This is a genomic window from Shinella sp. HZN7 (genome assembly GCF_001652565.1).
GTDB lineage: Bacteria > Pseudomonadota > Alphaproteobacteria > Rhizobiales > Rhizobiaceae > Shinella > Shinella granuli.
Window position 1 is genome coordinate 173,015 of record NZ_CP015737.1, and the last position, 55,173, is coordinate 228,187.

At 66.7% G+C, this 55,173-nt stretch carries 60 protein-coding genes (2 of these 60 only partly in view); 44 read left to right on the forward strand and 16 right to left on the reverse strand.

Going from position 1 to position 55,173, the window contains the following annotated elements:
* Window positions 1–223, reverse strand: the beginning of a protein-coding gene (locus tag shn_RS23185; protein ID WP_245337451.1) for a cytochrome C. 950 nt of this gene lie to the left of the window's left edge; only the first 223 of its 1,173 coding nucleotides appear in the window; it begins with the start codon at window positions 221–223; the stop codon falls past the left edge of the window.
* A 113-nt stretch (window positions 224–336) separates the two neighbouring features.
* Between shn_RS23185 and shn_RS23190 the strand changes: the two genes are divergently transcribed.
* The 10 genes from shn_RS23190 (at window position 337) to shn_RS35960 (ending at window position 7,520) form a co-directional block, all read left to right on the forward strand.
* Window positions 337–1,593: a Na(+)-translocating NADH-quinone reductase subunit A gene (locus shn_RS23190; RefSeq protein WP_064332887.1), complete on the forward strand. Its 1,257-nt coding sequence runs from the start codon at window positions 337–339 to the stop codon at window positions 1,591–1,593.
* A complete protein-coding gene (locus shn_RS23195) occupies window positions 1,590–2,363 on the forward strand; it encodes an RnfABCDGE type electron transport complex subunit D (RefSeq protein ID WP_064332888.1) in 774 nt (257 codons plus the stop codon). Before shn_RS23190 ends, shn_RS23195 begins: the two co-directional genes overlap by 4 nt.
* Window positions 2,356–3,156, forward strand: coding sequence for an NADH:ubiquinone reductase (Na(+)-transporting) subunit C (nqrC, locus tag shn_RS23200; RefSeq protein WP_064332889.1), 801 nt, complete (start codon window positions 2,356–2,358; stop codon window positions 3,154–3,156). The genes shn_RS23195 and nqrC overlap by 8 nt, the downstream gene beginning before the upstream one ends.
* Before the next feature lie 3 nt (window positions 3,157–3,159).
* Window positions 3,160–3,822: an NADH:ubiquinone reductase (Na(+)-transporting) subunit D gene (locus tag shn_RS23205; RefSeq protein WP_064332890.1), complete on the forward strand. Its 663-nt coding sequence runs from the start codon at window positions 3,160–3,162 to the stop codon at window positions 3,820–3,822.
* Window positions 3,822–4,433 (forward strand): NADH:ubiquinone reductase (Na(+)-transporting) subunit E, encoded by a 612-nt coding sequence (nqrE, locus tag shn_RS23210; protein ID WP_064332891.1) that lies wholly within the window; start codon window positions 3,822–3,824, stop codon window positions 4,431–4,433. Before shn_RS23205 ends, nqrE begins: the two co-directional genes overlap by 1 nt.
* Window positions 4,430–5,650, forward strand: a complete 1,221-nt coding sequence (gene nqrF, locus shn_RS23215) for an NADH:ubiquinone reductase (Na(+)-transporting) subunit F (protein ID WP_064332892.1) — start codon at window positions 4,430–4,432, stop codon at window positions 5,648–5,650. The genes nqrE and nqrF overlap by 4 nt, the downstream gene beginning before the upstream one ends.
* Window positions 5,651–5,758: 108 nt before the next feature.
* Window positions 5,759–6,646 (forward strand): FAD:protein FMN transferase, encoded by an 888-nt coding sequence (locus shn_RS23220; protein WP_064332893.1) that lies wholly within the window; start codon window positions 5,759–5,761, stop codon window positions 6,644–6,646.
* A 10-nt stretch (window positions 6,647–6,656) separates the two neighbouring features.
* Entirely contained in the window at window positions 6,657–6,818 is a 162-nt protein-coding gene (locus shn_RS36525) for a hypothetical protein (RefSeq protein WP_162853032.1), read from the forward strand.
* Complete coding sequence (locus shn_RS23225; RefSeq protein ID WP_064332894.1) at window positions 6,815–7,234, forward strand: CBS domain-containing protein; 420 nt, start codon at window positions 6,815–6,817, stop codon at window positions 7,232–7,234. The genes shn_RS36525 and shn_RS23225 overlap by 4 nt, the downstream gene beginning before the upstream one ends.
* 61 nt (window positions 7,235–7,295) lie before the next feature.
* The gene (locus tag shn_RS35960) at window positions 7,296–7,520 is read left to right on the forward strand and encodes a hypothetical protein (protein WP_145926036.1); all 225 of its coding nucleotides are present in this window, start codon (window positions 7,296–7,298) and stop codon (window positions 7,518–7,520) included.
* On the opposite strand, the gene shn_RS23230 is transcribed toward shn_RS35960, so the two are convergent.
* On the reverse strand, window positions 7,478–8,821 hold the full coding sequence (locus shn_RS23230) for an FAD-binding oxidoreductase (protein WP_064332895.1): 1,344 nt from the start codon (window positions 8,819–8,821) through the stop codon (window positions 7,478–7,480). The two genes, shn_RS35960 and shn_RS23230, sit on opposite strands and share 43 nt — an antisense overlap.
* A 145-nt stretch (window positions 8,822–8,966) precedes the next feature.
* On the opposite strand from shn_RS23230, the gene shn_RS23235 reads away from it, so the two are divergent.
* Window positions 8,967–9,872, forward strand: coding sequence for a LysR family transcriptional regulator (locus tag shn_RS23235; RefSeq protein ID WP_064332896.1), 906 nt, complete (start codon window positions 8,967–8,969; stop codon window positions 9,870–9,872).
* Window positions 9,873–9,892: 20 nt separating this feature from the next.
* Here the strand turns inward: shn_RS23235 and shn_RS23240 are convergent, their stop codons facing one another.
* The 8 genes from shn_RS23240 to shn_RS23270 form a co-directional block, all read right to left on the reverse strand.
* Complete coding sequence (locus tag shn_RS23240) at window positions 9,893–11,299, reverse strand: FAD-binding oxidoreductase (protein ID WP_064332897.1); 1,407 nt, start codon at window positions 11,297–11,299, stop codon at window positions 9,893–9,895.
* 117 nt (window positions 11,300–11,416) lie between these two features.
* Window positions 11,417–12,103, reverse strand: a complete 687-nt coding sequence (locus shn_RS23245) for an ABC transporter permease (protein ID WP_064332898.1) — start codon at window positions 12,101–12,103, stop codon at window positions 11,417–11,419.
* 3 nt (window positions 12,104–12,106) lie between these two features.
* On the reverse strand, window positions 12,107–12,814 hold the full coding sequence (locus shn_RS23250) for an ABC transporter permease (RefSeq protein WP_064332899.1): 708 nt from the start codon (window positions 12,812–12,814) through the stop codon (window positions 12,107–12,109).
* Between the two features lie 98 nt (window positions 12,815–12,912).
* Window positions 12,913–13,710: a transporter substrate-binding domain-containing protein gene (locus tag shn_RS23255; protein ID WP_064333263.1), complete on the reverse strand. Its 798-nt coding sequence runs from the start codon at window positions 13,708–13,710 to the stop codon at window positions 12,913–12,915.
* Window positions 13,711–13,763: 53 nt separating this feature from the next.
* Window positions 13,764–15,728 (reverse strand): DUF2817 domain-containing protein, encoded by a 1,965-nt coding sequence (locus shn_RS37535; protein WP_084438392.1) that lies wholly within the window; start codon window positions 15,726–15,728, stop codon window positions 13,764–13,766.
* A gap of 44 nt (window positions 15,729–15,772) precedes the next feature.
* Window positions 15,773–15,943: a hypothetical protein gene (locus shn_RS35965; RefSeq protein WP_206362238.1), complete on the reverse strand. Its 171-nt coding sequence runs from the start codon at window positions 15,941–15,943 to the stop codon at window positions 15,773–15,775.
* A gap of 70 nt (window positions 15,944–16,013) precedes the next feature.
* Complete coding sequence (locus shn_RS23265; RefSeq protein ID WP_064332900.1) at window positions 16,014–17,114, reverse strand: 2Fe-2S iron-sulfur cluster-binding protein; 1,101 nt, start codon at window positions 17,112–17,114, stop codon at window positions 16,014–16,016.
* 12 nt (window positions 17,115–17,126) lie between these two features.
* The gene (locus shn_RS23270) at window positions 17,127–18,173 is read right to left on the reverse strand and encodes an aromatic ring-hydroxylating dioxygenase subunit alpha (RefSeq protein ID WP_064332901.1); all 1,047 of its coding nucleotides are present in this window, start codon (window positions 18,171–18,173) and stop codon (window positions 17,127–17,129) included.
* A gap of 123 nt (window positions 18,174–18,296) precedes the next feature.
* On the opposite strand from shn_RS23270, the gene shn_RS23275 reads away from it, so the two are divergent.
* From shn_RS23275 to shn_RS23315, 10 genes are all read left to right on the forward strand, one after another.
* Window positions 18,297–19,229: a LysR family transcriptional regulator gene (locus shn_RS23275; protein ID WP_064332902.1), complete on the forward strand. Its 933-nt coding sequence runs from the start codon at window positions 18,297–18,299 to the stop codon at window positions 19,227–19,229.
* 383 nt (window positions 19,230–19,612) lie between these two features.
* Window positions 19,613–20,515 (forward strand): DnaJ C-terminal domain-containing protein, encoded by a 903-nt coding sequence (locus shn_RS23280; protein WP_064332903.1) that lies wholly within the window; start codon window positions 19,613–19,615, stop codon window positions 20,513–20,515.
* 2 nt (window positions 20,516–20,517) lie between these two features.
* Window positions 20,518–20,799 carry a chaperone modulator CbpM gene (locus shn_RS23285; RefSeq protein ID WP_371328618.1) on the forward strand — a complete coding sequence of 94 codons (282 nt, stop codon included), beginning with the start codon at window positions 20,518–20,520 and terminating at the stop codon, window positions 20,797–20,799.
* Between the two features lie 33 nt (window positions 20,800–20,832).
* Window positions 20,833–20,997 (forward strand): hypothetical protein, encoded by a 165-nt coding sequence (locus shn_RS36530; protein ID WP_168168959.1) that lies wholly within the window; start codon window positions 20,833–20,835, stop codon window positions 20,995–20,997.
* 49 nt (window positions 20,998–21,046) lie between these two features.
* Window positions 21,047–21,301: a DUF2171 domain-containing protein gene (locus shn_RS23290; RefSeq protein ID WP_064332904.1), complete on the forward strand. Its 255-nt coding sequence runs from the start codon at window positions 21,047–21,049 to the stop codon at window positions 21,299–21,301.
* Window positions 21,302–21,362: 61 nt separating this feature from the next.
* Window positions 21,363–21,557 (forward strand): hypothetical protein, encoded by a 195-nt coding sequence (locus tag shn_RS23295; RefSeq protein WP_064332905.1) that lies wholly within the window; start codon window positions 21,363–21,365, stop codon window positions 21,555–21,557.
* Between the two features lie 2 nt (window positions 21,558–21,559).
* The gene (locus tag shn_RS23300) at window positions 21,560–22,600 is read left to right on the forward strand and encodes a Dyp-type peroxidase (RefSeq protein WP_064332906.1); all 1,041 of its coding nucleotides are present in this window, start codon (window positions 21,560–21,562) and stop codon (window positions 22,598–22,600) included.
* Window positions 22,593–23,393: a family 1 encapsulin nanocompartment shell protein gene (locus tag shn_RS23305; RefSeq protein WP_064332907.1), complete on the forward strand. Its 801-nt coding sequence runs from the start codon at window positions 22,593–22,595 to the stop codon at window positions 23,391–23,393. Before shn_RS23300 ends, shn_RS23305 begins: the two co-directional genes overlap by 8 nt.
* Window positions 23,394–23,413: 20 nt before the next feature.
* Entirely contained in the window at window positions 23,414–24,697 is a 1,284-nt protein-coding gene (locus tag shn_RS23310; protein ID WP_064332908.1) for an NAD(P)/FAD-dependent oxidoreductase, read from the forward strand.
* Entirely contained in the window at window positions 24,694–24,903 is a 210-nt protein-coding gene (locus shn_RS23315) for a DUF2945 domain-containing protein (protein WP_064332909.1), read from the forward strand. Before shn_RS23310 ends, shn_RS23315 begins: the two co-directional genes overlap by 4 nt.
* 80 nt (window positions 24,904–24,983) lie before the next feature.
* Here the strand turns inward: shn_RS23315 and shn_RS23320 are convergent, their stop codons facing one another.
* The 4 genes from shn_RS23320 to shn_RS23335 all read right to left on the reverse strand — a co-directional run bounded on the left by shn_RS23320 (window position 24,984) and on the right by shn_RS23335 (window position 29,593).
* Complete coding sequence (locus shn_RS23320) at window positions 24,984–25,967, reverse strand: ABC transporter permease (protein ID WP_064332910.1); 984 nt, start codon at window positions 25,965–25,967, stop codon at window positions 24,984–24,986.
* A gap of 11 nt (window positions 25,968–25,978) precedes the next feature.
* Window positions 25,979–26,989: an ABC transporter permease gene (locus shn_RS23325; RefSeq protein ID WP_064332911.1), complete on the reverse strand. Its 1,011-nt coding sequence runs from the start codon at window positions 26,987–26,989 to the stop codon at window positions 25,979–25,981.
* A gap of 1 nt (window position 26,990) precedes the next feature.
* Complete coding sequence (locus shn_RS23330) at window positions 26,991–28,481, reverse strand: sugar ABC transporter ATP-binding protein (protein ID WP_064332912.1); 1,491 nt, start codon at window positions 28,479–28,481, stop codon at window positions 26,991–26,993.
* 131 nt (window positions 28,482–28,612) lie between these two features.
* Entirely contained in the window at window positions 28,613–29,593 is a 981-nt protein-coding gene (locus shn_RS23335; RefSeq protein WP_064332913.1) for an ABC transporter substrate-binding protein, read from the reverse strand.
* A 175-nt stretch (window positions 29,594–29,768) separates the two neighbouring features.
* Here shn_RS23335 and shn_RS23340 point away from each other — a divergent pair, with 175 nt between their 5' ends.
* The gene (locus shn_RS23340; RefSeq protein WP_064332914.1) at window positions 29,769–30,842 is read left to right on the forward strand and encodes a LacI family DNA-binding transcriptional regulator; all 1,074 of its coding nucleotides are present in this window, start codon (window positions 29,769–29,771) and stop codon (window positions 30,840–30,842) included.
* Window positions 30,843–30,949: 107 nt separating this feature from the next.
* Here the strand turns inward: shn_RS23340 and shn_RS23345 are convergent, their stop codons facing one another.
* Window positions 30,950–31,651 (reverse strand): GntR family transcriptional regulator, encoded by a 702-nt coding sequence (locus tag shn_RS23345; protein WP_064332915.1) that lies wholly within the window; start codon window positions 31,649–31,651, stop codon window positions 30,950–30,952.
* A gap of 124 nt (window positions 31,652–31,775) precedes the next feature.
* Between shn_RS23345 and shn_RS23350 the strand changes: the two genes are divergently transcribed.
* The 7 genes from shn_RS23350 (at window position 31,776) to shn_RS23380 (ending at window position 38,145) form a co-directional block, all read left to right on the forward strand.
* Window positions 31,776–33,290: an aldehyde dehydrogenase family protein gene (locus tag shn_RS23350; protein WP_064332916.1), complete on the forward strand. Its 1,515-nt coding sequence runs from the start codon at window positions 31,776–31,778 to the stop codon at window positions 33,288–33,290.
* A 124-nt stretch (window positions 33,291–33,414) separates the two neighbouring features.
* Entirely contained in the window at window positions 33,415–34,365 is a 951-nt protein-coding gene (locus tag shn_RS23355; protein WP_064332917.1) for a substrate-binding domain-containing protein, read from the forward strand.
* A gap of 68 nt (window positions 34,366–34,433) precedes the next feature.
* On the forward strand, window positions 34,434–35,453 hold the full coding sequence (locus tag shn_RS23360) for an ABC transporter permease (protein WP_206362239.1): 1,020 nt from the start codon (window positions 34,434–34,436) through the stop codon (window positions 35,451–35,453).
* The gene (locus shn_RS23365; protein WP_064332919.1) at window positions 35,453–36,184 is read left to right on the forward strand and encodes an ATP-binding cassette domain-containing protein; all 732 of its coding nucleotides are present in this window, start codon (window positions 35,453–35,455) and stop codon (window positions 36,182–36,184) included. The genes shn_RS23360 and shn_RS23365 overlap by 1 nt, the downstream gene beginning before the upstream one ends.
* Before the next feature lie 31 nt (window positions 36,185–36,215).
* Window positions 36,216–37,058 carry a 5-dehydro-4-deoxy-D-glucuronate isomerase gene (gene kduI / locus shn_RS23370; RefSeq protein WP_064332920.1) on the forward strand — a complete coding sequence of 281 codons (843 nt, stop codon included), beginning with the start codon at window positions 36,216–36,218 and terminating at the stop codon, window positions 37,056–37,058.
* On the forward strand, window positions 37,055–37,810 hold the full coding sequence (kduD, locus tag shn_RS23375; protein WP_064332921.1) for a 2-dehydro-3-deoxy-D-gluconate 5-dehydrogenase KduD: 756 nt from the start codon (window positions 37,055–37,057) through the stop codon (window positions 37,808–37,810). The genes kduI and kduD overlap by 4 nt, the downstream gene beginning before the upstream one ends.
* 8 nt (window positions 37,811–37,818) lie before the next feature.
* Entirely contained in the window at window positions 37,819–38,145 is a 327-nt protein-coding gene (locus shn_RS23380) for a cupin domain-containing protein (RefSeq protein WP_064332922.1), read from the forward strand.
* A gap of 82 nt (window positions 38,146–38,227) precedes the next feature.
* Here shn_RS23380 and nhaD read toward each other — a convergent pair whose 3' ends face one another.
* Entirely contained in the window at window positions 38,228–39,622 is a 1,395-nt protein-coding gene (gene nhaD, locus shn_RS23385; protein WP_145926039.1) for a sodium:proton antiporter NhaD, read from the reverse strand.
* 342 nt (window positions 39,623–39,964) lie between these two features.
* Here nhaD and shn_RS23390 point away from each other — a divergent pair, with 342 nt between their 5' ends.
* The 15 genes from shn_RS23390 to shn_RS23460 all read left to right on the forward strand — a co-directional run.
* Window positions 39,965–41,584 (forward strand): FAD-dependent oxidoreductase, encoded by a 1,620-nt coding sequence (locus shn_RS23390; RefSeq protein WP_064332923.1) that lies wholly within the window; start codon window positions 39,965–39,967, stop codon window positions 41,582–41,584.
* Complete coding sequence (locus shn_RS23395) at window positions 41,581–41,904, forward strand: 4Fe-4S binding protein (RefSeq protein WP_064332924.1); 324 nt, start codon at window positions 41,581–41,583, stop codon at window positions 41,902–41,904. The genes shn_RS23390 and shn_RS23395 overlap by 4 nt, the downstream gene beginning before the upstream one ends.
* A gap of 59 nt (window positions 41,905–41,963) precedes the next feature.
* Entirely contained in the window at window positions 41,964–43,046 is a 1,083-nt protein-coding gene (locus tag shn_RS23400) for an ABC transporter substrate-binding protein (protein WP_064332925.1), read from the forward strand.
* Between the two features lie 70 nt (window positions 43,047–43,116).
* Window positions 43,117–43,983, forward strand: a complete 867-nt coding sequence (locus tag shn_RS23405) for an ABC transporter permease (RefSeq protein WP_084438397.1) — start codon at window positions 43,117–43,119, stop codon at window positions 43,981–43,983.
* A gap of 1 nt (window position 43,984) precedes the next feature.
* Complete coding sequence (locus tag shn_RS23410) at window positions 43,985–44,785, forward strand: ABC transporter permease (protein ID WP_064332926.1); 801 nt, start codon at window positions 43,985–43,987, stop codon at window positions 44,783–44,785.
* Window positions 44,770–45,558 (forward strand): ABC transporter ATP-binding protein, encoded by a 789-nt coding sequence (locus tag shn_RS23415; RefSeq protein WP_064332927.1) that lies wholly within the window; start codon window positions 44,770–44,772, stop codon window positions 45,556–45,558. The genes shn_RS23410 and shn_RS23415 overlap by 16 nt, the downstream gene beginning before the upstream one ends.
* 211 nt (window positions 45,559–45,769) lie before the next feature.
* Window positions 45,770–46,786 carry a LacI family DNA-binding transcriptional regulator gene (locus tag shn_RS23420; protein WP_064332928.1) on the forward strand — a complete coding sequence of 339 codons (1,017 nt, stop codon included), beginning with the start codon at window positions 45,770–45,772 and terminating at the stop codon, window positions 46,784–46,786.
* A gap of 113 nt (window positions 46,787–46,899) precedes the next feature.
* The gene (locus shn_RS23425; RefSeq protein WP_064332929.1) at window positions 46,900–48,360 is read left to right on the forward strand and encodes an FAD-binding oxidoreductase; all 1,461 of its coding nucleotides are present in this window, start codon (window positions 46,900–46,902) and stop codon (window positions 48,358–48,360) included.
* A complete protein-coding gene (locus tag shn_RS23430) occupies window positions 48,353–49,849 on the forward strand; it encodes a xylulokinase (RefSeq protein ID WP_064332930.1) in 1,497 nt (498 codons plus the stop codon). The genes shn_RS23425 and shn_RS23430 overlap by 8 nt, the downstream gene beginning before the upstream one ends.
* The gene (locus shn_RS23435; RefSeq protein ID WP_064332931.1) at window positions 49,849–50,910 is read left to right on the forward strand and encodes an ABC transporter ATP-binding protein; all 1,062 of its coding nucleotides are present in this window, start codon (window positions 49,849–49,851) and stop codon (window positions 50,908–50,910) included. Before shn_RS23430 ends, shn_RS23435 begins: the two co-directional genes overlap by 1 nt.
* 54 nt (window positions 50,911–50,964) lie before the next feature.
* The gene (locus shn_RS23440; protein WP_245337452.1) at window positions 50,965–52,293 is read left to right on the forward strand and encodes an ABC transporter substrate-binding protein; all 1,329 of its coding nucleotides are present in this window, start codon (window positions 50,965–50,967) and stop codon (window positions 52,291–52,293) included.
* Between the two features lie 57 nt (window positions 52,294–52,350).
* A complete protein-coding gene (locus tag shn_RS23445; RefSeq protein ID WP_064332933.1) occupies window positions 52,351–53,211 on the forward strand; it encodes a carbohydrate ABC transporter permease in 861 nt (286 codons plus the stop codon).
* Entirely contained in the window at window positions 53,208–54,050 is an 843-nt protein-coding gene (locus shn_RS23450) for a carbohydrate ABC transporter permease (protein WP_064332934.1), read from the forward strand. Before shn_RS23445 ends, shn_RS23450 begins: the two co-directional genes overlap by 4 nt.
* 4 nt (window positions 54,051–54,054) lie before the next feature.
* On the forward strand, window positions 54,055–55,104 hold the full coding sequence (locus shn_RS23455) for an iron-containing alcohol dehydrogenase (RefSeq protein ID WP_084438401.1): 1,050 nt from the start codon (window positions 54,055–54,057) through the stop codon (window positions 55,102–55,104).
* Window positions 55,105–55,106: 2 nt separating this feature from the next.
* Window positions 55,107–55,173, forward strand: partial view of an SDR family NAD(P)-dependent oxidoreductase gene (locus shn_RS23460; RefSeq protein WP_064332935.1) — the 5' end (the start) only. 632 nt of this gene lie beyond the right edge of the window; only the first 67 of its 699 coding nucleotides appear in the window; it begins with the start codon at window positions 55,107–55,109; its stop codon lies off the right edge, out of view.

Sequence of the window (55,173 nt, forward strand, 5' to 3'; positions counted from 1 at the left end):
AATCCGAATGGCCCGAGCGCGCCCATGCGGCGATATAGTCGCTCTGCGGAATGGCGATCCGCTCCGGCGAGAACGGTCCCGGTTTCGGTATGACGAAGATCGGGACGTTGCCCGCATTGTCGTTCGCCGACTGCGCCTGTACCGTTGTCGTATGGTGCAAAAGCGCGCCCGCGACGGGCGTGAGCGCGAACACAACGGCGGCTGGTATCAGGAATCGGCGCATCGTACCTCACAACGGGCTGGGGATGTGCGGCCTCTGACAGCCGAGGCTAATCGCTTATACCCGTTCGCACAACGTTGCTGCCTTGATCGAAGTCAAGGACGGAGGACGAAACATTGGATTTCCTTGCATCCGGATCGAAAGAGGAAAAGGCGGGCCCGACCATAGAGACCGAGATCACGGATCAGTGCGCGCTCTTCGCGCAGCCGGACGACGATTTCCGCGTGGAGGTCCTGGTCGCGCGCGGCGCGCGGGTCGCGCAGGGCATGCCCGTCCTGCGCTCGCGCAGGCATCCCGAACTGACCCTTGTCGCCCCCGTCGCCGGCGAAGTTGCGGCCATCGATCTCGGGCCTGGCCGGCGGCTGTCGCGGGTGCTGTTCTTCCATGTGCCGGAGGCCGGGCGCCACCAACACGACGTTGCCGCCGCCGGAGGGGGCGATGCGGCGGCGGTGCGGGCGCTGCTGCTTTCCGCGGGTCTCTGGCCGTCGTTCCGCTCCCGCCCCTTCGGCCGCATCCCCGCGCCGGGCGAAACGCCGGCGGCCATCTTCGTCATGGCGCTCGATACCCGGCCGGACGCGCCGTCCCCGCGGCTTGCCCTCGACGGGCGCGAGGAGGATCTTGCGACCGGGTTGTGGGCGCTTGCCGGGCTGACGGAGGGGCCCGTCGTCGTCTGCCAGGACCAGGGCCCTGATATCGGCGGCATGGCCGGCCTCGGCGTACGATGCCACATCAGAAAGGTCGCGCCGGTCCATCCGCACGGCCTTGCGGGATTCCAGCTTGCCGCCTGTCACCCGGCCGGGCCGGAACGCACCGTCTGGGACATCCATGCCGAAGATGTCGCCGGCATCGGCGCGCTGCTGCGCACCGGCCTGGTGCCGGAGACCCGGCTCGTCTCCGTCGCGGGATCGGCCCTGCGGGAGCGGCGGCTGGTCCGCTGCCAGCCGGGGGCGGATCTGCGCGCGCTGAGCTACGACATCGCCCGGCCCGGCCCCCACCGGCTCCTGTCGGGCTCCATGCTCGACGGCGTCGAAAGCCGCTGGCTCGGCCGCTGGCACCGGCAGGTGACGGGCATCGCGGAGGCCTCGCGCGACGACCGCCTGCACTGGTTCTCCGCTGCCCTGCACCGCGCGCGGCGGCCGCTGCCGATCATCCCGACCGCCGCGCTCGACCAGGCTTTCGGCGGCGTGCTGCCGGCCGCCCCGCTGGTGCGCGCCATCGCATCCAACGACGCCGAGACCGCGACCCGGCTCGGGGCATTGTCGCTCACCGAGGAGGACATGGCGCTCGCCGACTACGTCACCGGCGCCTCGCCCCGCCTGTCGGCCATGCTGCGCGGCATGCTCGACCGCATCGCGGCGGAGGAAGCGGCGTGACGCGGGGTCTGTGGGACCGGGAGACGGTGGCGCTGATGCTGCTGGCGGCGGCCATGCCGCTCGTCGTCACCTGGCTGCTGGCGACGGGCACGGCCGGGCTCGTGCGCCTCATCTTCGTGCTGGTCGCCGCCGGGCTCTGGCATCTCGCCTTCATGCTGGCGCGTGCCCAGCCGCCGTCCTTCTCCGGCGCCTTCACGGCGCTGGCGATTACGGTGCTGGCACCCGTCGACCTCGGCCTCGTGCCGATGCTCCTCGGCATCAGCTTCGGCGTCGTCGCGGGCGAGCTGGCCTTCGGCGGCTGGGGGCGCAACGTGGTCAATCCTGCGACGGTCGCCATCACCTTTCTCGGCTTCGGCTTTCCCGCCGCATCCTGGCCGGACCTGCCGGTGCAGCTCGGCTGGTCAGTCGCGGCCGTCGCCGCGATCGGCGGCGTCACGGGCGTGATGTCGTGGCGGGTCGTCGCCGCGGCCGCTGTCGTGCTGGCAGCCGGCTGCTGGGGCCTCGCGCTCGAAATGCCGGTGCTGACGGCGGCGGCGGTGGTGCTGGTCCTTTTGGTCTGCGATCCGGTGGCGAGCGCCGGCACGACGCTCGGGCGCTGGCTCTACGGCCTGCTCTACGGCGCGCTGGTGCTCCTCTTCGCCGTCGGCTGGGATGGCGCGCCGCCGGTCCAGGCCGCGGTCTCGGCGGCGCTCATCGCCTCGCTCGCCGCGCCGCTTCTCGACGAAATCGCCATAAGCCTTTGGCTCGCGTGGAGGAAACGCCTTGGCTGATCTCAACCCCGTCTCCCTCTGGCGCCGCTTCCTGACGTTGCCGAACGAAAGCCGGACGAAGACGCTGGCCGTCGCCTTCCTCGTCTCCGCCGTCTGCGCGGTGCTGGTCACGGTCGCCACCGTCATGCTTCGGCCGATCCAGGCGCAGAACCGGGCGGCCGAGCAGCAGGCGCGCCTGGAGGCACTGATCGCGGCCGTTCCGGGCATCTCGGACCTCATCGCGCAATCGGGCGGCGCCGCGCTCTCGACCGTCGTCATCGATCTTGATGCCGGCGCCGCCGCGAGGGAGGTCACGCCCGAAACGCTTCAGGCCGCGCTCGCCGAGCCGGCGAACTGGACGACGCTGTCGGCCGCCGAGGACATTGCCGGCATCGGCACCCGGCCGGATTACGTCCAGATCTACCTGCTGCGCGACGGCGAGGCCGTCTCTCTCGCCATCCTGCCGGTCGTCGGGACGGGCTATAACGGGCGCATCCAGGCGCTGATCGCGCTGCGCGGCGACATGCGCACGCTCGCCGGCGTCGCGGTGACGGAACAGGCCGAGACGCCGGGCCTTGGCGCGCGCATCGCCGAACCGCTCTGGCAGCAGGGCTTTGCCGGCAAGCGCATCGCCGACGATACCGGCGCCGTCCGCTTCGCGGTCGCGCGCGGCAAGGCGGGCGGCGAGCACGAGGTGGACGGCATCACCGGGGCGACGCGCACCGGCAATGCGATCACCCATATGGTGCGGTTCTGGACCGGCCCGAAGGGCTACGGACCGCTCATGGCGGCGATCCGCCGCGGGGAGTTCTAGCCGATGGCCGCCACGGAAGGGCTCTGGAACACGCTGACCGCCCCGCTCATCCGGCAGAACCCGGTGACGCTGCAGATTCTCGGCATCTGCTCCGCGCTCGCCGTCACCACCTCCCTTGACACCGCACTCACCATGTCGATCTCGCTGACGGTCGTGGTGGTGCTGGCGGCGGGCGTCATCAGCGCCATCGGCCGGCACATCCCCGCCTCGATCCGCCTGATCGTGCAGATCATCATCATCGCCTCGATGGTCATCGTCATCGACCAGGCGCTGCAGGCCTGGTTCTTCGAGCTGAGCCAGCGCCTGTCGGTCTTCGTCAGCCTGATCGCGACGAACTGCATCGTGCTCGGCCGGACCGAGTCCTTCTCGCGCAGCAACCCGCCCTTGCCCTCGATGGTCGACGCCCTCGGCAGCGGGCTCGGCTATTCGCTCGTGCTGGTGGCGATCGGAAGCTGCCGCGAGCTGTTCGGCAGCGGAACGCTGCTCGGCCTTCAGGTCTTTCCGCTGGCCGACCAGGGCGGCTGGTTCACGCCGCTTTCCCTGATGCTGCTCGCCCCCAGCGCCTTCTTCCTGCTCGGCGGGCTGGTCTGGGCGATCCGCAGCCTCTGGCCGGAGCAGGCGGAGGCGCCGGAATTCCCGGCTCATGATCTCGGGGAGGAGCGCTGATGGCCGATCTCGGCGCGCTGTTCCTCAGGGCCGTGTTCGTCGAGAACATGCCGCTCACCTATTTTCTCGGCCTCTGCACCTTCCTGGCGCTGTCGCGGCGCACGGAGACCGCCTTCGGCCTCGGCGTCGCGGTCATCGCCGTCATGGGCGTGACGGTGCCGGCCAACCAGCTCATCTATTCGGCCATGCTGGCGCCCGGCGCCTGGGCCTGGATCGGCATGCCGGATCTCGACCTCTCCTATCTCGCGCTCCTCACCTTCATCGGCGTGGTCGCCGCCAGCGTGCAGCTCCTCGAAATGGTGCTGGAGCGCTACCTGCCGCGCGTGCAGGCGTCCTTCGGCGCGTTCCTGCCGCTGCTCACCATCCATTGCGCCATCCTCGGCGGCAGCCTCTTCATGGTGGAGCGGCGCTACGATCTGGCTGAGGCGACGGTCTACGGCCTCGGCAGCGGGGCGGGCTTCGCGCTTGCCGTCGTCATGCTCGGCGCGATCCGCACGCGGCTCGCCTATGCCGATCTGCCCGTCGGCCTTCGCGGCCTCGGCATCGCCTTCGTGCTGGCGGGCATGATGTCGCTCGGTTTCTCCTCCTTCGCGCAGATGGCGGCGCCATGACGGAGATCGCGCTCGGCACCGCCTTCATCACGCTTCTCGTCGTCGGCCTGACGCTGGCGCTGATCGCCGCACGGAGCCGGCTGCTGCCGCAAGGCATCGTCGCCGTCACCGTGAACGGCGGCAAGCGCATCGACGCGGCGCGGGGCGACCAGTTGCTCTCGGTGCTGCACGAGGCCGGGATCGCCATTCCCGCGGCCTGCGGCGGCAGCGGCACCTGCGGCCTCTGCCGCGTCACCGTCGAGGGGGAGGGGGCGGGCGAATTGCAGGCCACCGAGCGGGGCCTCCTCTCGCCGGCCGAACGCCGCGCCCATGTGCGCCTTGCCTGCCAGACGCGGCTGCGCGGCCCGGTCGAGGTGACGGTGGCGGCGGAGGTGCTGGCCGCCGAATCCTTCCCCTGCCGGGTTCTCTCCAACCGCATGCTGGCGCCGCTGATCCGCGAGCTGGTGCTGGAATTGCCCGAGGGCCGCGACTTCCGCTTCCGCGCCGGCGGCTTCGCGCAGCTTACCGCCCCCGCCTACAGCCTCGATTTCGCCTCGCTCGACATCGACCCCGCCCATGCGCGGGCATGGGAGATCGCCGGCTGGCCGGCGCTGAAATCGGTCTCGCCAAGGCCCGTGGTGCGCGCCTATTCCATCGCGAGCCGGCCGGAGGATGCTGGGCGCATCGTCTTCAACATCCGCCTCGCCGTGCCGCCCGCCGGCCACGAGCACGACATCCCGCCCGGCGTGGTCTCGTCCTACCTGTTCTCGCTGCGGCCGGGCGACACGGTGGAGGCCGGCGGTCCCTTCGGCGAGTTCCATGTGCAGCCGACCGGCCGGGACATGGTCTTCATCGGCGGCGGGGTCGGGATGGCGCCGCTGCGGGCCATGATCCACGAGCAGATCGGCCTCGGCACGACGCGCCGCATGGCCTATTTCTACGGCGCGCGCACGGCGGCCGACCTGTTCTATGTGGAGGAGTTCCGGCAGATCGCGGAAAAGCACCCGAACTTCACCTGGACGCCCGCGCTCTCCGATCCCGCGCCCGGCGACCGGTGGACGGGCGCCACCGGCTTCATCCACGAGACGGTCCGCGCCGCGCTCGCCGCGCATCCTGCGCCCGACGAATGCGAATATTATCTCTGCGGCCCGCCGGTGATGATCTCGGCCGTGCTCGCCACGCTCGAACGCCTCGGCGTCGAGCCGCATTCCATCTTCAACGACGATTTCGGAGGCTGATCCCATGACCTTCAGACCAGATCCGTCCGGCCGTCGCCGCTTCCTCACCCTCGGCGGTGCCGCGCTGCTGCTTGCCAAGGCTCCGGCGCTCGCGCGGGGGCGGCGCCGGTGAAGGCGCTGTCCGGCGCCGCCTTCGGCACGGGCTGGCGCGTCGTGCTGCGCGACGATGCGGACACGTCCGGCCTCAAGGACCGATTGGACGGCACGCTCGATGCGATCGATCGCGCCTTCTCGCCCTGGCGCGGCGACAGCGTGATCGGCCGGTTCAACCGGGGCGATGCCGGGGAGGCGGCCGTGTCCGACGCGGTCGTCGGCGTCACGCGTGCGGCGCTCGCCATCGCCGAGGCGAGCGGCGGGCGTTTCGACCCGACCGTGGGGCCGATGGTTGCGCGCTGGGGGTTCGGCCCGATCGACAGGGGCGAGATGCGGCCTGACGGATGGCGGGAAATCCGGGCGGAGAACGGCCATGTCGCGCGCGCTTCGCCCGGCCTCACGCTCGATTTCTGCGGCATCGCCAAGGGATATGCGCTCGACAGGATGACGGCGGACCTGCTCGACGCCGGCCACGGGGACTTCCTCGTCGATCTCGGCGGCGAGCTTGCCGCGCGGGGGCGGCACCCGTCGGGCCGTGCCTGGCATGCGGGGATCGAGACCCCGCTGCCGGATGCGGACGGCGTGGAAGGCGTGCTCGGGCTCGACGGCATGGCCGTCGCCACCTCCGGCGACCGGCGGAACGGCTACGACCTCGCCGGCCGCCGCTACAGCCACATCATCGACCCGTCGACCCGGGAGCCCGTCGCGGGTGCTCTCGCCTCGGTCTCCGTCCTCATGCCGGCCGCGCTTCACGCCGACGGCTGGGCGACGGCTCTGATGGCGGCCGGTGCCGCGGGGCCGGCGCTTGCGCGAGAGCGGGACATCGCCGCGCTTTTCCTGTTCCGCGCCGGCGGAACGCTCCGGCGCGTGACGACCGGCGCATTCGAACGGCATCTGGTGTGAGGTGAGGACGATGGAAGCGCTTTTTGCAATCGTGATCGTGTGTCTCTCGGCCGGCGGGCTGGCCGTCGGCCTTCTCCTCGGCCGCCGGCCGCTCGCCAGAGGCTGCGAGGGGCTGGCCTGCATCGGCGGCACGCGCTGCGACGGCTGCCCGCATGGCGAGGAAAAGCGATGAACCCGAACGCTGCCGTCGCGCATATCATGCAGACCGATTTCCCCCGGCTTTCGCCCGCCATGCCGATCCGCGAGGCGGTCGCCGTGCTGGCGCGCGCGCTGGTGTCGGCCGCGCCCGTGATCGACGACCGGGGCGCCCTTGTCGGCATCCTCACGGAGAAGGACTGCTTCCGCCCGATGCTCAATGCGAGCTACTACCAGCAATGGAGCGGCAGCGTTGCCGACTATATGAGCGACGCGGTGCGGACGCTGCCGCACGACCTGGACTTCGTCTCGGCGGCCGAGGAATTCCTTGCCCGTTCGCACCGCGTCTATCCCGTCATGCGCGACAGCGTGGTGATCGGCCTGCTCGACCGCTCCGACCTGCTGGCGGCGATCCTGGCAATGTCCGAGCTACGATCCGGTTATCAGAACTAGGAGCGGTGGGTCATATCCCTTCAGGACTGCACGTTCGACCGAACCTGGCGTAGAGGTCGGAATGCTGATCGAGGTCGACGCGTTCGCCTCCAACGAGACGGCGGACTCTGCCTTCGATGAGGCGCACAGCGACGCATGGGACATCATCGATGCGCACCCCCCGGAGTTGGCGGCTTCGGATGGCGCAGCACGTCGCGCTTTCCTTGGCCAGCTCGGCACATCCCGTGCGCCGTCGGGTATGGTTCAGAAAAGCGAATGCGGCGGCTTGACGTCGCCTTCCGCATAGCGCGACAGGCGCAGGTCGTGGAGGTCCATCGGCGGCTGGCCGGTGGCAAGCCAGTCCGCCAGGGTCTTGCCGACGATCGGGCCCAGCGCGAAACCGTGGCCGCAGAAGCCGGTCGCGATCATCAGGCCGCTCGGGGCGGCCGGCGCGTCCAGCACCGGGATGCCGTCCGGCAGGACATCGATGCCCCCGGCCCAGCGCTCCACGATCTGCACGTTCCTCTGCGAGGGCAGGGCCTTTTTCAGCCGGGCGATGCAAACGCGGATATCGGCGTCGTTGGCGGACAGGAGCGGGTCGCGGACGCCCACCAGATGGCCGTTCGCCCGCGTTTCCGACCCCGGCAGCCGCTGCCGGATATCGTCGAGAAGGGCACCGTTCAGCTTGAAATTGAAGGACCGGTAGTGCTTCAGCAGCGGTCCCATATACCATTCCAGGGCGCGCAGATGGCCCAGCGTGACATCGACGTCGACGCGCGCGTCGTTGGCCAGGTTGAAGCTGCCGTCGCTGCGCTGGCGCCAGCCGATCCCGCCGCCGATGCAGGCGACCGCGCCCACGGCCGGGCCCGGCGATGTCCGTGCCACCGTTCCCCGCACCTGGTGCTGCGGCAGGGTGATGCCGAGGGACTTCAACACGCGCCAGCTCGCGGCGCCCGCGGTGCAGATGATGCGGTCGCTGCGGATCTCGCCACGTTCGGTTCGCGCCGCGACCACCTTGCCGCCGGCCACGTCGATGCCGGTCAGGCCGCATCCCTCGATGAACCGGGCCCCCATTTCGGCCGCCCTGCGGGCAAAGGCCGGCGCCACCACGCGTGGTTCGGCCTGGCCGTCGCTCGGCGTGAAGAGCCCGCCGATCTGCGGCGCCTCGAAACCGGGCACCAGCGCCCGCACCTCGCCCGCCGAAAGAAGGCGGGTGTCGACCCCGTGCTGCCTGGACGTTTCCAGGCAGGCCTCGTACCGCGCCATCTGTACGGCGTCGTGCCCGACATAGAGGCAGCCGCCCTGCCTCCATCCGATATCCGTCTGAAGCTCTTCCTGGAGGGTGAGCCACAGGCGGTTGCCGGCAATCGCAAGCGGCATCTCGGAGGGATCGCGCCCCTGCTGGCGCACGAAGCCCCATGCGCGGGTCGATTGCTGCCCGGCGATGCGCGATTTGTCGAGGACGACGGCCTTGATGCCTCGCCTGGCAAGATAATAGGCCGTGGCGCAGCCCATGATGCCCGCGCCGACGATCACGACGTCGGCGCGCTGCGGCAGGGCAAGGGAACTGGTTTCCGGCTGGATGCCGGTCTCGGCGATGGCGCTCATGGCAAGCCTGTGTCCTGATTGTCGAAGGGGATCGGAGGGGCTGGCCACCGGCCTGCCGAAACGGACTATGGCAAGTCGGCGCTGGACAATCCAATGTCCATTGTGCAACAGATTTATCCGGAAAACGGATAAATAAGGTCGGCCGATGTCCAGGCGATTCCCTCCGCTGGCCGGCTTGCAGGCCTTTCTGGCCGTGGCGCGAACCACGTCCTTCAGCCAGGCGTCCGAGGTCCTGCACATCAGCCAGAGCTCGATCAGCCGGCAGATCCTGCAACTGGAAAACCACTTTCGCACCACGCTTTTCCTGCGCACCACGCGCCGTGTCGTCCTCACCGATGCCGGGCAGCGGCTTCTGCCCTATATCGAGCAACTGGTCGCCTTGCTGCTCCAGGCCGATCAGGTCGTGATGCAGCAGCCGCAGAGCGTGACCCTGCGCGTCCATCCCTCCCTTGCCATCCGCTGGCTGATGCCGCGCCTGCCGGAGTTCTACCGCGAGCATCCCCATGTGCGCGTCAACCTCGATACCGCCTGGAGCCGCAGGCCCGACTTCGAACTCGAGGGGATCGAAGGCATGATCGAATACGGGGTCGGCTCATGGCCCAATCTCACCGAGGACCGGCTGTGGGAGGAGCATTTGACGCCGGTCTGCCGGCCGGGCCTTGTCGACGATCTGGCAAGCCGCGGGAGCCTCGACGGCCTCGTGCTTCTGCACATGGACCGGAACCACGAGACCTGGGAACGCTGGGCCGAACGGGCGCAGATCTCCCTTGCCGGGGCACGGCATCTGGTGTTCGACACGCTGGATCTCGCGGTGACGGCCGCCCAGCAGGGCCAGGGCCTTGCGCTCGCCGATCTTGCGCTGGTCGGTGCCGCGGTGCGCGGCGGGTTGCTGGTGCAGGCCCATCCGGTCCGGCTCGATGCCGGTGCGGGCTACAGCCTCATCGCACCGAAGGCCTCAAGTCGCCTCGACGGTTTCTCCCGCCTGCGCGAATGGCTGAAGCAGCAGGCGGAGGCGACGCGCCGCGAGCTGTCGGAAATGTCGAACCCTTGACGGTGCCCGAAAGCCCGCGGCTATGAGGAGCCCCTGCGCAACACCTTTCCGGGGTTGAGGAGCGCCGACGCGTCGAGCGCGGCCTTGATCCCGTGCATCAGCGCCATCTTCACCGGGTCCGACACGGCCGACAGCGCCTCCACGCGCTTGGTGCCGATGCCGTGCTCGGCAGAGAAGGATCCCCCCATCGCGGGGATACCCCTGTACACCGCCCTCTCAAGGGCCGCCGCCTTTTCGGCGGCAATGTCGCCGCCGGCCATGTTGAGGACGATGTGGAGGTTCCCGTCGGCAAGGTGGCCGAAGACATAGGGATCAATGGCGGCGTCCACCGCCTTCAGCTCCGCAAGGCAGCGGTCGAGATAGGGCGCAATCTCGGAAAGGGGGACCGAGACGTCGTAGGACGGCGCGTTGGGATATTTGCGGTAGATGAGGTCCGTGTCTTCGCGAAGCCGCCAGAGGTCGGCCTCCTGCGCGCCGGAAAGGGCAATCACGGCCGAGGCGTCAGGGTGGGCTGCCGCAACGTCCTCGTAGATGCGGCCAAGCTCCGATTGCAGCGCGGCCTCCTCGGCGCCGCCGAGCGTGACCAGGAGGTTGACCGGATGGCCGGTCTCGTACCCCCCGGCCGGCCATCGATGATGGCCGGAGGTCAGGCGGAAATAGGTCCTCCAGATCGCCTCGGCCGCGCGCAGATGACCATATTCGGCATCGAGCCCGTGGTGGACCGTTGCGAGCGCGGCATCGACCGACGGCAAGCCGAACAGGGCCGTCGCCGTGGCGGCGGGCTGGGGTTCGAGCTTGACGGCAAGGCGGGTTATGATGCCGAGCGTGCCTTCCGCCCCCACGAAGAGATGTTTCAGGTCATAGCCCGCGGCGTTTTTCACCACCCGGGTCAGGTCGGAATAGATCGAGCCATCCGCGAGCACGGCTTCCAGGCCGAGAATGCGATGCCGCATGACGCCGAACCGGAAGGCCGCGATGCCCCCGGCATTCGTCGAGGCCATGCCGCCGATCGTCGCCGAGCCGCGCGACGGCAGGTCGATCCCGGTTTCGAGGCGATGTTCCGCGGCGGCCGTCTGCAGCGCCTGCAGCGTCACGCCGGCCTCCACGACAGCAACGCGTTCGACGGGTGAAATGTGAATGCGATCGAGGCGGGCGGTCGAAAGCACCAGGTCGCCCGGCCGCGAGATCGCCCCGCCAACGAGCCCGGTTCGTCCTCCCTGGGGAACGAGCGGAACCCCGCCGGCAAGGCAACACCTGACGACGGCCGCAACCTCCTTGGTCGTTCCCGGAAACACGACAAGGCCCGCTCCAAGGTTTTCGGCGGCGATTCCGTGGTCGATCGCGGAAATGGCCTCGCCTTCCCTGAGATACCGTTCGCCGACGATTTTGCGGATCTCGGCGGTGAAATCGGGCGGCAGTCGAGGCATTCGATGTTTCCTGTCGATGGAGGCGGGAACGGCGAGAAGGCTTGCGGCAGGATGTTCAGGGCGCGTAGGTCCATGAGGCGTTCCTTCCGGAATGTCCTGTGGTTCGGGATGTTCGGCCTACCGGGGCAGGTAGCGCGTGAGATGGGCTTCGAGGAGCCGGACGAGGGTGATCAGCACGAGGTTGATCAGCAGATAGAGCACGCCGGCGATGGCGAAGACCTCCAGGATCGCAAAGGTCTGGCTCATCAGGCGCTTTGCGTGGCCGGTGATTTCCAGCACGGTGATCGTGGAGGCGAGGCTCGTTCCCTTGACGACGAGGACGAGTTCGTTGCCATAGGCCGGCAGGGCCTGCCTTATGGCGAGGGGGAACGTGATCCGGCGAAAGCAGAGGAGCCGCGACATGCCGCAGGCCTGCGCCGCCTCGACGAGCCCGCCCGGGATGGACATGAGGCCGCCGCGCAGGATCTCCGACGTGTAGGCCGCCGTGTTGAGTGCCAGCGCCATGACGGCGCAATGGACGCCGTCGCCGACGATCCACCAGAGGACGGGGTTGTCGCGCACGAAGGCGAGCTGGCCGAGGCCGTAGTAGAAGAGGAAGAGCTGGACCAGCAGCGGCGTGCCCCGGAAGACGGTGCTGTAGCCCTTGGCAAAGCCGCTGACCAGGCGATTCTTCGACAGGCGCATGACGGCGAGCGCGAGCCCGAGATTGAAGCCGATGGCGACCGAGGCGAGGGTCAGGAGGGCGGTCAGCCCCAATCCCTTGGCGAGGGTCGGCACGGCGAGGCGGATGAAGTCCAGATCCATGGCCTATTTCCTCGTACGGGGGCGCAGAAGGCGCTCGATCCAGTCGAAACCACCCTGGCTGACCAGCGTGATGGCGAGGTAGACGACGGCGGCGATGAAGTAGAAGACGAAGGGGCTGCGGGTGGATCCGGCCCCGACGGAGGCGGCGCGCATCAGTTCCTGCAGGCCGACGACGGAGACGAGGGCCGTGTCCTTGATGGTCGTCTGCCAGACATTGTTCATGCCGGGCACGGCGATGCGCAGCATCTGCGGCGCGATGATGCGGCGGAAGATGCGCCCGCCCGGAATGCCGAGCGCCCGCGCCGCCTCGACATGGCCGCCGGGAATGGCGGCGAGCGCGCCGCGCACGACCTCGGTCGAATAGGCGCCCGATATGGCCGCGATCGCGATGACGGCGATGACGAAGGCATAGCCGTTGCCGGCCAGCCCCTCATAGCCGAAGGCGGCGGCGACCTGTGCCACGAACTCCACGGAGGAAAAGAAGAGAAGATAGATGATCAGCAGTTCCGGCACGCCGCGCACGATCGACGTGTAGAAATCCACGGCCAGCGTCAGCGGAAAGAGTCGCGCCCACTTGATGAGGCCGCAGGCAACGCCGATGACGATGCCGAAGGCCATGCTCGCGACCCCGAGGGCGATGGTGACCGCCGCGCCGCGCAGGATCGCGGCGATCCAGCCGCCCTCCCATACCTGCCATAATCCAAGTTCCATCGAACCAGCCCAAACCTGTCTGTTGTCCTGTCAGAGGGGCGTCTCCCGGAAAGAAGCGGCCTTGCGTCCGTCCTCGTCCGGGAGACGCCGTGTCGGCGCTACTGGCAGGGACGGGAGATGTCCGTCTTGAACCAGGTCTCGCTCGCCTTGCCGATCGAGCCGTCGGCGACCAGTTCACAAAGTGCCTTGTCGACGCGGGCCTTCAGGTCGGTGTTTTCCTTAGCGATGCCCACGCCGATGCCTTCGCCGAGCGTCGGATCGGAAGAGCTGGCGATCTTGACGTCGACAAGCTGGAAATCCTTGCCTTCGGGCTTGGCGAGAAAGTCGTCGAGGGCGGAGACGTCGGAAAACGCCGTCTCGACACGACCGCTGGCCAGGTCGATCTGCATCTGGTCGAGCGTGTCGTAGGTCTTCAGGTCGGCATTCGGCGCGTTCTTCTCGAGGTAATGGGCATGGGTCGTGCCGGCCTGCACGCCGACCTTCCTGCCGTCGAGCGCCTTGATCAGGCTGTCGAAGTCCTCGATGCCGGCGAGATCGGAGCCCTTCGGCGCGACGAACATGTTGGCAAGCTCGGCATAGCCGATGGAGAAGTCTATCTCCTTCCTGCGGTCCTCGGTGATCGACATGCCCGAGATGATGACGTCGAAGCGCGTGGCCTTCAGGGCGGGGATGAGGCCGTCGAAGGCCTGGACGACGAACCGGCACTTCAATTCCAGCTTGGCACAGAGCAGGTTTCCGACATCGGCGTCGAAGCCGGTGACGTTGCCGGCCGCATCGGCCATGCTCCACGGCGGATAGGCGCCCTCTGTTCCGATCGACAATTCGCCCTCGGCGGCCTGGGCCGCCGTGAGGCCGGCGGCGAAGAAGGTGGTGAGCAGCAGACTTTTCAGCTTCATGTTTTGGTTCCCCATGTTGAGCATCGTTATTGAGCGGGTCGAGCCGGCGGCCGTCAGAACGTCCGGGCCAGGAACTGGCGCATGCGTTCGGAGCGCGGATTGGTGAAGACATCCGCCGGGGCACCCTCCTCCTCCACCTTTCCCTGGTGGAGGAGGAGGATCTTGTGCGAGACCTCGCGCGCGAACTGCATTTCGTGCGTCACGAGGATCATCGTGTTTCCTTCTTCGGCCAGTTGCCGGATCACCCGCAGGACCTCGCCGACGAGCTCGGGATCGAGCGCGGAGGTCGGTTCGTCCAGCAGGATGAGCTTCGGGCGCATGGCGAGCGTGCGGGCGATCGCGGCCCGCTGCTGCTGGCCGCCCGAGAGCTGGCCGGGATACTGGGCGTGCTTTTCGGAGAGGCCGACCTTCTTCAGGAGGGCGTGGGCGTGGTCGATGGCCGCCTGCCGCCCCTCCTTCAGCACATGCAGCGGCGCCTCGATGATGTTCTCGAGCACGGTCATGTGCGGCCAGAGGTTGAAGTTCTGGAACACCATGCCGACGCGCGAGCGGATGCGCTCGACCTGCCGCATGTCGGCCGGCACGGCGCTGCCGTCCGCCGCCTTCTTCATGCGGATCTCCTCGCCGTCGATGACGATGCGCCCGTCGTTCGGCTGTTCGAGCAGGTTGATGCAGCGCAGGAACGTGCTCTTGCCCGAGCCGGAGGAGCCGATCATCGACACGACCTCGCCCGGCTGTGCGGAGACGCTGACGCCATTGAGCACGGCAAGCGGACCGAAGCGCTTGTGGATGTCGTGGACCTCGATCGCCGGCCGCTCGTGGAGCCTCGGGCCGACGGCATCCCGATGGGCGACGACGGCAATGGCCGCGGCGGCGGGGACCGGCTTTTCCACCCCCACCCCGCCGATGGCCTTGAGGTCGGCGAAGGCGCGGTCGAAGTGGCGCAGAGCGGTTTCCAGGCAGGTGCGCTGCCAGTCCGCATCTTCGGGGATGAAGGCGGCGCGCAGGGTCTGCTTGATCCTGCCGCCGAGCGGCGTATCGACCTTGCCGTAAAGGTGGAGCCAGTTGTCCGCCTGGACCGCATCGGAGACGGCGGCGCCGTCGAGCGTTCCGCATTCGACCACGAGCGGCAGGATGCGGGCATTCGGCAGCGCCTTTCGCACGGCAGCCGAGACATAGCCGGTCGCCGTCGCGGCGATGCCGGTATCCGTCGTCGCATTCGCGTCGGTGACGACGACCGAGAGGGCGGGGCCGAAGATGCGCCGCCCCCAGTCCAGCCCGGCATGCTCGCTTTCGGCGACCGAGAGCAGCGCGGGATAGCCGTAGGGACCGGCCCCCGTATGTAGGTCGAAGACGACGACCTCGGCGGCCTGCTGCGCGAAGGTGGAGAGGATGTCGACAAGCGTGCGGTTGGACCAGACGGGGCCGGCGCCGCCATAGAACAGGCCGTCGGGAAAATCGTACTGCCCGGCTTCGATGACCGGGGCGAGGCCGGCATAGCCGCCGGACCGCTGCTTGGCCGCCTCGTAGCGCTCCGTCGCCGCGTCGCGCTCCGCACCGTCGAGGGCCGGACAGACGAGCGCGTCGTGCAGGGCGGCATAGCGCTCGTTCCTCGGCGGGGCCTGCTGCCAGTCGATGAAGTTGCGGTTGAGGTCGACATTGTCCTCGTTCACCCGGCGCGACCAGGCGGTCCCCCAGGGGTTGATGAGATGGATCGCGAGGACGGCCGTGTCGTCGGGGAGCTGCCAGGGAGCGTTCTGGCAAAGCCATGCGGTCTGGCAGGCCGAGCCGAAGGGACCTTCGACGCCGTGCGTGCCGGAAATCAGCACCATGAGCTTGCGGGCGTCGTTGCGCCCGAGATAGGCGACGTCGGTGGCGAGCCGCTCGCCATCAGGCCCGTGCAGCGGGTGCAGGTATTCGACCAGGCTGGCCCCCGCGGTGCGCGCGGTGGCAAGGAACCGGGCGCGCAGGGCGGAAAAATCACCGGCGAAGAGACCGGACGGCGTTGAAGGCGACATGCGAGGGGGCTCCCGGTTGGCTTTGTGCAGGCTGGCATTGGCGCTCATTGTTCGCTCCCGCGGGACCGTTGTCCGGCCCCTGTTCGTTTCGGTTCGAGGGACGCCGCAGGCGGAACGCCGAGCGCCGCGCGCAGGGCCGTGCAGGCCGGGTCGCCGTAGCGCGAGGGATCGAGGCCGGCGATATGCGGATCGAGCGGGATTGCGTCACGGGGCATTTTCGTCACGGGTTCTCCTTCGGGGGACTGGGCACCCCTGGTTCAGGCCGCAGCCTCTTGTTCGCAGCGCTCAGAGATCGAGCACGATCGAGGATTTCGGCCGGGTACAGCACAGCAGCACCCGATCGTCCGGCATCACGTCGAGCGGCTCCTCGAAATAATCGACCTCGCCCGAGACGAGGCCGTGCTCGCAGGTCCCGCAAACCCCCGCCCGGCAGGAGAATTCGGGCTCGATGCCCTGCGCCTCCAGGAAGGCGAGGATGGATTGGCTCGTTCCGTCCCAGGCAAGGCTTCGCCCGGACTTCTGGAGGACGATGCGCAAGCCGTCCCCTTCGGCGGCATGGCCGGCGACGGGCGGCGCCACGGGGCGCGGCGCCGGCTGCCCGGCCTCCGACAACAGGCTCGCCGGGCCGAAGAATTCGTAGGCGATGCGCTCCTTGCGCACGCCGAGGCCGGTTAGGATGCCGTAGAGCGCCTGCATGAAGGGAGGTGGGCCGCACATGTAGATGTCGTAGTCGTCGAGCGGCAGGAGACGCTGGAGCGTGGCGCGCGTCAGGAAGCCCGCCGAATGGCACCGCATCGCATCGAGATCGTCGTCCGCCGCGAAACGGTAGCAGAAGTGCACGGCAATGCCGGGCCTGAGGCTCGCCAGGTGCTCGACCTCCTCGCGCAGCGCATGGACCGCCGCGCTGTCGCAGGCATGGATGAACCAGACGGGTCGGTCGCTTTCCCGCGCCAGCACATCCAGCATCGAGACCGTCGGCGTCAGCCCGACACCGCCCGACAGCAGCACGACGGGCCGGCCGCTTGCGACATCGAGCTTGAAGGCGCCGCGCGGCGGGTCGATCTCGACGATGGCGCCGGGCTCGATCTCGTCATGCAGCCAGCAGGAGCTCAGGCCCTGCGGAACGTCCTGCGCCGGCGCGGCCTCGCGCTTCACGGTGATCCGGTACGTGCCCGCCTCGCGCGGGGAGGAGGAGACCGTGTAGTTGCGCAGGACATGTCCTCCCTTGCGGTCGGGAACGCGCATCGTGAGGAACTGTCCCGCCTCGAACGGCCGCCAATGCTGCCGCTCCAGAGGGGCGAGGCGGAAAGACGTGATGGTGGCGCTTTCGCGCACCTTCGAGACGATTGCGAAGGGGCGGAAGCGCGAGGCCGCGGCATCGAGCATCTGGATCGATCCTTATTCGGCCGCTTCGCTGGTCGTGCCGGTCTGCGCCTCGGCGGCAATCAGCTGGGCCAGCTTGCGGCGGAAGCGCATCGGGCCGACGTCGATCTTCAGGTCGAGGTTCGGCGTCTGCATGTTGGCCATCCCCTGATGGACCGCCTCCAGCACGATGCGGTCCTCCTCGAAGGCGCCGCGGACGGATTTGGCGAAGCTTTCCGAAACTTTGGCATCGTCGGGCGCGAAGTTGCGCATCTGGAACCAGTAGTACTTCGTCCGGTTCTCATCGACCGGCGTCATGAAGTTGTAGCTGTCCATGAGGAATGTGTTTTCCGGCAGCACGCGGCCTTCGCCGCCGGTATGGGCGGGTGCGAAGATCGCCTTGATGATGGCGTTGCTCGGATAGCGCACCTCGTAGTGCTGCTTGCGGTCGGTGTTGCCCTCGAACTGCAGGAAGGGCGCGTAGAACGGTGCCGGCTCCGAATCGATCATCCAGCGCCAGACGGTCACGCCGTCGTCCTTCACGGTCGTCTGGAGCGGCGTTTCCTCGCAGGCGGAGCTTGCGAAGGAGGACTGGTGGACCCAGGCGACATGCGAGGGATCGAGCAGGTTGTCCGTCATGTAGAGGTAGTTGCAGTTGAGCGTCATGGACTCGCCGCGATTGATGCCCCAGGACGGGTCGTCGAAATACTCGACCTCGAAAATGTCCTTCGGGTCCGCCTTGTCGGCATCCCCCATCCAGATCCAGAGCAGGCCGTAGCGCTCGTGGACGGGATAGGAACGCACCCTGGCGACATGGGGGATGCGCTCGGCGCCGGGAACCCGCGTGCAGGTGCCGGAACAGTCGAAGGTCAGGCCGTGATAGCCGCATTCCACGTCGTCGCCCTTGATGCGGCCCATGGAGAGCGGCAGCTTGCGATGGGGACAGGCATCTTCGAGCGCCGCCGCGCCTCCGTCCTGCTTGCGGTAAAGGACGATGTTTTCGCCGAGGATCGTGACGGGTTTCAGCGCGCGGTCGACCTCATGGTCCCAGGCTGCGACGTACCAGGCATTCTTGAGAAACATCTCGCTCTCCTTGCGTTTTGCTAAGCGAGTGTTTGTCGTTTTTCGCGTGCCAACAAGTTGCCAGCGCCTGCGTTCTTTTTTAGAAATTCTAAATTGGAACGACCTGTCCTGGAGGGACCTGCCATGCCGAACCCGTCCTTGCGCGGCCTGCAAGCCTTTGAGGCGATCGGGCGATGTGGCTCGGTCAGCGCCGCTGCTGCCGATCTCGGAGTATCGCCCGGGGCGGTCAGCCAGTTGGTGCGAAACCTGGAGCAATGTCTCGGCTTGACGCTCCTGGAGCGGCGGGGGCGGCGCGTCGAGCTGTCGTCATGGGGGCGGCTGTATTACCGCGAGGTGGCGAAGGGTTTTCAGCAGCTTTCCCATGCCGCCAACGTTCTGACGCGTGCGAGGAACGAGACCGGCATCGTCCTCAGCGCCTTGACGTCGGTTGCCAGCAGGTGGGTCAGCCGCAAAATCTTCGACTGGCAGTCCCTCTGTCCGGAATCGAATGTACGCATCCTCGGGCAGGACGAAGAGCCGCGTATCGGCATTGAGCAGGTGGATTTCCGCATCACCTATGGTCGGCGCTCTTATGCCCACGAACACGTCGCCACTCTGTTCACCGACTGGGTCGTGCCGGTCTGTTCGCCCGCGCTCATCGCAAATCGCGTTCTCGACTGTCCGCAGGACATCCTCAAGTTCCCGCTGCTCAATGTGGAATGGGAAGCGGACTACAAGGCTTCCCCGCAATGGAAGGACTGGGCCAGCTTGATCGATGCCGATGGCCGGCAGACGTTTTCCGGCCTTTCCTTCACCTTGTCGAGCAGTGCCATCGACGCCGCCGCCAATGGCAGGGGATTCGTTCTCGCACAAGTTTCCATGGTGCAGGACGAGGTCGCTGCCGGCAGTCTGGTGGTTCCGTTCGATATTCGCATGAAGCTGCCCGAAAGCTACTATCTGGCGTGGGACAGGACCGCCCTCGAAAAGCCGTTCGGCCAGAGGTTCCACAAATGGCTGGTTGGTATTGCAAAGCAACAGGATACCATCTCGGTACCGGCTCAGGTTCGGTCAAGCTGAAGTCAGCAGCATAAGGGTTCGGCTTAAAATAAGGCTTTCGCCGAGGTCCTCGCCGCAACCGGTAGTCCGGTTGCCCAACCCGCGCCTCAGGGCGCAAAAGAAACGGTCGAGGCTCTGATCGCCGCTGGATGAAAACGCAGCGGCGGCCGTGCGCGATGCGCCGGGCGGCGAGGATGCCGCCGTGATCCGTAAGAAGGCAACGGCGCTGGAGGAGAAGGCCGCGGCATTGGCGCAGTCTTCCGTCTCTCCCGGTGCTGCGGCGTCCGCGCCGACGGAAGACGGAGGGCCGCAGCGAAAATTCGGCAACGGGGCATGAAGCCGCGTTGCCGGATACCGGTCGCAGCCACATATATATTGCAGTTCAATGATTTCCGGAGCCCGTCGTGAAAAATCCCTATGAGGTTCTCGGCGTGCCGTCCACCGCGACGGCGGCCGAGATACAGAGTGCCTACCGAAAGCTCGCCAAGAAACTGCACCCGGACCTCAACCCGGGCGACAAGGCGGCGGAGGAAAAGTTCAAGGAGGTCGCTGGCGCCTACGATCTTCTTGGCGATGCCGACAAGCGCAAGCGCTTCGATGCCGGTGAGATCGATGCCTCCGGCGCCGAACGTCCGCCGCGCCAGAACTACTACCGCGACTATGCCGGCGCGCAGGCGGAGCACCCTTACGCGGATGCCTCCGGCTATGCCGACTTCATGGACAGCGACGACATCTTCGCCGACCTCCTGCGCCGCAGCCAGAGGGGGCGGGCGAACCGTCGCGGCGAGGACATGCACTACCGGCTGGAGATCGGCTTTGCCGATTCCATCGCCGGGGCGACGCGGCGCATCACCCTGCCGGATGGCGGCACGCTGGACGTGAAGATCCCGCCGGGCCTCGTCAGCGGCCAGACGATCCGCCTCAAGGGCAAGGGCGCGCCGGGCTTCGGCACCGGCGGGCCGGGCGACGCGCTGATCGAGGTGGAGGTCCTGCCCGATCCGCGCTTTGCCCGCGATGGCGACGACATCACGATCGAGCTGCCCGTCTCCCTGAGCGAGGCGGTGCTCGGCGGGCGCGTGCGTGTTCCGACGGCGACCGGTGCCGTGACCATGGCCGTGCCGAAGGGCTCCAACACCGGCACGACGCTGCGGCTGAAGGGCAAGGGTGCCCCGAAACGCGGCGGCGGTTTCGGCGACCAGTTCGTCAAGCTGAAGGTCGTCCTGCCGAACAAGCCCGATCCCGAGCTTGAAGCCTTTGTTGCCGGCTGGGAAAAGGGCAAGTCGTTCAATCCGCGCGAGGAGGGCTGATCATGGCCATGACCAGAGAGGAATTCCTGAAATCCTCCGGCCTCAAGATGCAGGTGCTGGAGTTGTGGATCGAGCAGGAATGGCTGGTGCCGGAGAGGACGCCGTCCGGCCTGCGCTTCCGGGAGATCGACGTCGCCCGGGCGCGGCTGATCGGCGAGCTGCAGTCCGGCATCGGCGCGAACGAGGCGGGCATCGACGTGATCCTGCATCTCATGGACCAGTTGCACGGCATGCGCCGGGCGCTCGCGGAGCTGCGGCGGGAAATGGGCAAGGCGGACGTCTGACGGCGGATCGTCATGCAAAACGGAAAGGACAGGATGATGGGGCAGAACCGAAGCACGACGGAACCGCCCGGCCTTGCGGAATTCGGGCCATGGCTGGCCCAGGCCTCGATCCTGGTCGTCGACGAGCCCGGCATCTGCAACCTCCGCCGCCGACGGCGACATCACCTTCAACGGCAGGAAACCGGAATTCGTCGTTGAGGACGCGTTCGACACGGTTTGACCCACTTCAACCCAAGGGAGAAGCAGCATGAGCGACAAGGTCAGGGAAAACATGGAAGTCATCGGCGCCGACGGCGTGCATGTGGGCACTGTCGACCGCGTGGAAGGCAACCGCATCAAATTGAAGAAGAGCGACAGCTTCGGCCGTCATGAAGGCCACCACCACTATATCGAGATGGGCTTCGTGGCGGGCGTCGAGGGCGACAAGGTGCGCCTGTCGGCCAATGCCGATATCGCCGTCACGCTGGAAGAGGAAAAATCCGGCCGTCCGGTCGACCTCTGACCGGCAACGGGCCGGCTCTCCTCCAGCCGGCCCGTTTCTCCTTCAGCGCAAGGTGCCTGCCATGGAAAACTACGACCTCTATCTCAATCCCGAGAAGCCGGCGATCGGCCTCTATGTGCGCGCCGGTGCGGGTCTGCCCGACATTGCCGATGCGAAGGACTGGATTTTCGATGGCACGGCGGAAAAAGACTCGCTACCTTCCGACGTGGTGAAGGCCGTCGAGGCGAACGGGCACGCCTTCCGCGACATGGATTGAGCATGGATGCAGTCTTACCCTCCGTCGTCCCGCAGCCGGTCGCGGCGCGGCTGACGCGCGCGGCCATCTTCCTTGTCGTGACGCTTGCGCCCGGCCGCGAAGCCGAGGGCGCGGTGAAAACGCTCTGCGCCGATCTTTCCGGCCTCTTGCGTGCCGTCGGCTTCCGCGATCTCGAAGGCGGGCTTTCCTGCGTGCTCGGCATCGGTTCGGATGCCTGGGACCGTCTCTTCGGCACGCCGCGCCCGAAGGATCTCCATCCTTTCCGCGAAATCCGCGGGCAGCACCATGCCGTCGCCACGCCCGGCGATCTCCTCTTCCATATCCGCGCCACGCGCATGGACCTCTGCTTCGAGCTGGCGACCCAGATCATGCGCCGGCTGGCGGGCTTCGTTGCGACCGAGGACGAGGTGCACGGCTTCAGCTATTTCGACGACCGCGATCTCATCGGCTTCGTCGACGGCACGGAAAATCCCGTGGATGCGGCCGCCGCGGCCGCCACGATCATCGGTGCGGAAGATCCGGATTTTACCGGCGGCAGCTATGTGATCGTGCAGAAATACCTGCACGACCTTGCGGCCTGGAACCGCGTGCCGGTCGCCGAGCAGGAGAGGATCATCGGTCGCGAGAAGCTTTCCGACATCGAGCTCGACGACGCCGCCAAGCCGAGCTATGCCCATAATGTCCTCACCTCCATCGAGGAGAACGGCGAGCCGTTGGAGATCCTGCGCGACAACATGCCCTTCGGCGATGTCGGTAAGGGCGAGTTCGGCACCTATTTCATCGGCTATGCGCGCTCGCCGCGGCGCATCGAGATGATGCTGGAGAACATGTTCATCGGCCGCCCGCCGGGCAATTACGACCGGCTGCTCGACTTCAGCCGCGCCGTCACCGGAACGCTGTTCTTCGTTCCCTCCGCCTCGTTCCTCGACGCGGTGACGTCCGATACCGCAGCGGCGGCGCCTGCGGCGACGGACCAGCCGCCATCGCGCAGCGACGGATCGCTCGGCATAGGCTCTCTCAGGAAAGGGGTTACCCATGAATAACCTGCACCGTGAACTCGCGCCCGTTTCCGAGGCAGCCTGGACGGAAATCGAGGAAGAGGCGGCGCGCACGCTCAAGCGCCATCTTGCCGCCCGGCGGGTCGTCGACATGGTCGGCCCGGCGGGCCTCGGCCTTTCGGCGGTCGGCACCGGTCATGTCATGCCGATCGCGCCGCCGGCCGAAGGCGTGCAGTCGGTGAGGCGCGATGTCAAGGCGCTCGTCGAGCTGCGTGTGCCCTTCCAGCTCTCGCGCAACGCAGTCGACGATGTGGAGCGCGGCGCGCTCGACAGCGACTGGTCGCCCGTCAAGGAGGCGATGCAGAAGATCGCCTTCGCCGAGGACCGCGCCGTGTTCGACGGCTATGCGGCCGCCGGCATCGAGGGCATCCGCGCTGCGGCGAGCAATCCTGCCGTACCGTTGCCGCAAGGCGTGAAGCGCTATTCGGACGCGGTGGCGCGCGCGGTCGGCCGGCTCCGGCTTGCCGGCGTCGAAGGCCCTTATGCGCTCGTGCTCGGCGGCGATGCCTACATGGCCGCGAGCGGGGGCAGCGACGACGGCTATCCGGTCTTCCACCATATCGAGCGCATCGTCGACGGCGGCATCATCTGGGCGCCGGCCATCGAGGGCGGCCTCGTCCTGTCGTTGCGCGGCGGCGATTTCGAACTGACCGTCGGTCAGGATTTTTCCATCGGCTATCTCGGCCATTCCGCGACCACCGTCGACCTCTACGTGCAGGAGAGCTTCACCTTCCGCACGCTGACGACGGAAGCGGCCGTGGCGCTTTCGCCGGAGTGACAGGACGAAAGGAGGTTGGCGTGGCGGCAAGCGACGATCACCACGTCGTCATCGTCGGTGGCGGTTTCGGCGGGCTGGAGGCGGCGCGCCATCTGGCGGCTGGTCCGTTCCGTATCACGGTGCTCGACCGGCGCAACCATCACCTGTTCCAGCCCTTGCTCTACCAGGCGGCGACGGCCTCGCTCGCCCTTTCGGAGATCGCCTGGCCGATCCGCTCGCTTCTGCGGCGCTACCGGAACGCGACCACGCTGCTGGGCGCGGCCACCGGCGTCGATGCGGCGGGAAAGGCCGTGCTGCTTGAGGACGGGCGGCGGGTTTCCTACGACACGCTGATCCTCGCCACCGGCGCACGCCATGCCTATTTCGGCCATGACGAGTGGGAGCCCCATGCGCCGGGGCTCAAGACGCTGGAGGACGCGACGACGATCCGCCGGCGCATCCTCTCCGCCTTCGAGCGGGCGGAATGGCAGACGGACGCCGAGGAGCGCCGCCGCCTCCTGACCTTCGCCATCATCGGTGCCGGCCCGACCGGCGTGGAACTCGCCGGCACCATCGCCGAGCTGGCCCACGAGACGCTGCGCCGCGATTTCCGCCATATCGACACGCGCGAGGCGCGCGTGGTGCTCGTCGAGGCCGGGCCGCGTATCCTCTCGGCCTTCACCGAGGACCTTTCGGCCTATGCCGAGCAGGCGCTCGCCCGTCTCGGCGTCGAGGTGCGCACGGGCCACGCCGTCTCCGAATGCAGCGCGGACGGCATCGCGCTCGGCGGCGAGTTCCTGCCTGCCGCGACCATCCTGTGGGCGGCGGGCGTTGCCGCTTCGCCGGCCGCCGAATGGTTGCAGGCGCCGGCCGACCGCGCCGGGCGGGTCATCGTCGCGCCGGACCTCTCCGTCCCGGGCTTTCCGGATATCTTTGCGATCGGCGATACGGCCCATGTGTCGGTCGGGGAGGGCAGGACGGTGCCGGGCATTGCGCCTGCGGCGAAGCAGGAAGGCCGCTACGTGGCCGGCGTCATCCGCGCGCGCCGCGAGGGAAAGCCGCCGCCAAAGCCCTTCGCCTATCGCAACGACGGCAATCTCGCCACCATCGGCAAGTGGGCCGCCATCGTCGACCTCGGCTGGATCAAGCTCAAGGGCCGGCTTGCCTGGTGGACCTGGGGCATCGCCCATGTCTACTTCCTGATCGGCTTGCGCAACCGTCTCGCCGTCGCCCTTAGCTGGCTGTGGATCTATTCGACCGGCCAGCGCAGTGCCCGCCTGATCACCGGCACCGGCGTTGAACGGCAGGAAAGGAGACCGCAATGAGCAGACGCTTTGCAATCGGCGATCACGTCACCTGGAATTCGGAGGCCGGCCATGTGTCGGGCACCATCATCGCCATCCACACCAGCGACTTCGACTACAAGGGCCACACCCACCGCGCCACGCCCGACGATCCGCAATACGAGATCAAGAGCGACAAGACCGACCACATCGCCGCCCACAGGGGGAACGCCCTCGACCATGCGTGAAAGGCGACCGGCCGTCAGGACGGCGCCGGAAGCGCCGCTCGTGCCATGCCCCCGCTTTCATGTGTCTGCCGGTACCGGCATCAGGGGGCGTTGTGCCGTGCCATCAGCTTCGCCTGCAGAACCACCACGATGAGCAGGAACGTGCCGCGGATGACGGACTGCCAGTAGGCGGACAGCGAGATCCAGCCGAGGCCATTTTCGAAGTTCAGGATGTTGAAGACCATGGCGAGCAGGAGGGCGCCGGCGAGCGTCGCGCCGACGGAGCCCGAGCCGCCCGTCAGCAGCGTGCCGCCCACCACGACGGAAGCGATGGCGAAGAGCTCCCAGCCCACGCCCTCCGTCGGCTGGCCGGCGCCGAACTGCGAGGCGAGGATGACGCCGGCGAGGCCGGCGAGCGCGCCGGAGGCGAGATAGACGGCGGCGAGCGTGCGCTCGACCTTGAGGCCCATCAGCCCGGCCGTGGCCTCGCCGTCTCCGATCGCCAGGATGTGGCGCCCGACGGGCAGTTTTTCGAGCACCAGCCAGCCGAGGACGTAGACGGCGAGCGCGATCCAGGCGGGAATGGGAAAGCCGAGGAAATCGTCCTGGCCGATCACGGTAAAGCCGGTGTCATAGGAGACGGAGACCGACTGGTTGTTGGCGAGCAGCAGCCCGGTGCCGTAGGCGGCCAGCATCGTCGCCAGCGTGGCGATGAAAGGCTGGATGCGCATCTTCGTGATGATGAAGCCGTTGAGCGCGCCGACGGCAAGACCCGCCGCGATGCCGCCGAGAAGCCCGGCTGCCCAGTGATAGGGGGAGCACAGGGCGGCAACCACGCTCGCCATCGCCGCCGTGCCGCCGACGGAAAGGTCGATGCCGCCGGTGATGATGACGAAGGCCATGCCGAGCGCGATCAGCGCGAACATGGAGTTGTAGCGCAGGAACGAGAGGATGTTGTAGGACGACACGAAATTGTCGTAGCGCAGCGCCCCGAAGAGGATAAGGCCGAACAGCGCGAGGATGACGCCGAGCCGGGCGAGATCACCGGAGGACTTGATGGCGAACGGGCGCAGGAGCGTGGACATGGATGGTCTCCTCAACGCTTGTCGGCGCGCTGCTGGATGAAGACGGCGAGCACGATCAGCCCCGCCTTGACGATGAGCGCTGCCGCATCCGGCACGCCATTGGCCAGCAGCGTGTAGCGCACGAGCTGGATGACGAAGGCGCCGAGCACGGTGCCGACGATGTTGGCCCGTCCGCCTGTCAGGAGGGTTCCGCCCACCGCGACGGCGGCGATGGCGTCGAGTTCCATGCCGAGGCCGACGAGATTGGCGTCGCTCGCCGAATTGCGCGCGACCACGACGAGGCCGGCGAGGCCGGCCAGCGCCCCACTGATCATGTAGACGAGAAGCTTGACGCGCTTGACTGGCACACCGGTCAGCCGCGCCGCCTTCTCGTTGCCGCCGACGGCGATGATCTGGCGGCCGATGACGGTGTAGCGGATCATGGCGGAGGCGAGGATGACGATGAGGATCATCAGCACGACCTGCGCCGGAATGCCGGCGATGCGGCCCATGGCGATGAACTGGAAGCCTTCGTTCTTGAAGACCTGAAGATTGCCGTTGGTCATGACCTGCGCGATGCCGCGCCCGGCGATGAACAGCACAAGTGTCGCGATGATCGGCTGGATGGAAAAGCGCGTGACCAGCAGCCCGTTGAACAGACCGAACAGGCTGGCGACCGCGACCGGGATGAGGATGGCGAGCGCCACGGCGAAGGCCATGTTCTCGACCTGCCAGAACTGGCCCATGAAGATCATCGGCGCCAATGCTCCCGAGATCGCCATCAGCGAACCGACCGAAAGATCGATGCCGCCGGTGGCGATGACGAGCGTCATGCCGGTCGCCACGATGACGATGGTGGCTACCTGCGTGAGGTTCACGTTGAGCGTCTGCAGGGACAGGAAGTTCGGCGTCACCGCGATATTGAAGGCGATGAGCGCCAGGAAGGCGACGAAGGTGCCGTAGCGGCTCGCCAGCGTGAACAGCCGGCTGCCGGGCGAAAGCGTGCCGGAGGGCTGGGGAACGGGAGTCTCGATCGTCGTCATGTCATTCCACCTGATGGGCCATGGCGGAAAGCAGCGCCGCCTCGGTCAAGTCCTTGCGCGGCAGGGCCGCCACCGACGTGCCGTCGCTGAGCACCGTCACCCGGTCTGCGGCGGCAAGAAGCTCTTCGAGTTCCGAGGAGATCATCAGCACGCTCAATCCCTCGTCGGCAAGGCGGCGCAGGAGCTTGAGGATTTCCGACTTGGCGCCGATGTCGATGCCGCGGGTCGGCTCGTCGACGATGAGCACGCGCGGGTCCGTCGCCAGCCACCGGGCGAGCAGAACCTTTTGCTGGTTGCCGCCCGAGAGCTCCTTGATCGGCTGGTCGGGCGAGGCGCATTTGATGCCGAGCGCCCGGATGTACCGCGTGACGATTTCGTCCTGCCGGGCGCGGTCGACGATGCCGGCCTTCTTCAGCTTTGGCAGAAGGGCGAGCGTCATGTTCTCGCGGATGCTCATATCCGGCACGATACCGTCTATCTTGCGGTCCTCGGAGACGAGGCCGATGCCATCGGCGATGGCATCCGCCGGCTCGCGGTAGCTGCGCTCCCGGCCCTCCATGCGCAGGGTGCCGCGCTGCATCTTGTCCGCACCGAAGATGAGGCGCGCCGTCTCCGTGCGACCGGAACCGAGCAGGCCGGCAAGGCCGGATATCTCGCCTTCGCGCACCGTGAGGCTGACGTCGCGCACGCGCACGCCGGCGCCGGCGTTTTCGATTGCGAGGCGAACGGGCCTTTCCGGTGTTTCCCGGTCGGGTGCCAGCGCCTGTAAGGCGGCGAGCTCCTTGCCGAGCATGTGGCGCACCAGGGCCATCTTCGGCATGTCCGCCATCGGGCTCTTCGCCACCGTCTGGCCGTCCCGCATGATCGTCACGCGGTCGCAGATCGCATAGAGTTCGTCGAGCCGGTGGCCGATGAAAATGACGGCGACGCCCGAACGCTTCAGCGTGCGGATCGTCTCGAAGAGCACCGCGACCTCGCGCTCGTCGAGCGAGGAGGTCGGCTCGTCCATGATGACGAGACGGGCGTTCTGCGTCGCCGCGCGGGCGATGGCCACCATCTGCCGGGTTGCGGCATCGAAATGCGCGACGGGGCGGTCGACGTCGATGGACAGGTTGAAGGTCGCCAGCACCGCTTCGGCGCCGCGTCGCATGGCGGCATGGTCGATCATGCCGAAGCGTTTCGGCTCGCGCGACAGGTGGATGTTCTCCGCCACGGAACGCTGCGGCGCGAGATTGATCTCCTGATAGATCGTCGCGATGCCGGCGGCCTGCGCTTCGGCCGGCATGGCGAAATCGACCTCCTTGCCGGCGAAGGCGATGCTGCCTTCGTCGCGGCGGTAGACGCCGGTGAGGATCTTGATCAGCGTCGACTTGCCCGCGCCGTTCTGGCCGACAAGCGCCATGACCTCCGCCGGCTCGACCTCGATCGAGGCGGCGTTCAGCGCCGCCACGCCGGCAAACGCCTTGGAAATGCCCTGCATGGACAGAAGCATGGGGTCCTCCTCTATCCGCCCTTCGGGCGGGCCTTCCAAGCCTACACCTGAACAAGCGCAAGGTCAGGCCCGTTCAAAAAACGGCCGAGACGGTAGAGCCGCCCCGGCCGCAAAGTGCTTGGGAGATGCGATCAGTAGGCGTTGGCGAGTTCTGCGGCCGCGTTGGACGCGTCGTAGAACTTGTCTTCGTTGACGAGGATCGGATCGATCGCCTCGCCCTTGGCGTAGCGTATCATCGTCTCGAAAGCCTTGGGCCCGAAGCGCGGGTTGCACTCGACAACCGCGGCGATCTTGCCGTCGACGACCGCTTGGACGGCTTCCTTGCCGCCGTCGATGGAGAGCACGAGCACATCCTTGCCCGGCACCTTGCCTGCCGCTTCCAGCGCGGCGATGGCGCCCATCGCCATTTCGTCGTTGTGCGCGTAGATGATGTCGGCATCCGGGTGCGCCTGGAGCAGGGCTTCGGCGACCTGGCGGCCCTTGTCGCGGGCGAAGTCGCCGGTCTGCGAGGCGACGATCTCGAAGCCGCCGGCGGCCTGGATCGCCTCGTCGAAGCCCTTCTTGCGGTCGTTGGCGGGCGAGGAACCGGTCGTGCCTTCCAGTTCGATGATCTTCGACTTGCCGTTGGCGTTCTTCACCAGCCATTCGGCGATGCGCCTGCCTTCCTCGACGAAGTTCGAGCCGATGAAGGTCAGGTAATCCTCGCCGGCCTTGGCGAGCGACGGGTCGACCGAGCGGTCGAGCAGGATGACCGGAATCCCGGCCTTCTTGGCGGCCATGACGGCCGGGATCAGCGGTTTTTCCTCGCGCGGTGCCAGGAAGATGACGTCGACGCCCTGGGCGATCATCGAGTTGACGTCGGCAACCTGCTTGGCGGCCGAGCCGGCAGCATCGGTATAGACGAGCTGGAAGCCGAGTTTTTCGGCCTCGGCCTTCATGCTGTTGGTCTGGGCGATGCGCCAGGGATTGTTGGATTCGGTCTGCGCGAAGCCGACCTTGTAGGTGTCCTTCTGCGCCAGCTTGGGCACCTCGGCGATCGCGGCGCCTGCCACGGCAAGCGCGCCGACGGCCGTTGCCGCAAGCATGAAGGTGCGACGGGAAATCATGGTCATGAGCGGGTTCTCCTCCCAGGTTCTGGCCGGTGCTCCTCTACCGGACGTGAGCAAATTCCTGCTTCACATGGGCAAATCTTGCGCTAATAATATGAGCAGTCAAGAGCCAAAATTATGAGCACTTGCAAAAAATCCGCGTGCGATGCAAAGCACGCCGAGGGGCGAGGAACGACGCATGGCCAAGGGAAACGGGCGCAATTCGGACAAGCAGGGCAGCGGACGTCCGACAATGACGGATGTCGCCCGCATTGCGGGGGTCTCCCAGTCCAGCGTCTCGCTTGTGCTCAACGCTATGTCCGGTTCGCGCATCTCGCAGGAAACGCAGCAGAAGGTGCGCGAGGCTGCTCATAAAATAGGTTATAAACTGCCTGCGACACGCGGCCCGGTGGCTGCCGCCCCCACGGTCGAGAAGGACACGATCGCCTTCATCGTCGACGAAATCTCCACCAGTCCGCATCCGGTCGTCAGCCTCGACGGCATCCGCGACTATGCGTTCGAGCAGGGGCTGCTCGTCTCCGCGCACGCCACGCGTTCGAATCCCGATCTCGAAGAGGCGGTGCTGCGCTCGGTGCTGCGCGATCCCGCGATTGCCGGCGTCATCTACGCGACGATCTTCACGCGCAAGGTTTCCGTTCCGCCCGCGCTCAAATCCATCCCGACCGTGCTTCTCAACTGCTACTGCGAACCGCGCCAGCATGTGGCGATCGTGCCGGGCGAGGTGGCGGGAGGCTTTGCGGCGACGGCGCACCTGACAGCGCTCGGCCACAAGCGCATCGGCTTCATCAACGGCGAGCCCTGGATGGACGCTGCGATGGACCGCCTGAAGGGTTACAAGCAGGCGCTCGCCACGGCCGACATCGCCTTCGACGAGAGCCTTGTGCGCGACGGCGACTGGCTGCCGCTACGCGGCTACGAGGCCGGCCTCGACCTGCTTGCCATGGACAATCCGCCGACGGCGATCTTCTGCGGCAACGACCTGATGGCGATCGGCGTCATGGAGGCGGCGCAGGAAAGAGGGCTTCGGGTGCCGCAGGACCTGTCCGTCATGGGTTACGACGACCAGGAGCTGGCGCGCTACACCCATCCGCCGCTCTCGACACTGGTGCTGCCCAACTACGAGATGGGCCAGAAGGCTGCGGAAATCCTCATCGACATGGCAATCCACGGCAAGCACACGCGCCCCATGACCATCAAGGTCGATGGGCCGCTGGTGGTGCGCGAGACAACGGCGACCGTCGACAGGCGCTAAGGCAATTCCAGCAAAAGTGCGAAGCGGTTTTGCGTCCGGAATTGCGTTGAAACGAAGAGTTGGAGCGTTTTCTCGATTCGAGGAAAAGCGGAAATGCTCCGATTGCTCTATTCGAAAAGGTCGGGGTTGTCGGCCTCGATCTGCGGCAGGTCGGCGAGGATCCCGTTGAGATGATTGCGCATGGCGGTTGCGGCGGCGTCGGCATTGCGCATGTCGATGGCGGCGATGATCGCCTCGTGCTCGGCAATCAGCCGCGTCATGGAATCGGGATGGCGGAGCTGGAGGTTGCAGACGCGGTCCATGTGGGCCTTGATGTCCGAGATGGCGTTCCAGGCAAGGCCGCAGCCGGCGCCTTCCGCGATCGCGATATGGAACTGCTCGTCCTCGCGGCGGAAGGCATTGTGGTCGTGCGCGTCCATCGCCGCCTTCTGGCGGGCCAGGATCGTGTCGATCTTGCGCCGCGTCCAGGCATCGAAGGTTTCGCTGGCGCGCCGGGCGACGGCGGTCTCGATGGCCTCGCGTACGAAGCGGGCCTCCATCATCTGCCGTGCGGAAATCCTGACAACGACGGTGCCGCGGTTCGGTCGGATATCGACCAGCTTGGACTTGCCGAGCGCGATCAGCGCCTCGCGCACCGGCTGGCGCGAGACGCCCATGCGGGTTGCGATCTCCTGCTCGGACAGCCGCATGCCGGGGGCGAGCTCCAGGCGGATGATGGATTCGCGCAGGTCCCGTTCCACCTGCGCGGCCGCGGTTTCGCCGGTGTCGATCTTCAGGGATTCAAGGTTCACGTCTTTTACCGCCGTCATGCGTTGACATCCATTTGAAGCCACCATACAGTACCATACAATTCATGCGCAACAAAAATCCGGTGGCCTCAAAACCGGATCAACAGGGAGGGGCTGGCGCCATCTTGCCGGCCGGAAGACGATATTGCTGTCCAATTTCATTGCACCCGATTCCCGTGACCCGCGGCTGAATATTAAATCCCGCTATCAGATGCTTGTCGATGGCAAGTCCGTCGACGCCGCATCCGGCAAGACGATCGACCGCGTGAGCCCTGGCCATGCGGGTGTAATTGTCGGGACCTGGCCGGAGGCTTCCGCAGATGACGTGCGCCTCGCGGTCGCGGCGGCGCGCCGGGCCTTCGACACCGGCCCCTGGCCACGCATGTCGGGTGCCGAGCGCTCGCGCCTGATGTTCAAGGTGGCGGACCTGATCCTCGCCCATCAGGAAGAGCTCGCCCTCGCCGAGAGCCTGGAAGTCGGCAAGCCGATCGCCCAGGCCCGCGGCGAGATCGGTTTCTGCGCCGACCTCTGGTCCTATGCGGCCGGCCAGGCCCGCGCGCTGGAAGGCCAGAGCCACAACAATATCGGCGATGATCGCCTCGGCCTCGTGCTGCGCGAGCCGGTCGGCGTCGTCGGCATCATCACGCCCTGGAACTTCCCCTTCATCATCGCCTCCGAGCGCGTGCCGTGGGCGATCGGCGCCGGCTGCACGGTGGTGCTGAAGCCGTCGGAATTCACGTCCGGGACGTCGATCCGCATGGCGGAGCTGGCGCGCGAGGCCGGCATTCCCGACGGTGTGTTCAACGTCGTCACCGGCTATGGCGATCCGGCAGGGCAAGTGCTGGCGGAAGATCCCGGTGTCGACATGGTCGCCTTCACCGGCTCGGTGCGGGTCGGCACGAAGCTCGGCGAGATCGCGGCGCGCAGCGTCAAGCGCGTCGGGCTGGAGCTCGGCGGCAAGGGACCGCAGATCGTCTTCGCCGATGCGGATCTCGACGCGGCGGCGGACGGCATCGCCTACGGCGTCTACCACAATGCCGGCCAGTGCTGCATTTCCGGCAGCCGCCTGCTGGTCGAGGAAGGTATCCGCGATGCCTTGATGGAGCGGCTGCTCGATATTTCCCGCAAGGTCACCTTCGGCGATCCGCTGAACGAGCGCACCAAGATCGGCGCGATGATCTCGGAGGCGCATGCGCAAAAGGTGCATTCCTACGTAGAGGCCGGCGTCGCCTCTGGCGCAGAACTGTTGCTCGGCGGTGAAAGGGTCGGCAGGGAGGCCGGGCTCTACTACGCGCCGACCGTCTTCGCCGGCGTCACGCCCGACATGTCGATCGCCCGCGAGGAGATTTTCGGGCCGGTGCTTTCGACTTTGACCTTCAAGACGGCGGACGAGGCCGTGGCGCTGGCGAACGCCACCGAATTCGGCCTGTCGGCCTGCGTCTGGTCGACCAATCTCGAAAACGCGCTGCAGAGCATCCGCCGCATCCGCGCCGGCCGCTGCTGGATCAACAGCGTGATCGACGGCACGCCGGAACTGCCGATCGGCGGCTACAAGAAGAGCGGTCTCGGCCGGGAACTCGGCCGCTACGGCTTCGACGAATATTCCCAGTTCAAGGGCGTGCACGTCACGCTCGGGCGCCCTGCGCCGTGGTTCGCATAACCGGCTGCCCGTCGGGCAGTCATGAGGAGGAAAATCTCGGCCGGCGTGATCTTTGGTCGGAGCCCGCCAGCCGAGACTTGGGTCTTTTGGACCCGCATTGCACATCCAAAGGGAGGATACGCAAATGAAATTGACCAGGTTGAGAACCGCCGCCCTGGCAGCGGGCCTTGCCACCATGATGACGTCGACGGCGCTTGCCGCAGACGTCAAGGCCACGATGATCATCTACCTCGATCCGAGTGTCCAGTTCTTTAATCCCGTGGTGAAAGGCGCGCAAGACGCGGCCGCCCAGTTCGGCGTCGATCTCGACGTGCAATACGCCAACAACGATCCGGTGCGCCAGAACGACCTGATCGAAAGCGCGACGGCGAGCGGCGTCGACGGCATCGCCGTCGCGATCTCCTCTTCGGACGCCTTCGACGAGAGCATCTGCGCGGCGGTCAAGGCCGGCATTGTCGTCATCGGTTTCAACAATGACGATCTGGAGGGTGCCAAGGGCAATTGCCGCCAGGCCTATGTCGGCATGAACGAGTTTGCCTCGGGCTATGAACTCGGCAACCGCATGATCAAGGAATTCGGCCTGAAGTCCGGCGACGTCGTCTTCAACCCGCGCGAAATTCCCGAGGCGAGCTTCGCGGTGGCGCGCGGCGGCGGCATCGAAAAGGCGATGGCGGAAGCCGGCATCAAGGTGGAGACGGTGCGCGCCGGCCTCGACCCGGCGGAGGCGCAGAACATCATGGCGCAGTTCCTCATCGCCAATCCGGACGTGAAGGCGCTGTTCGGCACGGGCTCGGTGACCTCGACGGTCGGTGCGGGCGCGATCAAGGATGCTGGCGTCGACATCCCCTTCGGCGGCTTCGACCTGGCGGTCGAGATCGTCAATGCGGTGGAGTCAGGCGCGATGTTCGCGACCATGGACCAGCAGCCCTATCTTCAGGGCTACTATCCGATCGCCCAGATCGCGCTGTCCAAGAAGTACGGACTGACCCCGACCGACATCGACACCGGGCAGGGCGCCTTCCTCGACAAGTCGCGCATCAGCTCGGTCAAGCCGCTGATCGGCAGCTTCCGCTAATCGTGTCCAGAGGGAGCCCGCCATGAGCGGCGGGTTCCCCGTTCCCAGAAACGATCGAGTGCCAGACCGTGACACCTATCCTCGCCGACAGTGCCGGGCCCCGTTCGCGCACGCAAAGACAATCCCTCCTCAAGCAGATCATGGGCATGCCTGCGGGGGCGATCTTCCTCGTCTTCATGACGTTGCAGGTCGTCTGCATCGCCGGCGCGCTGCTCTATCCGAACGAGTTCCGCTACCTCTCGCCGCAGAACCTGACAATCCTGATGAAGGCGATCCCCGTGCTCGGGTGCCTGGCGCTCGGTGCGGGCGTCCTGATGATCGCCGGCGAGTTCGACCTCTCCATCGGCTCCGTCTACACCTTCACGGCCGTGCTGATGGCGAGCCTCGTCGGCGCCGGCGTGAGCGCCTTCCTCGCCGCGCCGCTCGGCATCGTGGTCGGCTTGTTGATCGGGCTTCTGAACGGCCACATCACGTTGCGCTTCGGCCTGCCGTCCTTCATCGTGACGCTCGGCGGCCTCCTGTTCTGGCGCGGCGCCGTGCTGCTCTATAACGGCGCGGTGCAAGTGCGTTTCGACCCCGAGCCGATCTTCACGAGCCTGTTTTCCGGCACGCTGCTCGGCATCAACGCCGCCTTCATCTGGATCGTCCTCTTCGTCGTCGGCTTTCACTTCCTGCTGCACCGCCACCGCTTCGGCAACCACGTCTTCGCGACGGGCGGCAATCGCGGCGCGGCCGAGGCGATCGGCATCAACACGGCCCGCGTGAAGCTCATCGCCTTCGCCATCGCCGGCGGCATGGCGGCGGTCGCAGGCATTCTCGCCACGGCCCGCGTCGGCAGCGTGCAGCCGGGGCAGGGCGCCGGCCTCGAACTGCAGGCGATCGCCGCCTGCGTCATCGGCGGCCTGTCTCTGCGGGGCGGCCGCGGATCGATCATCGGCATCTTCCTCGGCGTGCTGCTGATCCACACCATCACCGACGTGCTGCTGCTTCTGCGCGCGCCCGGTTTCTATCTCGACATGTTCATCGCGACGCTGATCGTGCTGGCCGCCATCTTCAACCATCTCATCGAGCGGCGAGGCATTGCGTGATGTCCAATCTCCTCGAACTCCATAACATTTCCAAAAACTTCGGCGCGCTGACCGCGCTCCGCAACCTCAGCTTCCACATCGGTGAGGGCGAGGTGGTGGGCCTGCTCGGCGACAATGGCGCCGGCAAGTCGACGACGGTCAACCTCATCTCGGGCATCCACAAGCCGACAGACGGCTATCTGAGCGTCGACGGCAAGAAGACGCTCTTCACCTGCCGCTCGGATTCGGCGGACGCCGGTATCGAGACCATCTACCAGCACACCGCGCTGGTCGACAGTCTCTCGATCACCCGCAACATCTTCATGGGGCGGGAGCTGACGGACCGCTTCGGCTTTCTCCGGCAGGCCGAGATGCGCGATATCGCCATGGAGGTGCTGCAGAACGCCGTCCACATCTCCGGCATCGATTCACCGGATACGCTGGTCGGCAACCTCTCGGGCGGCCAGAAGCAGGCCGTCGCCATCGCCCGCGCGGTCTACTTCAAGAAACGCGTGTTGCTGCTCGACGAGCCGACCTCGGCGCTCTCCGTACGCGAGACGGAGGCGCTGCTGAACCAGGTGCTGAAGCTGAAGGCGGAGAACGTCTCCAGCGTGCTGGTGACGCACAATATCTACCACGCCTACCAGGTCTGCGACCGGTTCGTGATCATGAGCCACGGCACGAAGGTCTTCGACGTCGCCAAGGCCGACACGACGATCAACCAGCTGACCGAATATGTCGTGCTCACCTGATTTCCATTCCTGAAAGCAAGAGGCAGATGCCGTGACAGTTTCCGTATCCGTACGCCAGGTCGTCGGGCCTGAGGACGCCGCAAGGCGCGACACGAAGGGCTTGCGCGAGGGCTTCGTCATCGAGGCGATGTTCCAGCCGGGCGAGGTCAATCTCACCTACAGCCATCTCGACCGCATGATCGTGGGCGGCATCGTGCCGACGGGCGAAAGGCTCGTCATCGACGGCATCACCGAGACCGGCACGGAGCGTTTTCTCGACCGTCGCGAGGCCGCCGTCGTCAATATCGGCGGAAGCGGTGTGGTCAGCGTCGGCGGGCGGGATTATGCGCTCGGCTTCCAGGAGGCGATCTATGTCGGCATGGGCGAGGGCCCGCTCGGCTTCACGAGCGACGATCCGGCCGCGCCGGCGTTGTTCTATCTCCTGAGCGCACCGGCGCACCGCGCCTGCCCGACGGTGCACATCACCCGCGACATGGCGAAGAAGGTGCATCTTGGCTCGGCGGAGGAATCCAACGCCCGCACCATCAATCAATATGTCCATCCTGATGTTTGCGAGAGCTGCCAACTGCTCGTCGGGCTGACGATGTTCGAACCGGGCTCTGTGTGGAACACCATGCCGGCGCATGTGCATGACCGGCGCATGGAGGTCTATCTCTATTTCGGCATGCAGGCGGCGACGCGCATCTTCCATTTCATGGGCGAGCCCGGCGAGACACGGCATGTGGTGTTGAAGAACCACGAGGCGGTCCTGTCGCCGGGCTGGTCGATCCATTCCGGCGCGGGCACCGGGCGCTATGCTTTCATCTGGGCCATGGCCGGGGATAACATGAGCTTCACCGACATGGACAAGGTGCCGATGGAATCGCTGCGATGAGCCTTTTCGATCTCACCGGCCGGTGGGCGATCGTCACCGGCGCCAATACCGGCATTGGCCGGGCCATTGCCGTCGGTCTTGCCGAGGCCGGTGCCGATATCGTCGGTGTCGGGCGCTCCGCCATGACGGAGACCGCGGCGGACGTCATTGCGGCCGGCCGGAACTTCGTTGCCGTCGCGGCCGATCTTTCGAAGCCGGGTGCGGCGGGCAAGGTCGTCGCCGAGGCGCTGGCAGCCGGCGCAACGCCGGATATCCTCGTCAACAATGCCGGTATCATCCGCCGGGCCGATGCGCTGGATTTCACCGAAGAGGATTGGGATGCGGTGCTCGACACCAACCTGAAGTCCGCCTTCTTCCTGTGCCAGGCTTTTGCGAAAGCGGCGATCGCGGCGGAGCGAAAGGCCAAGATCATCAACATCGCCTCCCTGCTCTCCTTCCAGGGCGGTATCCGCGTGCCGTCCTATACGGCAGCCAAGAGCGGTCTTGCGGGCCTGACGAAGCTGATGGCGAATGAATGGGCGGTGCGCGGCATCAACGTCAATGCCATCGCTCCCGGTTACGTGGAGACGAACAACACGACGGCGCTGAGGGCCGATGCGGAACGCAACGCGGATATCCTGAAGCGCATTCCCGCCGGCCGCTGGGCGCGGCCGGAGGACATGGCCGGCGCCGCGGTCTTCCTCGCGGCTTCGGCATCCGATTACGTACATGGCGCCATTCTGCCGGTCGACGGCGGATGGCTTGCCCGATGAGAGGATCCATGCAGCATTATACCTTGCCTGAAGACACGGTCTGGACCGAAGTCGCACCCGGCAATCGCCGCGCCGTGCTGAGCCATCGCCCGGAGCTCATGCTTGTTGCCTTCCGCTTCGAGGAGGGCGCCGTCGGCGCCTTGCATTCCCATCCGCATACGCAGGTCAGCTACGTCGCCGAAGGCACGTTCGACGTCACCGTCGACGGCGTCACCACGCGGCTTGGCCCGGGAAGCAGCTTTATCGTCGCGCCGAACCTTGTCCACGGCGTGGTCGCGCTGACAGCCGGTCTCCTGATCGACACCTTCACGCCACAGAGGGACGACTTCCAGTAGGAGGCCGGTCCGGGGCCCGGCCCCGGCCCGCATATGGCCTCAGCTTGGAACCTGCCGGAGCCATCGGGATGCAGGGCCGGCTTCAGATGAAGGCGGCATTGATCCAAAGGTGGGTGAGGATGCTCGCTATGTAGCCCAACCCGATGGCCCAGGCCCATCGAAGATGGTTGAGAAACGTATAGTGGTTGCGCACGAGCCCCATCAGCACCACGCCCGCCGCCGAGCCTATGGAGACCAGGCTGCCGCCGACCCCTGTGCTGAGCGTGACCAGCATCCACTGGCCGCTCGACATGTCGGGATTCATCGTCAGCACCGCGAACATGAGCGGTATGTTGTCGAATGCGGCGCCCAGAACGCCGATGGCGATATTGGCGAAGGTCGCTCCCAGATCATCGTAGAGATAATTCGACAACTGGGCGAGGTAGCCGGCCACGCCGAGCCCGGCGACGGCGAAGATGATGCCGAAGAAGAACAGCAGCGTATCCCACTCCACATGCCTCATTTCCCGCAGGGAATCGAATGCCAGCATGTCCTGGTTGTTCAGGCGGCGCCCGATGTGCTGGAGGAGATAGCTGTACATCTGCAGGTATCCCAGGCCCAGCATCATGCCGAGTGCGGGCGGCAGCCCGAACAGACTCTTGAAGGAGACCGCGGTGACGAGGGTCGCGACGAACAGCCAGATGACCACGATCCCGCCGGGCTTGAGCTTCCTGACGGCGCCCGTCGCTTCCGGCGTGCCTTTCGGCACGCTGAAATGCATGAATGTCGCCGGCACGAGGAAATTCACCAGCGAGGGAAGGAAGAGATGGAAGAACTCGAAGAAGCCCAGCTTGCCTTTCTGCCAGACCATCAGCGAGGTGATGTCGCCGAAGGGTGAGAAGACGCCGCCCGCATTGGCGGCCACCACGATGATGATGCAGCCCATGACGATGAACCGGTAGTTGCCGACCCCGACGGAGACCACCACGGCGCCCATGACGAGGGCCGTGGTCAGATTGTCGATGATGGGGCCGAAAACGAACGCGAGCCCTCCGACCAGCCAGAAAAGCTGGCGGTAGGAGAGCTGCAGGCTGACGAGCCTGGTCCTCAGCGTGTCGAAGACGCGCCGTTCCTGCATCGTATTCACATAGGTTATGGCCACCACCAGGAACAGCATCAACTCGCCATAGTCGAGGATCACGTGCTTGGCGGCGGCCTCCAGCGCGGCACTCTGGCCATTCAGGGCGTAGACGAGGCCGAGAAGTGCCCAGATGAGGCCCGATGCCAGCATGACGGGCTTCGACTTGCGCAACTGGATGGCCTTCTCGACAGCCACGAACCCGTAGGCGATGAAGAAGATCAGGAGGGCCAGATAGCCGGCGAAATGGTGTGTCAGGTCGATCCGCGCGGCAATCTCTTCTGCATGAGCGGGAGCGACAGACGAGTAGGACGAGACGAAGGCCGCCAGGAACGACATCCATCGGCAAAGACGCTTCATCTTTCCTCCCTCCAACGTTACGAAATCCCCTCTCCATATCGACGGAACTTCCGCTCCGACACAATAGCCGCTGATGCGAATCTGTTCTCTTGTGCGGCGGATGCCGGGTTTATTCATCGCCTCATGATGGGTGGAGCGACTGCCCTGGCGGTTTGCGGTCCGCTTCGGCGTGCGGCTGATTTGCGGGGAGCATTTTTCTCTTCGGCGTCATCAGGCGCATCAATATCCCTTTAATCTATAGTTTTAATAGATAATATCGGTGCGTCATTGGCCGACGTCGCGGTGCCATATCCGGTTCCGACATTCTGGTTGGCCGCCTTCAGCGTGCATCGGAGAAATATCATGGCATTTCCACCCACCGCCGCATCGACCGTTCCCACTGCCTCGCTCGAACTCGACGCCGATGTGCTCGTGATCGGCGGCGGGCCGGCAGGGACCTGGGCGGCCATTGCCGCCGCCGCGAGGGGCGCGAAGGTCATCCTCGCCGACAAGGGCTTTTGCGGCTCGTCCGGGGCGACTGCGCCTTCTGGCACGGGTGTCTGGTATGTGCCGCCGGATCCCGCGCGCCGCGCGAAGGCGATGAACAGCCGCTGGGATCTCGGCGGCCGGCTGGCGGATCCGGCCTGGATGCGGCGGGTGCTGGACCGGACCTATGACAATGTGAACCAGCTTGCCGAATGGGGCTACCCGTTCAGCGACGACGCCGAGGGCCGCTCGATCCGCAACGGCCTCGACGGCCCGGACTACATGCGGCTGATGCGCAAGCGCACGAAGGCCGCGGGCGTGAAAATCCTCGATCACAGTCCCGCGCTCGAATTGCTGCGCGATGACAGCGGCGCGGTGGCGGGAGCCGCGGGCGTCCGGCGTCAGAAGGCGGACACCTGGCTGGTGAGGGCCAATGCGGTGGTCATCGCGACAGGCGGCTGTGCCTTCCTCAGCAAGGCGCTCGGCTGCAATGTGCTCACCGGCGACGGCCTTCTGTTCGCTGCCGAGCTTGGCGCCGAGCTTTCGGGAATGGAGTTCTCGACCGCCTATGCCATGGCGCTCGAAGGCGGCTCGGTCACCAAGACGCGCTTCTACGATTGGGCGACCTTCACCTTCGAGGACGGTTCGCCGATTCCGGGCGCGGCCTCGAAGGGCGGCCGGTCGGTGATCGCACGCGTGCTGCAGTCGCGGCGCGTCTTCGCCCAGCTCGACAAGGCCGACGCGGAGACGGAGCAGGCGATGCGTTATGCCCAGCCGAACTTCTTCCTGCCGCTCGACCGCGTGGGGATCGACCCGTTCCGGCAGCGCTTCCCGGTGACGCTGCTCCTGGAAGGCACGGTGCGCGGCACCGGCGGGCTGCGGATCGTCGACAGCACCTGCGCTACGACCGTTCCGGGCCTTTATGCAGCCGGCGACGCGGCGACCCGCGAGCTGGTTTGCGGCGCCTTCACCGGCGGCGGCAGCCACAATGCCGCCTGGGCGATGTCGTCCGGCTACTGGGCCGGCAGCGCGGCGGGCGAGCATGGCTGTCATCTGCGCGGCCGCAACCGGACGGTTCTGCGCGCCGGCGGCGTTGGCGTTGCCGATGGGCCGGGCCGGGCGATCGACGCCGCGGCGCTCACCCGGGCGGTGCAGGACGAGGTCTGGCCGTATGACCGCAACTATCTCCGCTCCGGCGAGCGGCTGACCGATTCGCTCGGCCGTCTCGACGGTCTCTGGAGCGGCGCGCGCACGGCGCAGGCCGCGTCCCTCGACGAGGCGCAGCGCACCCGCGAAGGCGTGGCGATGCTGGCGACGTCCCGGTGGATGTACCGCAGCGCCCTGTCGCGGACGGAAAGCCGCGGCATGCACAAGCGCGAGGATTTTCCCGACAAGGACGACAACCAGCTTCACTACACGACGAGCGGCGGCCTCGACGAGATCTGGATCGGGCACGAGCGTGCACCCTCGCCCGAGGTGGAGGTGCTCGCGGCATGATCGAGGTCATCAGTGAGGATCGCTGCACGGGCTGCAACATCTGCGTCAATGTCTGTCCGACCAATGTCTTCGCTCCGGTCGCCGATGGCATCCCGGTCATCGCGCGCCAGGATGACTGCCAGACGTGCTTCATGTGCGAGGTCTATTGTCCGGACGACGCGCTCTACGTGGCGCCCCACGCGACCGAGATCACCCATGTGACGGTCGCGGAGTTGGAGGCGCGGGACCTCTTCGGAAGCTACCGCAAGTCGATCGGCTGGATCAGGGGCGGCCGGCCCCGGCCGGCGCCGGAAATCATGCAGCGACTGGAGCACCGCTGAAGGCGGGCCGGCTGCGAGCCTCGAAATATGAACCGCAATTGGAACGAATGGGGATTTGAATGTCTATCAATCGCAGAATGTTCGTGGCCGCGCTGACGGCCGTCATCGGGTTCGCGGCCGTGCAGGCCGCGCCCTTGCCGGCGCTGGCGGCGGAAAAGCCGAGCGTGATCCGCCTCGCCTCCTTCGGCAACCCCGCCGGCAAGCCCTATGGCACGGGGGCGATCGGGGTCCTGCGGGCGCAGGAACTGCTGGAAAAGGAATTTGCCGCCGACGGCATTTCGATCGAATGGCAGTTCCCGCGCGGAACCGGCCCCGCGATCAACGAGGCCATCGCAAACGGCCAGCTTGACTTTGCCTATTACGGCGGCCTGCCGAATATCGTCGGGCGCGGTGCCGGCCTCAAGACCAAGGTCGTCTCGTCCTATGGCGTCAGCCCGAGCTATGTCGTGGCGCGGCCGGATGCCAAGATCGCCTCGATCGCCGATCTCAAGGGAAAGAAGGTCGCGACATCGCGCGGCACGATCAACGAGCTCAGCCTCTTCCGCATCCTGGAGCAGGCAGGCCTGACGCCGGACGACATCCAGTTCTTCGACCTGCAGACCGCCGACCAGATCGCCGCGATCACCTCGGGTGACATCGATGCGGTCGTCGGCGGGGGCAGCAGCGTGCTTCAGCTCGTCGAACAGAACATCGCCACGGTCGTCTTCACCACGAAGGGCAGCCCCGCCCCCGGCAGCAATTTCGGGTCCTTCGTCGTCACGGATGCGTTCCGCGAGGCCTATCCGGACCTGACGCAGCGGGTCGTCAACAAGTTCGTGGAAGCATCCTACTTCGCTTCCGACGAGAAGAACCGCGAGGCCCTGTTCGATATCTGGGCGCTGACCGGCTCGCCGCGGTCCACCTTCGAGAAGGACTATGCCGACGAGGTGCTGAAGGATCGCCAGAGCCCGCTTCTCGACGATTTCTATCGGGCAAACGTCACGGCCGGTGTCGATTTCGCCGTCAGCCAGAAGCTGATCCGCAAGCCGTTCGACGTCAATGAATGGGTGGACGACAGCTACCTGAAAAAGGCCCTCAAGGACTACGGTTACGAGAACGTCTGGACCCCGCGCGACAGCAAGGGCAATGCCGTCCAGTTCTGACGCTTCCGGCCTGTCCCGATTTTTCGACCGCCAGCTTTCACCGGATTTCCGGTGAAGGAAAGGAGAGAGCATGTCCGACGTCACCTTCAAGGCGCCCGTCATCATCAGCGATCGCCGGCCTCAGCGGGCCGGTGCAGGAGAGGGGGCGGCGCGCTCGTGGGCTCGGCCGTGGCTGTCCGATGCGGCCACCAGGGTGCTCCTGGGCCTCGTGCCTCCGCTCGCGCTGCTGGCCCTGTGGTCCTATGCCGTCCGGCAGGAATGGCTGGCGGAGCAGATCCTGCCCGCGCCGCTTCTCGTCTATGAAACGACGCGCGACCTGCTGCTGACCGGCCAGCTTGCCGACGAACTCTTGGTCAGTCTTGCCCGCGTCGGGGCAGGCCTTGCGATCGGCGGCGGGCTCGGCCTTCTGTTCGGGCTCGCCTTCGGGCTCTTCCGCACGCTCGACCTCTATGTCGCGCCGACGGTCCGTGCCTTCTGCCTCGTTCCGTCGCTGGGCTGGCTTCCGTTCTTCATGCTCGTCTTCGGCATCGGTGAAACGCTGAAGCTCGTCCTCATCGCCAAGACCTGCTTCCTGCCGCTGATGGTGGGGGCCTATGAGGGGCTGCGCAGCCGGCCGCGCAAGTATGACGAGGTGGCCAGCGCCCTCGAACTCTCGTGGTTCTCGCGCGTGCGGCTGGTGGTCTGGCCGTCCATTCTGCCCTCCATCCTGACGGGCGTACGCCAGGCGCTCAGCCGCGGCTGGAAGGTGCTCATCCTCGTCGAGATGATCGCGTCGGCCGCCGGCCTCGGCTACCTGATGATGTGGGGGCGCAAGGCCTTCCAGCTCGACGTCGTCTTCGCGACCATGATCGTCATCGGCCTGGTCGGCTGGGCGCTCGATCATGCCCTGACACGCTTCCAGCACCGGGCGACCGCCTGGTCGTTCAAGGCGGCCTGACATGGCGGCGATGGATTTTTCCGCCGCGTCGCGGTCCGGCATCGTCGCACGCGCCCTGGTGCTGCCGGTCGCGCTTCTCCTCCTCTGGGTGCTGCTGGACGCCCTCGGTGTCCTGAAGGAGGGGATCGTGGTGTCGCCGTCACAGGTTTTCGCGACGGCCCATGAGGGATTTGCCGACGGCTCGTTGCCGGGCGCGGCGCTTGCGACCTTGCTGCGGGCACTGACCGGCTGGGCCATCGGCGCGTTTGCCGGGCTCGTCTTCGGCCTTGCCCTCGGCTTGTCCGGCATCGCGCGCAACCTGTTCGATCCCTCGATTTCCAGCCTGCGGCAGATCGCCCTGTTCGCCTGGATCCCGCTGCTCAGTGCCTGGCTGGGAAACGGCGAAGCGATGAAGATCACGCTGATAGCGCTCGGCGCATTCTTTCCCATGGCGCTCGGCACCCAGGCGGGCTGCCAGAACGTTCCGGCGCCGTTTCGCGAGGTCGGCAGGGTGCTGGAGCTCGATCGTCGCGCGACGATCACCACGATCATCATTCCCGCGGCCCTGCCGTCGATCCTGGCGGGACTGGAACTTTCCCTCAATATCGCCTGGCTCGGCACCTTCGGCGCCGAATACCTGATCGGCACGGGCTACATCAACGGCATGGGCGACGGGCTCGGGGCTTATCTCGCGGCGGCGCGTGAGCATGCCCGCATGGACCAGGTCCTTCTCGGGGTCCTGTTCCTCGCGCTGATCGGCATCGGCCTCGACAGGTTTGTTCTCGGATTTTCAAGGAGGCTCGTATCATGGCGGACGCCCTGACGCTTTCCCGACCGGTCGCAAGGGATGCCGGCGCGGTGACCATCCAGGATGTATCGAAGACCTTTTACGTCGAGAACCGGACGGTGCATGCGCTCGACGACGTGTCGCTTGCGATCGCATCGGGCGAATTCATCAGCATCGTCGGGCCGAGCGGCTGCGGGAAATCCACGCTGCTGCGTTTCCTCGCCGGCCTGGACAGGCCGGACGGCGGCCGGATCACGGTGGATGGCGAGGTGGTCGACCGGCCGAGCCTCAAGCGCGGCATCGTCTTCCAGGATCACCGCCTGCTTCCCTGGCTCAACGTGGAGGAAAACGTCGCGCTCAGCCTTCGCAGCCTTGCCGGCGCACCGTCCGCGAAGAAGGAGAGGGTGCAGTCCCTCATCGATCTCGTGGGCTTGACCGGTTTCGAGAAGGCCTTTCCGCACGAATTGTCCGGCGGCATGTCGCAGCGCGCCGCCATTGCCCGCGGGCTTGCACCGCGGCCGCCGCTGCTGCTGCTCGACGAGCCACTCGGCGCGCTCGATTCCCTGACGCGCAGCTATCTTCAGGACGAGCTCCTGGCGATCCGGGAGCGGGAAAAGAGCACGGTGGTAATGGTGACGCATGATGTGGAGGAAGCGATCTATCTTTCCGACCGCGTCGTCGTCATGGAGCCGAGGCCCGGGCGCATCGCCGCGACTTTCGATATCACCAGCAGAAGGCCGCGCCACCGCGACGATCCCGATTTCGTGGCGACGAGGCGCAAGATCACGGACCTGCTCGCAAAACGGTAGCGAGGATGCACCGCACGCTTGGCAATGCCGGGGGATCGCCTGCGTGCGGGTAAGCTCTCAGCGCAAATCAACACGGTGCGTGTGGGGCGCTCACATCACGGGGCCGTTGGTTCCTATCCGTTCAGGAGCTACAGTCGGATTCCGGGTAAAGCGATTTTCTGCAGTTCCCTTCTCGGTCTGTTGACCTTTAGGATGGGCGCGGGAGGATTGTATGAACAACAGGAATTCGTCCGTCACCCTGCGTGACGTCGCGGCTGCGACGGGAGTCGACGTCTCGACCATTTCGCGCGTGCTGCAGAACAAGGGGCGTGTTTCGGAAGAAACGCGAACGCGCATTCTCGAAACAGCCGAGCGCCTCGGCTATCACGGCAACCCGGTCGCGCGCGCCCTGAAGACCGCAAAATCCTCGACCGTGCTCATGGTGGTGCCGCAGATCGAAAACCCGATTTTCGCCTCCGCCATCATCGGGGCGGAGATCGAGGCGCGCAGCAGGGGGTTCGCCCTGCTCGTTTCCTATGACAAGGGGGACGGGCGCGAGATCATCTCCGACATCTCCCGTTCCAGCATCATCGAGGGCGTCATCATCGCCAGCTTCGATGACGACGACCGGCTGCGTCAGGTGCTGAAAAGCACCGATCTGCCGCATGTCGTCCTCAACCGGCACCTGTCCGGTGACGAGAACTGCGTCGCCATCGACACGCGGCTTGCCGCGCGCATGGGGGTGGAGCATCTGATCGCGATGGGGCACCGCCGCATCGGGCACCTTGCCGGCCGGCTCGGGCGTTTCAACGGCGACATGCGCCGGCGCGGCTGGGAAGAGGCGATGGCCGCGGCGGGGCTTGATCATGGCGATGATCTCGTCGCGCAGGCGGGCTACAGTCCTGACGAGGTGCCGGCGGCCGTGGACAAGCTCCTCGCTGTCGGCGTGACGGCGATCCACGCCGCGACGCTGCTGACGGCTGCCGCCGCCATCGCGCGGCTGCACGAGCGGGATGTCCGCGTACCCGAGGAGGTGTCGGTCGTCACCATGCATGATGACCTGCTCGCACGTGTCGTCTATCCGCAGGTGACGACCGTCGCATTGCCGTCGCAGGAGATGGGCCGCGTGGCCGCGCGCCGGCTGATCGACCTCATCCAGGGGGTAACGCCTGATGGCACGCAACCCACCGGCAATCTTCTTCTGCCCCCCGACGAACTCATCGTCCGGGCCTCCGTGACCGCGCTCTGAAAAATCTGGAATTAGGGTTGACATCCTGCGCGAAATAGCTTGTTTATTGCTTGAGCAAACGTTTGTCCAAAGTGAGATCGAGGGTTTCGCAGGACATAGAGGAGGAAAAGCCGTTGAAAGAACGTGATCTCGTCTCCGAGCTTTCGGAGCTGATCGGCGCGGAAAACGTCCTGGTGGACGAGGCCGCGCGTGCCGGTTACGCACATGACCGTCTGCCCTATGCGAACTTCCGTGCGCGGGAAGGCGCGCTGGTCGGCACGCTGCCCGGTCTGGTGTTGCGCCCGGCCAGCACCGAGGACGTCTCGGCGATCGTCCGCAAGGCCGGCGAGGTCGACAAGCCGCTCATCCCCTATGGCAGCGGTTCCGGCGTCCTCGGCGGGATCATTCCGCTCGGCGAGGAGCTGATGCTCGACATGCAGCGCATGAACCGCATCCTCGGCATCGACCGCGAGAACAACCTCGTGACGGTCGAGGCCGGCATGAACGGCGAAGCCTTCGAGGACGCGCTGAATGCCGAAGGCTACACCTCCGGCCACCTGCCGCAGTCGCTCGCCATCTCGACGGTCGGCGGCTGGGCCGCCTGCCGCGGCGGCGGCCAGGAATCGAGCCGCTTCGGCAAGATCGAGAACATCGTCGTCGGCCTGAAGGCCGTCATGCCCGACGGGCGCGTGCTGGAAGTCCGCCCGCTGCCCAAGCGCGCCTCCGGTCCTTCCGTGCTCGATGTCATCGTGGGAAGCGAGGGCACGCTCGCCGTCATCACGGAACTGACCATGCGCATCTGGACGCTGCCGGCGGCGGAAGAGGCGATCGTGCTGGCCCTGCCGGACCGGGCCGCCGCGCTGGGGCTTGCCAAGCGCATCATGCAGGCGGGCCTGCACCCGCGGATCGTCCGTCTCTACGACGAAAAGGAAACCGCGCTGCGCACGGAAGGCATCGATGCTTACCGGACGCGCCCGGTCATGGCCAATATCGTCGTCTGCGGCGAGCCGGCCATCGTGGCCGCCGAGGCGGCGCTCGTGCGCGGCTTTGCGCAGGAGGTCGACGCCGTCGAGACCGAAACGCGTCCCTTCGACGAGTGGCGGGCGAAGCGCTATCACTCGATCACCAAGCAATGGCTCGACCGCGGCTACTACAACGACACGATCGAGGTGACGGTGAACTGGAGCAATGCGACCGCGCTCTATGACACGATCGCCGCGCGCATCGCGGCGGAAGTGTCGCAGGACGCGCATTTCAGCGCCCACTGGTCGCATGTCTATCCGGAAGGCGTCTGCCAGTACATGACCCTGCGCCTGCCGCCCATGGACCAGGCCGCGGCGCTGCCACTGCATCAGAAGATGTGGGAGATCGCGACCGGCGAGACCCTGGTCCATGGCGGCTCCATCGCGCATCATCATGGCAGCGGCCTCTTCCGCGGGCCGTGGATGGATGGCGAGCATGGCGTCGGGATGGATCTCCTGCGCCGCATCAAGGCGTCCGTCGATCCGCAGAACCTGTTCAATCCCGGCAAGCTCGGCTTCCCGCCCCGCGCCGGCGCCGTCGATCCCTACCGCGACAGGGGTGCCAATGTCTGACATCCTCTTGCTCGGGATCGATCTCGGCGCAGGATCGCTCAAGTCGACGGTCATTGCCGGCGACGGGAAGGTCCTTGCCACCGCCTCCGTTCCGGTCGAAACGCTGACGCCGAAACCCGGCTTCAGCGAGCAGGACCCGGAAGGCTGGTGGTCCGCCCTGGTGCAGTCGCTCCGGACGATCTGGCAGGCCGGCATCGATCCCGGCCGCGTCGCCGCCGTCTCCGTGACGGCGGGCGCCCATACGCATGTCCTGGAGGACGAAACGGGCAGGACCCTGCGCCCGGCCATCATGTGGAACGATCAGCGTTCCGGCCCGCAGGTCGCGCGGGAAAGGGCCGCCCGCGGCCCGCGCATCCTCGAACTTTCCGGCAACCGGATCAGCCCGACCTGGACCCTGCCGCAGCTCGTCTGGTTGCGGGAGGAGGAGCCGGAGGTCCATGCCCGCATCCGCCGCCTGCGGCCCGCCAAGGACTGGCTGCGCCGCCGTCTCGACGGCAGCGATGCCACGGATGTCACGGATGCCTGGGGCCTGATGCTGGCCGACGCGCAGCGCGACGGCTGGTCGGCCGAATTGTGCGCGATGGCCGGGCTGGAGCCCGGCGTGCTGCCGCAGATCGTCGGATCGACCGCAACGACCGGGACCGTGACGGCGGCGGCCGCCGCCGAGACGGGGCTGCGGGCGGGAACGCCCGTCGTCTGCGGCACGTCCGATACCAATGCGGAAACCTATGCGGCCGGCATGACGCGGCCGGGCATCGGCGCGCTGAAGCTGGCGACGGCGGGCACGGTCTCCACGCTCACCGCCGCGCCGGTCTTCTCCGACGACGTCATCCATTACCCGCATCTCGTTCCGGGCCATCACTACGCCATCCTCGGCACCAATTCCTGCGCTTCCGCCCACCGCTGGCTGCGCGATGCGCTGTTTTCGCAGATCGGCTTCGACGGCATGGACGAGAAGGCGCGGGAAGCGCCGGCGGGGTCGGAAGGCCTGCTCTTCCATCCCTATCTCAACGGCGAGCGGAGCCCCTATTGGGATCCGGACCTGCGGGCCTCTTTCGTGGGGCTCGGCTTCCAGCACGGGGCACCGCACATCTGCCGCGCGCTCTACGAAGGCATCGCCTACACGCTGCGCGATTGCCTGACGGTGCTGCACGCCCGCGGCGTGGGCTTCACGACCGCGCGCCTCGTCGGCGGCGGCACGCGCAGCGCCCTGTGGCGCCAGATCATCGCCGATGTCACGGGCCTCACGATCGAGGTGCCGGCGGAAGGCGATGCATCCTACGGCGCGGCCCTCATCGCCGGCATCGGCGCCGGTGTCTTTGCCGACACGGCGGACGCGGCCCGCGTCATCAAGGTGGCCGAAACCCTGACCCCGGCCGCAGGCGTCGCCGGGGTCTACGATGCGGGCTTTGCCCGCTTCCGGGCGGCCAAGGAGGCGCTGACCCCGGTCAATCATGAGACGGTCCGGGCAATCAGGGAGGCGAAGTGATGGCGGAAGTCAGTCTGCGCAAGCTGCGCAAGACCTATGGCCCGGTGGTCGCGGTGGAGGGCGTCGATCTCGAAATCGCCAAGGGCGAGCTGATCGTGCTGCTCGGCCCCTCGGGTTGCGGCAAGTCGACCACGCTGCGCATGGTCGCAGGCCTCGAGACGATCAGCGACGGCAAGCTGCATATCGGCGGGCGCGACGTCACGGCGCTGGAGCCGAAGGATCGCGATATCGCGATGGTGTTCCAGAACTATGCGCTCTACCCGCACAAGACGATCCGGGGAAACATGTCCTTCGGCCTGAAGATGCGGGGCACCGGCACGGCGGAGATCACGAAGCGGGTCGATGCGGCGGCCGAGATGTTGGACATCACGCATCTGCTGGACCGCAAGCCCGGCCAGCTCTCGGGCGGCCAGATGCAGCGCGTGGCGCTCGGCCGCGCGCTGGTGCGCGATCCGGCCGTCTTCCTGCTCGACGAGCCGCTGTCCAATCTCGACGCCAAGCTGCGCTCGCGCATGCGCGAGGAGATCGCCCTGCTGCAAAGGCGCATCGGCAAGGCGATGCTCTATGTCACGCACGACCAGACCGAGGCGATGACGCTCGCCGACCGCATCGTCATCATGCGGGACGGGCGGGTGCAGCAGATCGGTTCGCCCCTGGAGGTCTACGACCGCCCGGCCAACGCCTTCGTCGCCGGTTTCATCGGCTCGCCCGAGATGAACCTCATCGACGCGGACCTTGCCGACGGGCGGCTGGTGCTCGGCGAGGGCGTTTCGCTTCCTGCCCCGCCGGGCCTGGCGCGCCGGGAGGGGCGCGTGACGGTCGGCATGCGGCCGGAGGCGATCGCGCCGGCCGGGGAGGGGCTGCCATTCACCATCCGGGGCATTGAGCAGCTCGGCTCGCAGACCCTGTTCATCGGCGAGCTGGCGGGACGCCGCCTGCGCGTCATGACCGGCCGCCGCGACGGCGTGGCGCTCGGCAGCGGCATGAGGATCGCCGTGCCGGAGGCGGCGATCCATCTCTTCGACCGCGAAAGCGGCGAAAGGCTTACCACCGGCCGGTAACGGCCAACGCATCGGGAGCGTCCGCACAAGGGGCGGATCATGGGAGGAGAAGACATGACATACGAAAAAACCAAGGGTGGCGTGTGGACCCGGCGGCAGGCCCTCAAGGGCGCGGGCGCGCTCGGCATGGGCCTTGCGCTGTCGGGGCTGGCCGCGCCTGCGCTGCGCGCGCAGGAAAAACGCCCCATCCGCTTTCTGAACTGCGAGACGGGCAAGGATACGCTCGCCTTCTTCGCCAGGATGGCCACGGAATACAAGGAGAAGGCCGGCGTCGAGGTCATCGTCGATTCGGTGCCGCTCGACGAGGCCTTCACCAAGATCACCAACGGCATCCGCTCCGGCACGCCCTATGACGTCGCCAATGTCGGCTTCATCGGCCAGGTCCTTCTCCTCGCCGAAGAGGAGCAGATCGTGCCGCTGAACGAGCTCACCGACGAGTTCAAATGGGGCAACAACATCCTTTTCCCCATCGACGGCAAGGTCTACTGGTATCCCTTCGACTACAACCTCGCGCTCATCTACTATCGTAAGGACCTCTACGAGGCGAAGGGCCTCTCGGTGCCGAACACCTGGGATGCCTTCGCCGGCAATTGCGAGGCGCTGGTTGAGGGCCGCCAGAAGGGGTGCCTGTTCCCCATCGGCTCCAACGGCGCGGCCAACTGGATGTCCTTCGCCTTCCTGTGGGCCGAGGGCGTCAAGCTCTTCGACGACGAGTGGAACGTCATCATCGACAATGACGAGATGAAGCCGAAGGCCGCCGCCTATCTCGACTTCATGGCGCGGCTCTACGCCACCATGCCGCCCGGCGCGCTTCAGGCCGGCTATTCGGACGTGCTGTCGAACCTCGTTGCCGGCACGGTCGCGCATGGCGCCTATGCGGGGCGCGTCTACGAGGCCGCGGCGCGAGACAATCCCGACATGGGCGGGCGCCTCGGCATCATGCCCTACATGGACAGCGCCGGAAAGCAGACGGCGGTCAGCCACGGCTATGACGGCTGGGTCGTGCTGAAGACCGACAATACCGGCAATGCCATGGAGTTCATGCGCTGGCTGACGACCGACCGCATGGTCGACTTCCTGCACAGCGCGCCCGTGCACTTCCAGCCGGCCCGGCTCGACATCTACGACGACCAGCGCTGGCGCGACAATGCGCTGATCAAGCAGTTCGGCGCGGAGATCGACCAGATGCGCAACCTCGTCACCGACGGATCGGTCATCCTGACCTCGATCGACACGCAGGGCCCGCGGCCGGACGTGCGGCCGGGCAAGGTGTTCGAATCCTTCGTCATGCCGGAAATGCTGCAGAACAAGATCCTGCGCGAGATGGACTCGGCCGAGGCGGTGGCGCAGGCTGCGGCCAAGATGCGCGACGTCATCAAGTGACGAGATGCCGGGGGAGGGCGCGCCTCTCCCCTGGCCCGTTCCCACAGGAGTTTTCGAATGACCCGCTGGCTGCTGCCCGGCTTTCTCGGCGTCGGGGTCCTTGCGACCCTTTTGCTGATCGTCGGCCCCGCGTTGTACGCGGTATCCCTCAGCTTCTACGACATGCCGTCGCTGACGGCCGATCCGGTCTGGGTCGGTTTTGCAAAATACGCCCAGGTCCTGGCGAGCGCCGCCTTCTGGAACGCCCTGTGGAACGGCATCGTCTATGCCGGGCTTGCGATCGTGCTGCAGGTGGTGCTCGGCATCGGCTTCGCGCTGCTCTTGAACCAGAACTTCATCGGCCGGTCGCTGCTGCGGGGGCTCGCCTTCCTGCCCTATCTCCTGCCGACGGTCGTCGCCGTGCTGGTGTTCAAGTGGATGGTGGACGGCTCGCTCGGCATCGTGACGATCCTGATGGACGACTGGGGCCTGCCGCCGATCTACTGGTTCGAAACGGAAACGGCCTCGATGGTCTCCGTCATCCTGATCTCGGTCTGGCTGTGGACGCCGTTCGTCACCACGACGTTCCTCGCCGGCCTGCAGACGGTGCCGGGCCAGCTCTACGAGGCGGCGCGCGTCGATGGCGCCGGGCCGATCCGGCAGTTCTTCCATGTCACGCTGCCGTCGCTGCGGCCGATCCTGACCGTCATCATCCTTCTGCGCGGCGTGTGGATGTTCAACAAGTTCGATGTCGTCTGGCTGGCGACGGGCGGCGGGCCGCTGGGGGCCACGGAGCATCTGCCGGTCCTGTCCTACCGGGAGGCCTTCGCGCTCTACGACATCGGAAGCGGTGCGGCCATCGCGACGCTCTCCTTCTTCGTCCTCATGGTCGCCGTGGCGATCTACTTCCGCGTATTCCCGATGGAGCAAGGCAAATGAGCGGGCAAATCCGACCCCGGCGGATCGCCGGCCGCATGGGGCTCTACTTCGCGGCGATCGTGCTCGCCGTCTACAGCGCCTTCCCGATCTACTGGATGATCGTCTCCTCCCTGCGCCCCACGCAGGAAATGCTGATGAACCCGTCGCTGGTGCCGCAACGCTGGACGCTGGAATACTATACCAGCCTGCTGGCGCAGACCGACTATCCGCGACAGTTCCTCAACAGCCTGATCGTCGCGGTGACCACGGTGGCGCTGACGATGGTCCTGTCGGTGATGATCGCCTATGGCGTCACGCGCCAGCGTATCCGCGGCAAGCAGATGATCATCGCCGGCATGCTCTATGCCTACATGTTCCCGCCGCTGCTGCTCGCCATCCCGCTCTATGCGATGTTCTCGGTCGTCGGGCTCAACGACACGCTGCTCTCGCTCGTCATCTCGCATCTGACGATCACCATGCCGCTCGGCGTCTGGTTCCTCTGGGGCTTCTTCAAGACCATGCCCTTCGAGCTGGAGGAGGCGGCGATGGTCGACGGCTGCACCCGGCTCGGCGCGTTCCTGCGCGTGGTGCTGCCGCTCTCGGTTCCCGGCCTCGTGACGGTCGCGATCTTCGCCTTCCTGCTCTCGTGGACGGACTATACCTTCGCACTCGTCATGATCGGCTCGGACGCCAACAAGACCGTGCCGCTCGGCCTTGCCTCGATGATCGGCGCCTTCGACCTGCGCTGGGGCGACGTGATGGCGGGCTCGACGCTGATCGCCCTGCCGCTCTTCGCCGCCTTCCTGGCGCTGTCGCGCTACTTCGTCCAGGGCCTGACGGCCGGCGCCGTGAAAGGGTGATGCCATGACCATGCGTATCCTGGGGGCGCCGCTGCGCTATGTGCAGGGGCCGGGCGCCATCGACCGGCTGGCGGAAGAGGTGGCGATCGTCGGGGGCGGGCCGGTGGCCGTGGTCATCGATCCGGTTGCCCGCACCCTTCTTGGCGAACGTATCCTCCGCCAGTTGCCCGATGCCCGCCTCATGGAATTCGGCGGCGAATGCACCGCGGCGGAAATCGCCGCGCGCGCCGCGGAGGCGGGCGATGCCCAGCTTCTCATCGGCGTCGGCGGCGGCAAGGCGATCGACACCGCGAAGGGGGCCGCGATCGAGCGCAGCCTGCCGGTCGCCATCGTGCCGACGATCGCCTCCAACGACAGCCCCACCAGCCACATCGCGGTCGTCTATACGCCGGACCACGCCGTCGAGGGCGTGCGCCGCATGAAGACCAATCCCGTGCTGGTGCTGGTCGACACCGCCGTCATCGCCGGGGCGCCGCGCCGGTTCCTCGCCGCCGGCATCGGTGATGCGATGTCGAAGCCCTACGAGCTTGCCGGCGCGCTGGCCGGCGGCGGACTCAACTTCTTCTCGGGCCGGCCGACGGAGCTGACGCAGGCGATCGTCTCCCGCGCCCGGGAGATCCTTCTCGCCGACAGCGAGGCCGCCATGGCGGCGGCCGGGCCCGACGAGGCCTTCGAGCGCGTCGTCGAGGCGGCGGTGCTCCTGAGCGGCCTCGCCTTTGAAAGCGGCGGCCTTTCCATCGCCCACGCCATGGTGCGCGGACTGTCGGTCATGCCGGCACTGGGCGGCCTGCTGCACGGCGAAATGGTCGCGCTCGGCACGCTGACGCAGCTCGCCGCCGGGCAGGGCAGCGCGGAGGAGATCCGCGCGCTTGCCGGTTTCTTCCGCCGCATCGGCCTGCCCACCGGCTTCAAGGCGTTCGGCATTACGGCAGAGGCCGATTTCCGGCGCATGGCCGAGATCGGGCTCGCCGCGCCCTATGCGCCGAACTATTATCGGAAACTCGATGCCGGCGATCTCGTGCGCGCGATGCGGAGCCTCGACGAAAGGAACTGACGATGGGAGAGACACGAAACGTGGTGGTTACCGGGGGAGGGACCGGCATCGGGCTGGCGACGACCCAGG

Excerpts from the sequence above, each read along its gene's own strand:
- shn_RS23320 (WP_064332910.1), bottom strand. The coding sequence starts at position 25,967 with ATGTCCACGCTCCTGCGCCCGTTCGCCATCAAGTCCTCCGGTGATCTC.
- shn_RS23405 (WP_084438397.1), top strand. The coding sequence starts at position 43,117 with ATGTCCGACGTCACCTTCAAGGCGCCCGTCATCATCAGCGATCGCCGG.
- shn_RS23390 (WP_064332923.1), top strand. The coding sequence starts at position 39,965 with ATGGCATTTCCACCCACCGCCGCATCGACCGTTCCCACTGCCTCGCTC.
- shn_RS37535 (WP_084438392.1), bottom strand. The coding sequence starts at position 15,728 with ATGTCGCCTTCAACGCCGTCCGGTCTCTTCGCCGGTGATTTTTCCGCC.
- kduD (WP_064332921.1), top strand. The coding sequence starts at position 37,055 with ATGAGCCTTTTCGATCTCACCGGCCGGTGGGCGATCGTCACCGGCGCC.
- shn_RS23270 (WP_064332901.1), bottom strand. The coding sequence starts at position 18,173 with ATGTTTCTCAAGAATGCCTGGTACGTCGCAGCCTGGGACCATGAGGTC.
- shn_RS23240 (WP_064332897.1), bottom strand. The coding sequence starts at position 11,299 with ATGCCTCGACTGCCGCCCGATTTCACCGCCGAGATCCGCAAAATCGTC.
- shn_RS23355 (WP_064332917.1), top strand. The coding sequence starts at position 33,415 with ATGAAATTGACCAGGTTGAGAACCGCCGCCCTGGCAGCGGGCCTTGCC.
- shn_RS23325 (WP_064332911.1), bottom strand. The coding sequence starts at position 26,989 with ATGACGACGATCGAGACTCCCGTTCCCCAGCCCTCCGGCACGCTTTCG.
- shn_RS23430 (WP_064332930.1), top strand. The coding sequence starts at position 48,353 with ATGTCTGACATCCTCTTGCTCGGGATCGATCTCGGCGCAGGATCGCTC.
- shn_RS23440 (WP_245337452.1), top strand. The coding sequence starts at position 50,965 with ATGACATACGAAAAAACCAAGGGTGGCGTGTGGACCCGGCGGCAGGCC.
- shn_RS23255 (WP_064333263.1), bottom strand. The coding sequence starts at position 13,710 with ATGAAGCTGAAAAGTCTGCTGCTCACCACCTTCTTCGCCGCCGGCCTC.
- shn_RS23245 (WP_064332898.1), bottom strand. The coding sequence starts at position 12,103 with ATGGATCTGGACTTCATCCGCCTCGCCGTGCCGACCCTCGCCAAGGGA.
- shn_RS23340 (WP_064332914.1), top strand. The coding sequence starts at position 29,769 with ATGGCCAAGGGAAACGGGCGCAATTCGGACAAGCAGGGCAGCGGACGT.
- shn_RS23235 (WP_064332896.1), top strand. The coding sequence starts at position 8,967 with ATGTCCAGGCGATTCCCTCCGCTGGCCGGCTTGCAGGCCTTTCTGGCC.
- shn_RS23285 (WP_371328618.1), top strand. The coding sequence starts at position 20,518 with ATGGCCATGACCAGAGAGGAATTCCTGAAATCCTCCGGCCTCAAGATG.
- shn_RS23415 (WP_064332927.1), top strand. The coding sequence starts at position 44,770 with ATGGCGGACGCCCTGACGCTTTCCCGACCGGTCGCAAGGGATGCCGGC.
- shn_RS23290 (WP_064332904.1), top strand. The coding sequence starts at position 21,047 with ATGAGCGACAAGGTCAGGGAAAACATGGAAGTCATCGGCGCCGACGGC.
- shn_RS23230 (WP_064332895.1), bottom strand. The coding sequence starts at position 8,821 with ATGAGCGCCATCGCCGAGACCGGCATCCAGCCGGAAACCAGTTCCCTT.
- nqrF (WP_064332892.1), top strand. The coding sequence starts at position 4,430 with ATGACGGAGATCGCGCTCGGCACCGCCTTCATCACGCTTCTCGTCGTC.
- shn_RS23345 (WP_064332915.1), bottom strand. The coding sequence starts at position 31,651 with ATGACGGCGGTAAAAGACGTGAACCTTGAATCCCTGAAGATCGACACC.
- shn_RS23450 (WP_064332934.1), top strand. The coding sequence starts at position 53,208 with ATGAGCGGGCAAATCCGACCCCGGCGGATCGCCGGCCGCATGGGGCTC.
- shn_RS23225 (WP_064332894.1), top strand. The coding sequence starts at position 6,815 with ATGAACCCGAACGCTGCCGTCGCGCATATCATGCAGACCGATTTCCCC.
- shn_RS23435 (WP_064332931.1), top strand. The coding sequence starts at position 49,849 with ATGGCGGAAGTCAGTCTGCGCAAGCTGCGCAAGACCTATGGCCCGGTG.
- shn_RS23445 (WP_064332933.1), top strand. The coding sequence starts at position 52,351 with ATGACCCGCTGGCTGCTGCCCGGCTTTCTCGGCGTCGGGGTCCTTGCG.
- nhaD (WP_145926039.1), bottom strand. The coding sequence starts at position 39,622 with ATGAAGCGTCTTTGCCGATGGATGTCGTTCCTGGCGGCCTTCGTCTCG.
- shn_RS23330 (WP_064332912.1), bottom strand. The coding sequence starts at position 28,481 with ATGCTTCTGTCCATGCAGGGCATTTCCAAGGCGTTTGCCGGCGTGGCG.
- shn_RS23380 (WP_064332922.1), top strand. The coding sequence starts at position 37,819 with ATGCAGCATTATACCTTGCCTGAAGACACGGTCTGGACCGAAGTCGCA.
- shn_RS23395 (WP_064332924.1), top strand. The coding sequence starts at position 41,581 with ATGATCGAGGTCATCAGTGAGGATCGCTGCACGGGCTGCAACATCTGC.
- shn_RS23300 (WP_064332906.1), top strand. The coding sequence starts at position 21,560 with ATGGATGCAGTCTTACCCTCCGTCGTCCCGCAGCCGGTCGCGGCGCGG.
- shn_RS23250 (WP_064332899.1), bottom strand. The coding sequence starts at position 12,814 with ATGGAACTTGGATTATGGCAGGTATGGGAGGGCGGCTGGATCGCCGCG.
- shn_RS23295 (WP_064332905.1), top strand. The coding sequence starts at position 21,363 with ATGGAAAACTACGACCTCTATCTCAATCCCGAGAAGCCGGCGATCGGC.
- shn_RS23265 (WP_064332900.1), bottom strand. The coding sequence starts at position 17,114 with ATGCTCGATGCCGCGGCCTCGCGCTTCCGCCCCTTCGCAATCGTCTCG.
- shn_RS23400 (WP_064332925.1), top strand. The coding sequence starts at position 41,964 with ATGTCTATCAATCGCAGAATGTTCGTGGCCGCGCTGACGGCCGTCATC.
- shn_RS23335 (WP_064332913.1), bottom strand. The coding sequence starts at position 29,593 with ATGACCATGATTTCCCGTCGCACCTTCATGCTTGCGGCAACGGCCGTC.
- shn_RS23455 (WP_084438401.1), top strand. The coding sequence starts at position 54,055 with ATGACCATGCGTATCCTGGGGGCGCCGCTGCGCTATGTGCAGGGGCCG.
- shn_RS35965 (WP_206362238.1), bottom strand. The coding sequence starts at position 15,943 with ATGCCCCGTGACGCAATCCCGCTCGATCCGCATATCGCCGGCCTCGAT.
- shn_RS36530 (WP_168168959.1), top strand. The coding sequence starts at position 20,833 with ATGATGGGGCAGAACCGAAGCACGACGGAACCGCCCGGCCTTGCGGAA.
- shn_RS23315 (WP_064332909.1), top strand. The coding sequence starts at position 24,694 with ATGAGCAGACGCTTTGCAATCGGCGATCACGTCACCTGGAATTCGGAG.
- shn_RS36525 (WP_162853032.1), top strand. The coding sequence starts at position 6,657 with ATGGAAGCGCTTTTTGCAATCGTGATCGTGTGTCTCTCGGCCGGCGGG.
- shn_RS35960 (WP_145926036.1), top strand. The coding sequence starts at position 7,296 with ATGCTGATCGAGGTCGACGCGTTCGCCTCCAACGAGACGGCGGACTCT.
- shn_RS23420 (WP_064332928.1), top strand. The coding sequence starts at position 45,770 with ATGAACAACAGGAATTCGTCCGTCACCCTGCGTGACGTCGCGGCTGCG.
- shn_RS23205 (WP_064332890.1), top strand. The coding sequence starts at position 3,160 with ATGGCCGCCACGGAAGGGCTCTGGAACACGCTGACCGCCCCGCTCATC.
- nqrE (WP_064332891.1), top strand. The coding sequence starts at position 3,822 with ATGGCCGATCTCGGCGCGCTGTTCCTCAGGGCCGTGTTCGTCGAGAAC.
- shn_RS23410 (WP_064332926.1), top strand. The coding sequence starts at position 43,985 with ATGGCGGCGATGGATTTTTCCGCCGCGTCGCGGTCCGGCATCGTCGCA.
- shn_RS23305 (WP_064332907.1), top strand. The coding sequence starts at position 22,593 with ATGAATAACCTGCACCGTGAACTCGCGCCCGTTTCCGAGGCAGCCTGG.
- shn_RS23365 (WP_064332919.1), top strand. The coding sequence starts at position 35,453 with ATGTCCAATCTCCTCGAACTCCATAACATTTCCAAAAACTTCGGCGCG.
- shn_RS23275 (WP_064332902.1), top strand. The coding sequence starts at position 18,297 with ATGCCGAACCCGTCCTTGCGCGGCCTGCAAGCCTTTGAGGCGATCGGG.